The sequence below is a fragment of the Amycolatopsis sp. NPDC058278 genome, from assembly GCF_042881395.1.
In the GTDB taxonomy this organism is placed as follows: Bacteria; Actinomycetota; Actinomycetes; order Mycobacteriales; family Pseudonocardiaceae; genus Amycolatopsis.
Window position 1 is genome coordinate 1,438 of sequence record NZ_JBHVXZ010000076.1, and the last position, 46,131, is coordinate 47,568.

General features: G+C 71.0%; 31 protein-coding genes. 18 read left to right on the plus strand and 13 right to left on the minus strand.

The window, feature by feature from the left end; genetic code table 11:
- Window positions 1-66: 66 nt before the first annotated feature.
- Window positions 67-1,065, minus strand: coding sequence for a hypothetical protein (locus ACFVYA_RS32155; RefSeq protein ID WP_387050352.1), 999 nt, complete (start codon window positions 1,063-1,065; stop codon window positions 67-69).
- A 74-nt stretch (window positions 1,066-1,139) separates the two neighbouring features.
- Window positions 1,140-3,905, minus strand: a complete 2,766-nt coding sequence (locus ACFVYA_RS32160; RefSeq protein WP_387050353.1) for a BTAD domain-containing putative transcriptional regulator — start codon at window positions 3,903-3,905, stop codon at window positions 1,140-1,142.
- 264 nt (window positions 3,906-4,169) lie between these two features.
- Here ACFVYA_RS32160 and ACFVYA_RS32165 point away from each other — a divergent pair, with 264 nt between their 5' ends.
- Window positions 4,170-5,999 carry an OmpA family protein gene (locus tag ACFVYA_RS32165; RefSeq protein ID WP_387050354.1) on the plus strand — a complete coding sequence of 610 codons (1,830 nt, stop codon included), beginning with the start codon at window positions 4,170-4,172 and terminating at the stop codon, window positions 5,997-5,999.
- Between the two features lie 18 nt (window positions 6,000-6,017).
- On the plus strand, window positions 6,018-6,200 hold the full coding sequence (locus ACFVYA_RS32170) for a hypothetical protein (RefSeq protein WP_387050355.1): 183 nt from the start codon (window positions 6,018-6,020) through the stop codon (window positions 6,198-6,200).
- 6 nt (window positions 6,201-6,206) lie between these two features.
- Here the strand turns inward: ACFVYA_RS32170 and ACFVYA_RS32175 are convergent, their stop codons facing one another.
- Window positions 6,207-7,244: an alpha/beta fold hydrolase gene (locus ACFVYA_RS32175; protein ID WP_387050357.1), complete on the minus strand. Its 1,038-nt coding sequence runs from the start codon at window positions 7,242-7,244 to the stop codon at window positions 6,207-6,209.
- Between the two features lie 133 nt (window positions 7,245-7,377).
- Between ACFVYA_RS32175 and ACFVYA_RS32180 the strand changes: the two genes are divergently transcribed.
- Window positions 7,378-8,025, plus strand: coding sequence for a methyltransferase domain-containing protein (locus ACFVYA_RS32180; RefSeq protein ID WP_387050359.1), 648 nt, complete (start codon window positions 7,378-7,380; stop codon window positions 8,023-8,025).
- Between the two features lie 89 nt (window positions 8,026-8,114).
- Here the strand turns inward: ACFVYA_RS32180 and ACFVYA_RS32185 are convergent, their stop codons facing one another.
- Entirely contained in the window at window positions 8,115-8,684 is a 570-nt protein-coding gene (locus ACFVYA_RS32185) for a TetR/AcrR family transcriptional regulator (protein WP_387050361.1), read from the minus strand.
- A 90-nt stretch (window positions 8,685-8,774) separates the two neighbouring features.
- Between ACFVYA_RS32185 and ACFVYA_RS32190 the strand changes: the two genes are divergently transcribed.
- Window positions 8,775-9,740, plus strand: a complete 966-nt coding sequence (locus ACFVYA_RS32190; protein WP_387050363.1) for a ketopantoate reductase family protein — start codon at window positions 8,775-8,777, stop codon at window positions 9,738-9,740.
- 118 nt (window positions 9,741-9,858) lie between these two features.
- Window positions 9,859-11,070, plus strand: coding sequence for an acyltransferase family protein (locus tag ACFVYA_RS32195; RefSeq protein ID WP_387050365.1), 1,212 nt, complete (start codon window positions 9,859-9,861; stop codon window positions 11,068-11,070).
- Here the strand turns inward: ACFVYA_RS32195 and ACFVYA_RS32200 are convergent.
- The 3 genes from ACFVYA_RS32200 to ACFVYA_RS32210 are packed head-to-tail and all read right to left on the minus strand — an operon-like array spanning window position 11,057 to window position 13,652.
- Window positions 11,057-11,536: a hypothetical protein gene (locus ACFVYA_RS32200; protein ID WP_387050367.1), complete on the minus strand. Its 480-nt coding sequence runs from the start codon at window positions 11,534-11,536 to the stop codon at window positions 11,057-11,059. The two genes, ACFVYA_RS32195 and ACFVYA_RS32200, sit on opposite strands and share 14 nt — an antisense overlap.
- On the minus strand, window positions 11,533-12,981 hold the full coding sequence (locus ACFVYA_RS32205; protein ID WP_387050368.1) for an ATP-binding protein: 1,449 nt from the start codon (window positions 12,979-12,981) through the stop codon (window positions 11,533-11,535). Before ACFVYA_RS32205 ends, ACFVYA_RS32200 begins: the two co-directional genes overlap by 4 nt.
- Window positions 12,978-13,652 (minus strand): response regulator, encoded by a 675-nt coding sequence (locus ACFVYA_RS32210; protein WP_387050370.1) that lies wholly within the window; start codon window positions 13,650-13,652, stop codon window positions 12,978-12,980. The genes ACFVYA_RS32205 and ACFVYA_RS32210 overlap by 4 nt, the downstream gene beginning before the upstream one ends.
- Before the next feature lie 102 nt (window positions 13,653-13,754).
- Here ACFVYA_RS32210 and ACFVYA_RS32215 point away from each other — a divergent pair, with 102 nt between their 5' ends.
- Window positions 13,755-14,507, plus strand: a complete 753-nt coding sequence (locus ACFVYA_RS32215) for an SGNH/GDSL hydrolase family protein (RefSeq protein WP_387050372.1) — start codon at window positions 13,755-13,757, stop codon at window positions 14,505-14,507.
- A 58-nt stretch (window positions 14,508-14,565) separates the two neighbouring features.
- On the opposite strand, the gene ACFVYA_RS32220 is transcribed toward ACFVYA_RS32215, so the two are convergent.
- On the minus strand, window positions 14,566-17,700 hold the full coding sequence (locus tag ACFVYA_RS32220) for a PA14 domain-containing protein (RefSeq protein WP_387050373.1): 3,135 nt from the start codon (window positions 17,698-17,700) through the stop codon (window positions 14,566-14,568).
- A gap of 75 nt (window positions 17,701-17,775) precedes the next feature.
- Window positions 17,776-18,780: a LysR family transcriptional regulator gene (locus tag ACFVYA_RS32225; protein ID WP_387050374.1), complete on the minus strand. Its 1,005-nt coding sequence runs from the start codon at window positions 18,778-18,780 to the stop codon at window positions 17,776-17,778.
- A gap of 73 nt (window positions 18,781-18,853) precedes the next feature.
- Between ACFVYA_RS32225 and ACFVYA_RS32230 the strand changes: the two genes are divergently transcribed.
- Window positions 18,854-19,786 carry an NAD(P)H-binding protein gene (locus tag ACFVYA_RS32230; protein WP_387050376.1) on the plus strand — a complete coding sequence of 311 codons (933 nt, stop codon included), beginning with the start codon at window positions 18,854-18,856 and terminating at the stop codon, window positions 19,784-19,786.
- Between the two features lie 16 nt (window positions 19,787-19,802).
- Window positions 19,803-20,168: a darcynin family protein gene (locus tag ACFVYA_RS32235; RefSeq protein ID WP_387050377.1), complete on the plus strand. Its 366-nt coding sequence runs from the start codon at window positions 19,803-19,805 to the stop codon at window positions 20,166-20,168.
- A 49-nt stretch (window positions 20,169-20,217) separates the two neighbouring features.
- Here ACFVYA_RS32235 and ACFVYA_RS32240 read toward each other — a convergent pair whose 3' ends face one another.
- Complete coding sequence (locus ACFVYA_RS32240; protein ID WP_387050379.1) at window positions 20,218-20,787, minus strand: TetR/AcrR family transcriptional regulator; 570 nt, start codon at window positions 20,785-20,787, stop codon at window positions 20,218-20,220.
- A gap of 71 nt (window positions 20,788-20,858) precedes the next feature.
- Here ACFVYA_RS32240 and ACFVYA_RS32245 point away from each other — a divergent pair, with 71 nt between their 5' ends.
- A complete protein-coding gene (locus ACFVYA_RS32245) occupies window positions 20,859-22,409 on the plus strand; it encodes an FAD-dependent monooxygenase (protein WP_387050380.1) in 1,551 nt (516 codons plus the stop codon).
- 135 nt (window positions 22,410-22,544) lie between these two features.
- Here ACFVYA_RS32245 and ACFVYA_RS32250 read toward each other — a convergent pair whose 3' ends face one another.
- The gene (locus ACFVYA_RS32250; RefSeq protein ID WP_387050381.1) at window positions 22,545-23,306 is read right to left on the minus strand and encodes a PIG-L deacetylase family protein; all 762 of its coding nucleotides are present in this window, start codon (window positions 23,304-23,306) and stop codon (window positions 22,545-22,547) included.
- A gap of 110 nt (window positions 23,307-23,416) precedes the next feature.
- On the opposite strand from ACFVYA_RS32250, the gene ACFVYA_RS32255 reads away from it, so the two are divergent.
- The 3 genes from ACFVYA_RS32255 (at window position 23,417) to ACFVYA_RS32265 (ending at window position 27,789) form a co-directional block, all read left to right on the plus strand.
- On the plus strand, window positions 23,417-26,095 hold the full coding sequence (locus ACFVYA_RS32255; protein WP_387050383.1) for an ATP-binding protein: 2,679 nt from the start codon (window positions 23,417-23,419) through the stop codon (window positions 26,093-26,095).
- Window positions 26,096-26,165: 70 nt separating this feature from the next.
- Window positions 26,166-26,336, plus strand: a complete 171-nt coding sequence (locus tag ACFVYA_RS32260) for a hypothetical protein (RefSeq protein ID WP_387050385.1) — start codon at window positions 26,166-26,168, stop codon at window positions 26,334-26,336.
- A gap of 808 nt (window positions 26,337-27,144) precedes the next feature.
- A complete protein-coding gene (locus ACFVYA_RS32265) occupies window positions 27,145-27,789 on the plus strand; it encodes a Crp/Fnr family transcriptional regulator (protein ID WP_387050386.1) in 645 nt (214 codons plus the stop codon).
- A gap of 156 nt (window positions 27,790-27,945) precedes the next feature.
- Here the strand turns inward: ACFVYA_RS32265 and ACFVYA_RS32270 are convergent, their stop codons facing one another.
- Window positions 27,946-29,151: a TIR domain-containing protein gene (locus ACFVYA_RS32270; protein ID WP_387050388.1), complete on the minus strand. Its 1,206-nt coding sequence runs from the start codon at window positions 29,149-29,151 to the stop codon at window positions 27,946-27,948.
- 86 nt (window positions 29,152-29,237) lie between these two features.
- Between ACFVYA_RS32270 and ACFVYA_RS32275 the strand changes: the two genes are divergently transcribed.
- Complete coding sequence (locus ACFVYA_RS32275) at window positions 29,238-30,824, plus strand: Hsp70 family protein (protein ID WP_387050389.1); 1,587 nt, start codon at window positions 29,238-29,240, stop codon at window positions 30,822-30,824.
- Here ACFVYA_RS32275 and ACFVYA_RS32280 read toward each other — a convergent pair.
- Window positions 30,772-36,480 (minus strand): CHAT domain-containing protein, encoded by a 5,709-nt coding sequence (locus ACFVYA_RS32280; protein WP_387050391.1) that lies wholly within the window; start codon window positions 36,478-36,480, stop codon window positions 30,772-30,774. The genes ACFVYA_RS32275 and ACFVYA_RS32280 overlap by 53 nt on opposite strands.
- On the opposite strand from ACFVYA_RS32280, the gene ACFVYA_RS32285 reads away from it, so the two are divergent.
- From ACFVYA_RS32285 to ACFVYA_RS32305, 5 genes are read left to right on the plus strand one after another with little or no spacing between them, the layout of a single operon-like run.
- Window positions 36,416-38,059 carry an Hsp70 family protein gene (locus ACFVYA_RS32285; protein ID WP_387050393.1) on the plus strand — a complete coding sequence of 548 codons (1,644 nt, stop codon included), beginning with the start codon at window positions 36,416-36,418 and terminating at the stop codon, window positions 38,057-38,059. The two genes, ACFVYA_RS32280 and ACFVYA_RS32285, sit on opposite strands and share 65 nt — an antisense overlap.
- Window positions 38,060-38,064: 5 nt before the next feature.
- Complete coding sequence (locus ACFVYA_RS32290; RefSeq protein ID WP_387050395.1) at window positions 38,065-40,743, plus strand: hypothetical protein; 2,679 nt, start codon at window positions 38,065-38,067, stop codon at window positions 40,741-40,743.
- Window positions 40,721-41,929, plus strand: a complete 1,209-nt coding sequence (locus ACFVYA_RS32295; RefSeq protein WP_387050397.1) for a hypothetical protein — start codon at window positions 40,721-40,723, stop codon at window positions 41,927-41,929. The genes ACFVYA_RS32290 and ACFVYA_RS32295 overlap by 23 nt, the downstream gene beginning before the upstream one ends.
- Window positions 41,926-44,292 carry a GTPase-associated protein 1-related protein gene (locus tag ACFVYA_RS32300; RefSeq protein WP_387050399.1) on the plus strand — a complete coding sequence of 789 codons (2,367 nt, stop codon included), beginning with the start codon at window positions 41,926-41,928 and terminating at the stop codon, window positions 44,290-44,292. The genes ACFVYA_RS32295 and ACFVYA_RS32300 overlap by 4 nt, the downstream gene beginning before the upstream one ends.
- Before the next feature lie 17 nt (window positions 44,293-44,309).
- Complete coding sequence (locus ACFVYA_RS32305) at window positions 44,310-45,830, plus strand: hypothetical protein (RefSeq protein ID WP_387050401.1); 1,521 nt, start codon at window positions 44,310-44,312, stop codon at window positions 45,828-45,830.
- Window positions 45,831-46,131: the final 301 nt, after the last annotated feature.

A 46,131-nucleotide genomic window follows, 5' to 3' on the forward strand; every position in this document is an offset into this window, starting at 1 on the left:
CGGCCGCGCCACTCAGCAGGGTGTTCAGGGTCCGGCGCAGAAATTTCATCGGAAGCTCCTCGTTCGTCAGTCGCAGGTCCAGCGCAGCGCGGCGTGGTCGCCGCTGGTGTTGCCGAAGATCACGCCGTCGTCGCCGATGACGTACACATCCGCGTCCCCGCCGTCGGGGAACGGGAGCAGCCCGAGCAGCTTGGTGTCCTGCCAGACCGCGGACGGTCCGGTCAGGTCGGTCAGGCTGCCCGCGATCAGTCCGTGCTTGTTGGTCGCTTCCGCGGTGCCGCCGTGTTCGAGGGGCCGCGGGTCGGCCGGGCCGTGCCACGCCAGGGCGCGCGAAGCGGGCCACGAGTCGATCGCCGTGCCGACCACGACGCCGTTGCGGATCTGGCGGATCAGCACGGGACGGTCTTCGCCGGTCAGCGGGGTGACCACGCCGGCCCGCCAGAGCCCGCCGAGCCGGTTGTCCGGGGCGCCGAGCAGGACGGTGCCGTCGTCGTCGAGGTCCCAGCCGTACCGGTCCGGGATGTCGATGACCCGCGGTCCGGCGGCCAGGACCGACCAGAGGACGCTCACCCGGTGGCCGTCCTCGAGATCGGTGGCGGAGGTGAGCACGTCGCCCCGGTCGTTGAGCGCGACGGCCGATTCGAGCCGGTAGCCGGGCGGGTCGGGCAGGCGAGTCAGCGTGCCGGGACCGCGGTGGCCGCCGCTGAACAGGTAGACGCCCCATGTCGTCGACGGAAGGCCCCCGTCCAGCAGCACTGTGCCGGCGGAGTTCTCGTCGGCGACGTGCGGGTAGACCAACGGCGCGAGCGCGTCCGGGATGCGGGGCTTGCCGTCGGTCCAGAGCACGACCTTGCCCATGTTGACCCCCCGGTCGATGACGTCACCGGAGTAGTTGCCGTGGCTGTCGGTCCCCCTGATGTTGACATCGGCGTCGAAGTAGCCATCAGGCGCGACGATCTTGTGCGCCGTCCAGGTGCAGGCCGCGGCCGCGGCCGCGGAAGGTGCGGTGACGGCGGTGCCCAGCGCGAGCGCCGCGAACGTCAGCGCGGCAGCACGTCGGAACATACGAATCCCCCTCGGAATCGGTCGACACCGACTCCACGCCCCACCACGTCCGCGGGTTGAGCCGCGTCACCCGCCTAACCGACGAGCGTGTCGAGTTGCCGCTGCACGTGTTCGGCGTCCCTGTCGCGTCCTTGTCGCCGGAACAGTTGCTGGGCCTCCTGCCACACCGTGCGGGCTTGGTCCGGCCGGCCGAGCGCGACGTGCGGAGGGCCGAGGTGCTCGAGGGTGCTGGCGGAGTCGTAGGCGTTGCCCAGGCTGCGACGCAAGGTGAGGGCTTGCGTGTAGTGGTCGATGGCCAGGTGATGGTTGCCCCTGGCGTGCTCGATGTAGCCGAGGCTGTCGAGGCTGTTCGCCTCGCCTGCGGGGTTGTGCTGCTCTCGGTGCAGGGTGAGGGCGGCCCGGAAGTGGCCGTGGGCGGAGTCGTGGTCGCCGAGGCGGGCGGTGTACCAGCCCACCGCGTTGTGCCCGTGGGCAATGCACAACGGCGCGTCGAGGTCGAAGAAGAGGTGCAGTGCCCGGGTGGCGTGGTGCAGTGCCTGGTCGTCGTCGTGCTGTCCCAACACCCGTCCGAGCGTCTGGTGGGCGTGGGCGAGTTCGTAGATTTTGTCGTGGTCTTCGGCGAGGCCGATGGCGTGGTGCAAGTGCTCGACCGCCTCCTCGCGCCGTCCCAGGGCAGCGCACGCGCGACCGAGATGCCGGTAGGCGATGACACGAGGTGCGGGGTGCGCCAGGTGCGTGGCGGCGTGCGCGGCGGCCCGCCACACGGCGAGGCGGTCGTGGCGGTGACCTCGTCGGTGGTGGAACGTGTCCGAGGACAAGGCCAGCCACCACACGGTGTCGTGCCTGCGCTGAAGGGCCGCGGCCTGCTGGGCGGCGAGCAGGGTGGCGCGCTCGGAGATGAACCAGGCCATCGCCGCCCGGGTATCGGGCAGCGACGGGACGTGCGTGCTGGGTGGGGGCGGGGCGATTTCGACAGGTCCGCGGTGGGCGTCCAGCAGCAGGCCGGCGTGGAAGGCGGTGTGGGCGCAGTAGTCGAGCACTCGCCCCAGGGCCGCGTCTCGCACCGCGTCGGGCAGGTGCCGGGCGGTGCCGGTGGCGTAGGCGCGGATCAGGTCGTGCATCCGGTACCGGCCACGCGAGTCGCGCTCGAGCAGTGAAGCCTGTTCCAGGCCCCGCAGGACGGCCTGGGTGCGGGCCGGTGGCAGTCCGGTCAGGTTCGCCGCCGTGAACAGGCCGGCGTCCGGGCCGGGCACGCCGGCCAGCAGCCCGAACGTCACGGCCTGCTCCTCGGTCAGTGCTTGGTACGACCAGGACAGCACGGTGGGCAGGCTTGCGGACGGATCGTCGTCGGCCAGGCCGTCCAGCCCCGACTGCCGCAGCTCGGAGACCGTGGTGGACAGCGGCGCCCCGGCGCGGCCGGCGATGACGCTCAAGGCCAGCGGCAGGCCGCCGCACAGGTCGACCAGCTCGTCGACCGCCGTGCGCTCGGCGTCGACTCGCGTGGTGCCGAGCCGGGCGGTCAGCAGGTCACGGGCTTCGCCGGCCGAGAGCACGTCCAGCGGTACCCGGCCCGCGTCGTGCGTGGTGATCAGGCCCGCGAGCCGGTTGCGGCTGGTCACGACGACAGCGCACGATTCGCCGCCGGGCAGCAGCGGGACGATCTGGTCGGTGCCGGCGGCGTTGTCCAGCACCACCAACATCCGCTTCTTCGCGGTCAAGCTGCGGAACAGCGCGGAGCGGGTGTGCGCGTCGGGCGGGATCGAACCCTCATCGATGCCCAGAGCGGTGAGGAACCCGCGAAGCGCCGCGGCCGGCGCCATCGGGAGGTCGTCCGGGCCGAAGCCGCGCAGATCGACGAACAGCTGACCGCCGGGGAACCGATCGAGATGGCGGTGTGCCCACCGCAGGGCCAGCCAGGTCTTGCCGAGGCCGCCCGTACCGGTGACCGCCGAGATCATCATCGTGCCGCTCGATCTCGCGGCGTCCAGGTCGGCGTCCAGCCGGTGCAACGCGCCGCGGCGGCCCACGAAGGACGTGGGCGCGGCGCGGAGTTCGCGGGGCACCCTCGATCCGGCGGCCGGTGGCGGAGACGCGTCGGCCGGGACGGGGTGTGAGGTCAGGATCCGGCGGTGCAGATCCTGGAGCACGACGCTGGGGTCCGTGCCCAGTTCTTCGACCAGCCGCACCCGGACCCGCTGGTAGTGCGCCAGCGCGTCGGCGGTGCGCCCGGCCTCGTGCAGTGCACGGAGGTACTGACTCGCCACCCGTTCGTCCATCGGTTGTGCGTCTGCCCGCTCGGCCAGCTCGGCCACAAGCTGCCCACCGTGTCCCAGGCGCAGCCGGGTCTCGGTCAGTTCGTGCTGCGCGTTCGACCATTCTCGCGCCAGCCGGTCACGTTCGGCTTCGATCCATTCACCGTCCACTCCGGTCAACGCCTGCCCACGCCACAACTTCAGCGCGTCGGTCAGCATCACGGCCGCGCGCTCGTCGTCGGCTTCCGCGTCGCCCGCGGCGCACAGCTGACGGAACCGGTGCAGGTCGACCACCGGCTCGGTCGTGTCGGCGACCAGGACGTAGCCGCCGGACCTGCGCATGATCGTCACGCCGTCGATGCCCGCCAGTGCCCGGCGCAGCCGGGAGATGTAGCTGTGCAGCGTCGCGCGCGCCCGGGGTGCCACGTCCGAACCCCAGACCCGTTCGGCCAACCGGTCCACCGGGACCACCCGCCCGGCGTCGACCGCCAAGGCCGCCAGCACGCACCGCTGCCGCGGGGGGCCCAGGTCCACCGGCCGTCCTCCGACCTCCGCGCCGACCTCCCCCAGCAGGCGCACGACCAGCACACCCACCACCCCCTGAACCGGTTCCCGGTCACCAGGCATACCGGCTCGGACAGCGTCGCGCAGAAACCCGCAAGAGATTCACACGATCGGCCCTCCACCATGACGGCGACCACCCACGATCGACGAAAAGGTGATTCCGTTGTGCGCGCTCTCCAGGACATCGCACGAACGGGCAACGCACACGGCCCTTCTGGACGTCCGGCCGCCGGGTCCCGGCCGGGCACCTCGGCGGTCACACTGGCCGGTCGGGAGCAGGGAGGACGGATGTTTCGCCTGGACCGCGATTCGAGCGAACGGCCTCGTCGCCCGGTCCCGGGCGAAAGCCCGGCGGTGCGGCCCGCTCACGAACTGCTCGCTCTGCAGCGGCTGGCCGGCAACCGCGCGGTGAACCTCGCGATCGAAGGGGCACCGGCCGTGCAGCGCTTCGTCGGCACCGAGCACAAGGCGCTCGGCGATTCCACCGGCCGGATGGTGGACCTGGGGAACGGTGTCGTGCTCAGCTTCGGCGACCTCGTCGCGCTGTCGGGCGACGAGTACAAAAGCCTCGAGCTGCTGATCAAGGACACCCGGACTCCCGAGGGCCGGGCCCGCCTGCTCGCCGCGATCCGTGACGACCACATCCCGGACCCCGCGAACACCCGGCTGCCCGAACCGACCAAGGACCAGGAGTCCGAGCGGTTCACCACGTTCGTCCGGCTCGCCCTCGAGAACCCGCTGCACTTCAACGACTCCGGTCAGGCGATCGCGAAATGGGCCGGCGATCACACCGACGCCATCGCGACGGCGTTGGAGGCCGGCCTGCAGAACGACCCGGCCCGGAAACAACTCGCCCTCGCCAAGGAAGCATTCGCGCAGCACTACCTGACGGACGCGTTCTCCGGCGGGCACATCCGCACCCCGCGCCCGGACATCATCGGCTGGTACCGGGCGCACTTCGGGCACGTGGTCGTCGACGAGTTCATCAGCCGGATGAGCAACCGGCTCATCGACGGTCTCGTCGCGCAGATCAGCCCGCAGACGAACTGGCCGGACTTCGTCGTGCGAAGCAAGGTCCGGCAGGCTGTCGGGGAACGCCTGGCGAGCGCGATCGCCGACGCCGGTGGTCGCGCGCAGGTCGACGACTACTTCGCGCTCGGCGTCGCCGGCGTGGTCAGCGGCGCGATGCACGACCTGGAGGGGGATCGTGGGGTGGCGGTCTCGAGCGAGGCGCACCCCGCCGCGTGGATGGCCTTCGGGGACCACCACCTCGCCGCGAGCCCGGTGAGCCGGGAGCAGGCCGAACTCGCCCATGCGGCCGCGGTCGCCCACATCGACCGGGCCTTCGAGATCGGCCGGCGCCACGGCCGGGCCGCGGATTCCTCGGCCGCCCCGAGGGAGACCTACTTCGGGTTCGACTCGGCTGCCGTGGCGGCGGAGGCCGGCACAGCCGTGTCCGCCGCGGCGGGACACCTGCACGCCCGCCCCGGGACCCAGGTCGTCCTGACCGGCCACACCGATCCCAGTGGCCCCGAGGGCTACAACGAGCAGCTGGGCCTGCGGCGGGCGCAGGCCGTCGCGCGGAGCCTGCTCGCGGCAGGCGCCGGTGAGGATCAGATCGTCACCCGCACCGAGGGCGAACGAGCGCCGGTGACGCTGGTCCCCGGGCAGTTCCGGCTGAACAGGCGCGTGACGTTCGACTACGTCCAACGGCCCGGCCCCTACCGCGATATCGGCCGGGAGGAAGCAGCCGCCGAAGTCCAGGCGGCGATTCCCGCACCGTACAACGACGTCACCCGCTTCGTGCCGAAACCACTGCCGGCCGCGACCTCGACGTCGGCGTCCGGGACGTCCTCGGTCGCCAACGCCCAGGTCGAGCTGGAGAACTGGCGCTGGGGAAGCATCCCGCCGCGGCTGCGGTCGGAGATCAACACCTGGGTCCGCGGCTACGGCCCGGCGCTCACCGCCCGCATCGCGAGTGCGCACGCCCTGGACCCGACGACGGTCGAGGGCTACGCGATCCAGCCGCGGCCACTCGTCGTCGCCGTCGTCAACGACCTCCTGCGCGACGCGGCCACCTTCCTCGAACAGGCCACGGGCCGGCAGATGAGTCCGTGAGCAAGGCGGGAGTGGAACGTGCCGCACCACGGGGTCGGCTACGTCACCCGCTTCCGGGTCGAGTCGGAGTTCCTTCGGCGTTATCCGGTCCGGCAAGCCGGAGGCCGGACCATCCTGGAGTTGTGGGTTCCGGCCGGGGAACTCGACGAGTTCAACGCGCACATGGTCGGTCCGATCGAGGTCGTGCACGAGTTCCGGTGAGCTGAGTCAGAGCAGTCCGGCGGTGGCGGCGTGCGCGGCGGCCGCCGCTCGCGACGACACGCCCAGCTTGCCGCGGATGTTCGACATGTGGCGGTGCGCGGTGTGGGCGCTGATCCCGAGCCGGCGCGCGATCTCCTGGTCGCTCAACCCGTGCGCGACCAGGCGCAGCACCTCGAGTTCGCGTTCGGAGAGCTCGTGGCGCGGCGAGCCGGCCCGGCGGGCGGGCCGGCCGGCGCCGAGGAATTCCCGCACGGCGCGGACGAGCCCTTCGACGTCTCCGCGCCAGGGCAGGTGATCGGTGCCGTCGAGCGGGACGAAGCCGGCGCCCGGGATGCGGGCGGCGACGTCCTGGCCCAGGGTGAACGGGATCGCGCGGTCGTCTCGGCGGTGCAGGACGAGCGTCGGCACCTCGATCGTGCCCACCTGGTCTCGGACGTCGAACGCGTACACCGCCGCGAGCGAGCGTGCCGCTTTCTCCGCGGTGAGGCTCGCACGCTGGAACCGGACGAACTCGTCGCGTTCCGTCGGGGTCGCGGTCGGCACGAACAGGTCGGCGAGCACCCGGGACCCCACGCCCCAGTGCCGTCCGACGACCGCCAGCAGGGAATCGCGGGCTTCCGACGCGGCGATCTCGGCGCCGCGGAGGTAGCTGCCGTAGAGGACGAGCCGCTCCACGCGGTCGGGGTGGGCCGCCGCGTACGCCATTGCGGCGCAGCCCCCGGAGGAACCGCCGAACAGGCTCACCTTCTCCCCGGCCGCGTCGACGACGGCGCTCAACGCGGCCACTTCTTCCGCGAGCGAGGTGACCAGCGGCCCGGCGGCGTCGGACATGCCGACGCCGGGCCGGTCGTAGCGGACGAGGGTGAACCCGTCGCCGAGCAGGCCGGCGAACCGGCGGAACAACGGGTTCCGCCAGTCCAGTTCGAGGTGCCCGCACCACCAGCCGCCGACGACCAGTGGCGGTCCCGCACCGATGGTGGCCCAGGCGAGAGCGCGATCGTTCGGGCCACCGGTGAACCGCACGACCTGGTCTTGTCCCGGCATTCCCCGAGCGTAGGCGGTCGCCCGGACCCGCGTGGCCCGTTCCGGCCAGCCTCCGCAATGGCACGAGCGGGTGATGCGGTGGGCGGCCGGTGGCTGATGTGCTGCTTCGCATCGGCGGTGTGGAGGAGGAACGATGGCCGGAGGGGACAGCGTGGGGGCACGGGACGGGTTATGGGAACGGTTCGGGGCGGCACTGTACGAACCGTTCCTGCGCCGGGGGGAGCGGCTCGGCTTGGCGCGGCGGCGCGGGGAACTGCTGCGGCGCGCGCACGGCCAGGTGGTCGAAATCGGGGCGGGGACCGGGCTCAACGTCGCGCACTACCCCGCGGCGGCGGAGGTCGTGCTGACCGAGCCCGTCCCGGCGATGTACCGGCGACTCGAAAAGCGCGTGGCGGGCCGCATCGGGATGCGGCCGGTGCGGGCCCCGGCGGACGCGCTGCCGATGGCGGACGCCAGCGTCGACACGGTCGTGTCGACGCTGGTCCTCTGCACGGTGCCCGACGTCGATCGGGTGCTGGCCGAACTCGCGCGGGTGCTGCGACCCGGCGGGCGGCTGCTGTTCTGCGAGCACATCCGCGCCGAGGACCCGAAGCCGGCACGCAGGCAGGCCCGGCTGGCGGGGCCGTGGGCGGCGTTCGCGCAGGGCTGCCGGTGTGACCGCGACACCGTCGCGCTGCTCAAGCAGCGGTTCGACATCGAGGACATGAGCACAGCGCGGTGGCGTGGGATGCCTTCGGTGGTGCACCCGCTGATCATCGGGACGGCGACCCCGGCCCGATGACGCGGTCGAAGCCTCGGGTCCTCGGCTTCGAGCGCCGCGACGCCTGAGCCGAAGCAGCTAGTGCTCGCGGCAGGTGACCTCGCACCTCGTCACAGCGGGCGGCGCAGCCCGTCCAGCACGAGGGTGATGACGTCGTCGGCCTCGGTCCGCCAACCGGGGCGGTCATGGGCGGCACCGATGCCGTGCAGCGCCATCATCACGGCGCCGGCGCTCACGTCGTCGCGGACGGCGCCGTCCCGCACGGCGGCGGCCACCAGGTCGGTGACGGCCTGCTCCAGCTCCCGGCTGCCCTCGGCGAGGGCGCCCGAGCGATCGGCCATCAGGGTGGCCAGCGTCCGGGCCAGACCCTCGTGGGCGGCTATGTGGTCGACCATGTCGCGCAGGAAGGTCGCCAACGCCTCCGCCGCGGGCAGGGTGGCCTGGAGCCGGCGGGCGCGGTCGCACAGCGTGGCGACTTCCCCGCGGTAGACCGCCTCGGCCAGTGCCTCCCGGGTGGGGAAGTGGCGGTACAGCGTGCCGGTGCCCACTCCGGCGAGCCGGGCGAAGTCGTCGAAGCGCAGGTCGAAGAAGTCGCCGGCCTCGAAGACCTCCCGGGCCTTGGCGAGCAGGGCCTCGCGCTTGCGCCGGGCGTCGGCCCGCAGTGGCTTGTCGGCACTCACCCGCTACCTCCTGTTGACAAGTGGAGATCATCTCCATATCTTGAAAAATGGAGATGATCTCCAGATAGACCTTACCCCACGAGGTGCGGCGTGAAGATCCTGATGTTCGGCCGCGGCGTGATCGCCACGGTTTACGGCTGGGCCCTGCAAAAGGCGGGACACGACGTCGAGTTCTACGTGCGGCCGGGCCGCACGGCGACCTACGGGGACACCGTGGACCTCGACCTGCTCGATACGCGGCGCCGGCCGTGGGGGCAGCGCGTCGTCGAGAAGTGGCCGGTGCGCTACCGCGAGACGCTGGCGCCGGACCACGACTTCGACCTGATCGTGCTCAGCGTGCCGCACCACCGCCTCCCGGAGGCGACGGCCTTCCTGACGCCGCGGGCCGGCCAGGCCACGGTGCTGGTCTTCGGCAACGTCTGGACCGAGCCGCAGGCCGCGATCGGCGACCTCCCCCTCGACCGGATCGCCTGGGGCTTTCCCTTGGCGGGTGGCGGTTTCGGCGCGGACGGCGTGCTCCGTGGGGCACTGCTGCCTTCGGTGGTCTTCGGCACCCTCGGCCGGCCTCCGACCGACCGGGAACGGGCCGTGCGCCAGGCGTTTCGCCAGGCCGGGCTCCGGCTCAAGGAGCGGCCTGACTTCCGCGGCTGGCTGTGGGTCCATTTCGTGTCGGATGCCGGCCTGCTCGCACAGGGCCTGCGGCTGGGTTCCCTGTCCAAGCTGGCCGGAGCCCGGAGCGACCTGCGCGAAGGGCTGCTGGCCGTCCGGGAGCTGCTGCCGCTCCTCGAGGCGCGCGGCCTCGACCTGCGACGGCACCGGGGCGGTGTGCTGCCGTTCCGGGCGCCCACCTGGCTGACGGCCACCGCGCTCGCCTGGCTGACTGCTCATGTCGCGCTCGCGCGCCTGAGTCTCGAGGCGCACTCCGACCCCGACGCCGAAGAGCCGCGTGAGGTCTGCCGGGACACCCTGGCCGAAGCACGACGGCTGGGCATCTCGGTGCCGCGGCTGGAAGCGGCGGAACCGCACTTCGCCAGGGAGGGAACGGGGCGAACCTGAACGGCCCTTGTCCGGCGGGTCGAGAGTGGGTTGACCAGTCTGTCGACGACCGCGGCTGCGACCGGACTGCGACGTCGTGGGGACCGTGTGCCGACACGGACACGAAACAGTCGGCGGCATGAGCGAAGTTCGGCCGGCTGCGGCCATCCGGTTCGCCGGCGGGCGCAAGCCGCACCTGCCCGCGTTGGACGGGTTGCGCGGGGTGGCGATCCTCGGCGTGCTGCTGTTCCACACCGGTCACCTGCCCGGGGGCTTCCTCGGGGTGGACCTGTTTTTCACCCTGTCCGGTTACCTCATCACCGACTTGCTGCTCCGGGAGATCGAGGCCACCGGCGCGGTGTCGCTGGTCGCCTTCTGGGGCCGCCGGGTCCGCAGGCTGCTGCCCGCACTGGTGACGATGCTCGCCGGGGTGGCCGTCGTCGTGTGGGTGGCGGGGCCGCCGGACCTGGTGCGGACGACCCTCGACGACGGCCCGTGGGTGCAGCTGAACCTGGTGAACTGGCACCTGCTCGCGGAGTCGGCGGGCTACTGGGACCGCTTCGGATCGCAGCGGGTCTTCGAACACCTGTGGAGCATCGCGGTCGAAGAGCAGTTCTACCTGCTGTGGCCGCCGGTCCTGCTGGTCATCGCCCGGTACGCGAAACGGCCGGAAACCTGGGTCGCGGTGGTCGCGGCCACGGCCTCGATCGGATCGCTGGCGCTGATGGTCGCACTCCTCGGCGCGGGCGATCCGAGCCGGGTCTACACCGGTACCGACACCCGGGCGTTTTCCCTGCTGCTGGGCGCGGTCGTCGCCACCGGGCCGGTGCGGGCGGCGCTGGTTCGCGCGGCCGGCCGGTGGGTGGGCATCGTGGTGGCGTTGCTCGCGGCCGGCATCGGCATCTTGTGGTCGCTGGCGGACGGGACGGCCTCGCGGTGGTTGTTCACCGGCGGGCTGTTCGCGCACTCGCTGGCCGCCGCGCTGCTGATCGGGCTGTGCGTGCGGGCGCCGCGAACGTGGGTGGCGAAAGCCCTGGCCTGGCGGCCACTGCGGTGGTTCGGACTGATCTCCTACAGCCTGTACCTGTGGCACTGGCCCGTGTTCGTGCTGCTTTCCCCGGAGCGGACCGGGCTCGGCGGCCCGGCCCGCACGGGGACGGTGCTCGCGGTGTCCATCGGCTTGGCCACGCTGTCGAAGTACCTGGTCGAGGACCCGGTCCGGTTCCGGGCCCGGTGGGCCGGTGGCCGCAGCGGGGTGCTGGCGTTCACCGCGGTCATGGCCGGGCTGGCCGTGCTGTGGGTGGTGCTGCCCGCCCCGGCCCCGGCCGTCGTCGACATCACCGGACTGTGATCAGCGGGCAGGTCCGCGCCGGGTCCGACTCCGGGGTGGGCTGGACGAAGCGGACCTGCACCTTCGTGCTCCGGTCCCCGCCGGCCTGGACGTGGGCCCCCAGCGCGGTGCAGACGATCTGGTCGATGCCCAGCGGGGTCACGTCGTGGACCGTCAGCGGCACCGACAGCTGGAGCACGCCGGTCGTGGGCGTCACGACGACCCTCGTCACCGGCGTCGGCACGATCTCCGTGTGCAGGTCCGAGCCGCTGGGCACGCTCAGCAGCAGCGCCAGCGCCTCGGAGATCGAGCCGAGGTGACCGGTCGGCCGCAGCTCCGGCCGGAGCTGCTCGTGCGCGTCGACGAGGTACAGCGTCATCCCCGGCGCCACGCCCGTCGGGGCCTCGCCCCCGTCGGTGACGTCGGAGGGCCGGACCCCGCAGCCCGCGAGCAGGAACACCGCCACCACCGGCCAGATCCGCTTCACGAGCCCTCCCGGTTCCGCGGCAGGGACAGCACGAACCGCGCACCGCCGCCGACGGCGTTGCCCGCGATGAGGTCGCCGCCGTGCAGCCGGGCGTTCTCCAGCGCGATCGCCAGCCCGAGCCCGCTGCCCGGGGTGCGGGTGCGCGCGGCGTCGGCCTTGAAGAAGCGGTCGAACACGTGCGGTACCACGTGCGCGGGCAGCCCGGGCCCGCCGTCGGTGACTTCGATGCGCACGTCCTCGCGGGACTCCGAGACGGCGACTCGCACCGGCGGCTTTCCGTGCCGCAGCGCGTTGCCGACCAGGTTGGCCACGATGACGTCCAGCCGGCGCCGATCGAGCCGCAGCGAGAGCCCGTCCGGTGCCACCACCGCCACCTGCTCCTGCCAGCCGCGGGCGCGCAGGCAGTCCCGCACGGCACCGGCGACGTCGACCTCCTCCACCCGCAGCTGCGCGGTACCGGCGTCCAACCGGGCCACCTCCATCAGGTCCTCGACGAGCCGGACCAGCCGGTGCGTCTCGACGATCGCCAGCTGCGCGGACTCCCCGGCGTCGGCCTCCATCCCGTCCGCCGTGGTCGCCAGGACCTCCACGACCGCCGTCAGCGTGCTCAGCGGGGTGCGCAGTTCGTGCGAGACGTCGGCGGCGAACCGCCGGGCGTCCGCCTGCATCCGTTCCATGGCCCGCATCGACGTCTGCACCGACTCGGCCATTTCGTTGACGGTGACGGTCAGTTCGGCCAGCTCGTCGGCGCCCTGGGGCGGCGACCGGGCGTCGAGGTCGCCGCCGGCCAGCCGGCGGGCCGTGTCGCGGAGATCGCGCACCGGGCGCAGCACGCTGCCCGCGGCCAGCAGCGCCAGCACGACGGCCAGCGGCAGCGCGAGTGCGGCGGTGATGACCGCGGACCGGGTGAGACGGTCGATCTGCTGGTCGACGTCGGTGAGGTCGTGCACGGAATACACCTCGATGCCCGAGGGGGTGCGTGCCCCGTCCGGCGCGGTGATCGTGATGGGCGTGCCGACCACCAGCCAGGGCCGGCCGTCGGCGGTGATCCGCTGCGCGACGAGCCGGTTCCGGCCGCGCACGGCGGCGCGCAGCGTATCGGGGACCAGTTCGGTGCCGGTCCCGGCCGAGGACCGCAGCTCCCGGTAGGTCACCACGGTGTTCCCCCCGGCGGCCGTGCGCAGCCGGTCGAGCGCGTCCTGGTCCGGCGGATAGGTCAGCTGCGGGGTGATCGCGCCGAGCCGGCCGGCGACGCCCTCGGTGATCCGCTGCTGCGCCGAGGTGACCAGCGCGGTGCTCGCCGATCCGGCGCTCGACCAGGCCGCCGCGGCGGCACCGAGCACGGTCACCAGCACGAACGCGACGAGCAACCGGGCGCGCAGACCCCGCGGCCGGAGCCGCCAGGTCCGCGGCCGGTACCCGGACTTCGGCGAGCCGGTCCTCACACCGGTCCGAACCGGTAGCCGAACCCGCGCACGGTCTGCACGTACTCCGGCGTCGCCGGATCGGCCTCGATCTTCGCCCGCAGCCGCTGCACGCAGTTGTCGACCAGCCGCGAGTCGCCGAGGTAGTCGTGCTCCCACACCTCTTCCAGCAGCTGCTGGCGGCTGAACACCCGGCCGGGAGCCCCCGACAACGTCAGCAGCAGCCGCAGCTCGGTCGGTGTCAGCGCGACCGGCTCGCCGCGCGCCGACACCGTCAGCGACGTGGTGTCGATGCGCAGGTCGCGGTGCACCCGCACGCCGTCCGGCGAGCTCGTGCCGCGGCGCAGCACCGCGCGGATCCGCGCGTCCAGCACGGTGGGCCGCGCCGGCTTGACGACGTAGTCGTCCGCGCCCGCCGCCAGGCCGCCGACGACGTCGAAGTCGTCGCCGCGCGCGGTCAGCATGATCACCGGTACCGAGCCGGCGGCCCGGATGCGACGGCAGACCTCGAACCCGTCGATGCCCGGCAGCATCAGGTCGAGCACCACGAGATCCGGCGTGGCCGAGCCGAACCGGCGCAGCCCGTCTTCGCCGGTGTCCGCCGTGCGGACGTCGTGGCCGTGCCTGCCCAGCGCGAGCTCGAGCCCGCGCCGGACCAGGGGGTCGTCTTCGATCAGCAGAATCGCCGCCACCCGTCCAGTATGGACAATCCGGGCCGGCCCAGCGGTTTCTTGCGACACGACCGCGACAAGACCGCGGATGCGCGCGGACACCGCGGCGGCACCGTCGAATCCATGAGCAAAACGCGAATTCCCGTCCTCGGCGTGGCCGGCCTGCTCCTGCTGGCCACCGCCTGCTCCGGCGGGGCCACGGCGACCGGCGCACCCGCACCGGCTCCCGGCTCCGGACCGGGCAAGGTGCTGTTCCTGGGCGACTCCGTCGCCGCGGGCGAGGCGCTGCCCCTGGCTGCCGCGGTCAAGGCGAGCGGCACCGAGTTCCAGTCGATCGCCGCCGACGGCGGCGGAAACGTCGTCGGCCCGTTCTCCGAGGAGAACTGGCGGAAGCTGCCCGGGCAGATCGCCTCGGTCCACCCCGCCGTGGTCGTCTACCAGCTCACCACGTACGACTGGGGCAGCAGGGAAGAGCAGCAGGCCGCCTACGGCAAGCTCTTGACGACGGTCACCGACGCCGGCGCGAAACTGGTCTTCGTCACCACACCCCCGATCAAGCCCGACGACTTCTACCAGCCGCACCTGGCCGAGCTGGACCGTGCTCCCGAGGTCGCCCGCGCGGTCGCGCAGGCTGCCCCGGGCCAGGCGAGCGTGCTCGACGCGGGCACCGTGTGGGGGAGCACCTACCAGCAGGTCAAAGACGGCAAGGCGGACCGCAGCGCCGACGGGATCCACACCTGCCCCCAGGGCGCCGCCCGCTTCACCAGCTGGCTGCTCGCCGAACTGGCGAAGCTGTTCCCCGGCTTCACCCCGGCGCCGGCGCAGGCCTGGGCCAACACCGGCTGGTCCGCGGACAACCACTTCAAGGGCTGCTGACCAGGCGGCTGACGTGGGTGCCGCGCTGCGCAGCGCGGCACCCACGTCGCGGGAGGCATCAGGAGAGCTGGGCGACCTCCGTGTCCGTCAACGCCTTGCCGGCCACGCCGACCTCGTCGACCGCGCCGGGCCAGAAGTCGACGTTGCGGCCGTCGTACTTGGCCCGCCCGACCGTGAACGCGCCGGTGCCGACCACCGCCGGCCCGGCCGGTGCCGTCGCGACCTTCACGCCGTCCACGTAGAGCCGGATCTCGTTGCCGGCCCGCACCCCCGTCAGCTCGTACCAGCGGCCGATCTCCGGCACGACCTCGTACCGGGCGCGGTTGCCGCCGGGGGTGCTGAACGCGAACGCGCCCTGCCCGTACTGCAGGTAGAACGGGCTCTCCCGCTCCCGGCCGTCCTGGCTCACCGCGGTCGCGTAGTTGCCGGGCAGCTGGTCGAGCCGCACCTTCGCGGACACGGTGTAGTCGCCGGTCGTGTCGACGACCGGGCCGTAGGTGTCGGCGGAGCCGCCGGTGAACTGCAGCGCACCGTCCTTGAACGCCGCGCCGGCCGGGGTGAGCGTCAGCGGGTTCTTGCCGCCGCTCGAGTCCTTCGCGGTCGTTCCCCCGCGCTCGTCGAGGTGCCATGAGCCCTTCCCCGCGTAGGGGTAGGGCTTGCCCGCGTCGGCACCGGCCTCGATCACGCGCCGGTTGATCTCGCGGACGGGACCGGGGTCGACCTTGAGGCGCTTGCGGTCGTAGGTCCAGAGCCCGTTGAGCTCGCCTTCCAGGTCGGTGACCTGCGTGTAGACCGAAGCCGACAGCTCGGCCCTGGCCTGCCCGAGGTAGAAGGTGCGGGTGTTGTCGACGTACTTCGCCGTCAACGCCGCCTTGTCCGCCACGCCGCTGTAGATCGCGATCGGCGCACCCGGCCACTGGTGCCCCGGCGTGCGCAGCGTGAAGCCGCCGTGCTCGCCGTCCATCGCGACGCGCCTGCCGTCCGAGCGGGCCGGGTCGGTGTTGTTGTAGTCGTGGTGGTCGATGACGTCGCCGCGGCCCGAGTCGCCCTTGGAGGCGCAGCAGTTCACCCCGCTGTGGGCGTTGACGATCCGGCTCGGGTCGGCGGCCTTGACCTGGTCGGTGATCCGGCCGGTGGCGGCCTTGTCCCACTCGCCCCAGCCCTCGTTGAACACGATCCAGGCGTAGACGGACGGGGAGTTCTGCAGCTGGTGCATCTCTTCCAGGCCCTGGTCGAGCCACGCCTGCTGCGCCGCGGGGTTGTTGCCGTCCTCGACGGACACGAAGTCCTGCCACACCAGCAGTCCCAGCTGGTCCGCGTGGTAGTACCAGCGGGCGGGCTCGACCTTGATGTGCTTGCGGACGGCGTTGAAGCCGAGGTCCTTCTGCGCCTTCAGATCGAAGACGAGGGCTTCGTCGCTCGGCGCGGTGTTCAGCCCGTCCGGGTAGAAGCCCTGGTCCAGCTGCATCAGGGAGAAGAACGGCTTGCCGTTGAGCGTCAGCTTGGGGACGCCGCCGACGTTCGTGATGCCGGTGGACCGCATGCCGAAGTAGCTCTTGACCTTGTCACCGCCCAGCTTGACCTCCAGCTGGTAGAGGTACGGGTCGTCCGGCGTCCACAGGTGCGGGTTCGGCACCGGCAGCTTCAGGTTCGCGTTCGCCGGTCCGGTGACCGTGCCGACCGGCCGGCCCCGCGCGTCCTTGGCGACCGCGGTGACGGTGGCGTTGCCGGCTGACTTGACGTTCAGCGCCAGCGAGCCGGTGGTGAGGTCGGGAGTCGTCTTGATTTCGTCGATGCCCTTGTCCGCCACGGGTTCCAGCCACACCGTCTGCCAGATGCCCGACGACGGGGTGTAGAAGATGCCGCCGGGGTTGGGGGACTGCTTGCCCTTGGGCTGGTACGGGCCGGTCGTGTCGGTGACGGCGACGACGATCTCCTGCTCGTCGCCGCGCTTGAGCGCGTCCGTGATGTCGGCGCTGAACGCCGTGTACCCGCCGGTGTGCTCGGCGACGAGCTTGCCGTTCACCCAGACCTTGGCCTGGTAGTCGACCGCGCCGAAGTTGAGTTTGAGGCGCTGTCCGCCGCCGATCTTCCAGTCGCGCGGGACGGTGACCGTGCGGCGGTAGAACATGTGGTCTTCGTGCCGTTCGAGCCCGGAGAGCTGCGATTCGATCGGGTAGGGCACGATCACCTTTTCGGGCAGCCGCTTGCCGAACGCCGGCTGCTGGCCCTCCTGGGCGGCCGAGAACTCCCAGGGGCCGTTGAGGTTGACCCACTGGTCGCGCTCGAGCTGCGGCCGCGGGTACTCCGGCAGCGGGTGGCGCGTGTCGGCGTTCTCGCCCCACGGCGTCCGGAGCCGTTCCGTCGACGCGTTCGCGACCGTGCGTCCGGTCTTGCCGATCTTCGTGCCGTTCACGGCGAGCCCGCCCGCGCCGTCGTAGTACATCGTGACCCGCTGGCCCTTCAGGACTCTTTCGGCCAGCCGGATCGTGGCCCGGGTGCGGGTGGTCGTGATGAGCGAGACCGGCATCGGCGTCGCGTCGACCTCGATGCGCAGGTGGTCTTTCAGGTCGCTCGTGCCCGAGACCCGGCCGTCGAAGTCGGCCGTGAGGGTGCGGCCGTCCTCGGCCACGTCCGCCGAGCGCGGCACGGCCGTGTAGCCGGCGGGAGGCGTGAACGCCGACAGCGGCACGATCTGCTTCGCGATGCCCGCGCTCGACCAGCGCAGGAACATGTTGGCGCCGCCGACGTCCTGGAACATCTCCAGCTTGAAGTCGTACTGTTTGCCGGCGCTCAGCGTGACGGGTGTGCTGGTCTGCTCGGTGTCCCAGTCGCCGACCCAGTGGTCGATCACCGGCGCGCCGTCGATGAACAGCCGGAACCCGTTGTCACCGATGGCGTAGAACGTGTAGTCGCCGGTCCGCGGCACGGCGAGCCGGCCGGTCCACCGGGCGGTCGTGTGCTCCGTGCGCCCGGCGACCAACCCGAAGACCGAGGTCAGGTCCGCGTGGTCGACCTCCGAGTCGAGCGCGGTACCGGCCAGGTTCGCGAAGTCCCGCGCGCCCGGCACCGACATCGTGTAGTACTCGGCTTTCAGGCCGTGCACGGGCTCGGCGGCACCTGCGGGCGGCGTGCCGGACGCCACGCCCAACGTCACCAGCAGGGCGACGAGGACGGAAGCGGCTCTTCTCATCGGCGCGATCCCCTTCATTTTTACAACGTTGTAAAAAGATCTGACGGGATCCAATCAGATCAAACGGACTCCTCACTACCGCCGAATGTCGGTATCTCGGGGGGCGGCAGGTGGGCCCGGCTCGGGATTCCCGGCTCGATCGTGCGCCGAAAGCGGTGTGCGAAGCGTCCGGCGGACGGCGTCGCGGAGCCAGCGGTGAGCTCCATCGGCGGACTGGCGGGGATGCCAGGCCATGCCGATGGTCAGCGGCGGCAGCGGCAGGGGAATGTCGAGCAGGTGCAGGCCGAGCGCCACGGCGTCGGCGGTGAGGGGTGAGACGGTCGCGTCGGAGAGAGCCGCGGGGACCAGGCAGACGAGGTCGCTGCGGGCGGCAAGGGCCATCGCGGCCAGGTGGCTGGGCAGGACCACGGCGACCCGCCGTCGAAGGCCGTGCTCGGCCAGTGCGGTGTCGAGGGGACCGGTGAACCGCCCGCGGCGGCTGACCGCGACGTGGTCGGCGGCAGCGAGCCCGGCCGGCGTCACGGGTCCCTCGGTCAGGGGGTGACCGGGCCGGACGGCCGCCACCATCCGCAACGTGAGCAGCTTTTCGACCTGCGTCTCGGGATCGACGTGGTCGATGGAGCCGATCTCCAGGTCGATCCGGCCGTCGCGAAGGGCCGACCCGGCCTCGAACTCCTCGGCCCGGAACCGCAAGGAGATCCCGGGCGCCTCTTGCCGGGTCAGTCGCAGCAGCCCGGCGGCCAGCGCCGCGCCGACCAGGTCGGCGGCCTGGAGGGTGAAGGTGGTGTGCAGGCCGGCGGGGTCGACAACGGTGCCCGGTGTGAGCAGGGCGGCCAGGCTGCGAACCACGGCGGCGGCCTCGTCGCGCAGGGCATGGGCGCGCGGCGTGGGCACCATGGTCTGCCCGGCCCGGACCAGGAGCGGGTCCTGGAGGATGCGCCGCAGGCGGGCGAGGGTGCGGCTCATGGCTGCCGGGGAGGTGTGCAGGCGGGCGGCGGCGCGCGTGACGCTCTGCTCGGCCAGCAGGGCGTCGAGCGCGACGGCGAGGTTGGCGTCGATGACCGGATCAGGGCTGCTCACCAGCGTAATTCCATTCCAGGCAATGAATGCTTGCTGAAGTTCCCATTGTGGCATCGGCGGGGTCCTCAGCAGCATGGGCGGCGTACTGACCGGCACGACCTGCGAGGTTTTCATGATCGTCATCACCGCTCCCACGGGGAACATCGGCCGCCACCTGGTGCCCCTGCTGCTGGCGGACGCACCCGCCCACGGCGAGGAACTGCGGGTGATCGCCCGCGACCCCGCCCGGCTTCCGGTCGAGGTGCGCGAAAACGTCGAGGTGATCACCGGCTCACACGGCGACGCCGAGGTCGTCGATCGGGCCTTCGAGGGTGCCGACGCCGTCTTCTGGCTCGTTCCCCCGGACTCTTCCCAGCCCCCGGCGGACGCCTGGAGCGGCTTCACCCGCCCCGCCGCGAAGGCCCTCGCCGCCCACGGCGTCGGACACGTCGTCGGCGTGTCCGCGCTCGGCCGCGGCACCCCGGTCGCCGATCGCGCCGGGCTCGTCACCGCCTCCCTGGCGATGGACGACCTCATCGCGGAAACCGGCGTCGCCTACCGGGCGCTGGCCAACCCGTCCTTCTTCGAGAACCTCCTGGAGGAGGTCGGCTCGATCCGCGAGAAGGGCGTCTTCACCGACGTCGTCGACGCCGACCGCAAAGCACCGCTGGTCGCCATCGCCGACATCGCCGCCGTCGCCGGCCGCCTGTTGCTGGACCGCTCCTGGACCGGCGTCGGCGACGTCCCGGTTCTCGGACCCGAGGACCTGTCCCCGCGCGACCTGGCCCGCATCCTGACCGAGCAGCTGGGGCGCCCCGTTCGCTACGAACGCCAGTCGCTCGAGGACCTGCGCACCACTCTCCTCGGCTACGGCCTCGACGAAGCGTTCGTCCAGGGCATCGCCGACATGAAGCAGGCCAAGGACAACGGCCTCGACGCCGGCGTTGCCCGTACCGCGGACACCGCCTCTCCCACCACTTTCGCGCAGTGGTGCGCCCACACCCTCAAGCCCGCCGTCCTGGCCTGACCGGGGAAGGATCGCCATGTCCACCGAAGAAGCCGAAGCAACGGTGACCGCTTTCATGCTCATCAAGACCACCCCCGAATGGCTCGCCATGACCGTCCGGGAACGGGCGGACGCCTTCGCCACCCAGGTCGTCCCCGCGATCGAGGCCAAAACCACCGGCGTCCGGTCACGCTTCTACGACACGGAGTTCTACTCCGCCCGCGTCACCGACATCTGGGTCTGGGAAGCCGACGATCACCACGCCTACCAGCTCTTGATCGACGCGCTGCGGGAGACTCCCTTCTGGGACCGCTACTTCGAGATCGTCGACCTGCTCGTCGGCACGGAGAACGGCTACGCCCGCACCTACGGGTTCGAGCCCGTGGCCACCATCTCCACCTGATCCGCCGTCGCCGTCCGTGGTCCGGCCCGCCGGAACCGCCTCAGCGGGATCAGGCGGGCCAGCCGCGTTCGAGGATGGCGAACGCGGCTTCGACGACGCGGGCCGGATTTTCGGAGCGGATGGCGAGGGCCGAGGTTTCCAGCGCGAAGTGGGCGAGTGCCGCGCATCCGGGATCGGTTTCGGGGGCGCCGGTTTCGGCGGCGAGGACGCGGGTGAGCGCGTCCTCGTGCCGTATCCACATCCGGTGCCAGTAGTCGCTGAGCGCCGGCGTGCTGCGCACGAGGGTCATGAACTCCGCCGCCCCGTCGGCGGCGGCACCGCGCTCGACACGGGCCAGCGTGTGCTCCCGCAGCGCGGCGAGCACCGAGGTGCCGGGCGGGCGGTCGCGCACGGCCGCGATCAGGGCTTCCTCGATGTCGGTGTCCCGGTCGAAGACGAGGGATTCCTTGCTGGGGAAGTGTTTCTGCAGGGTGGTGGTGGACACGTCGGCGGCGTCGGCGATCTCGCGGACGCCCACGTCGTCGTAGCCGCGTTCGAGGAACAGCCGCAGTGCCGCGTCGGCCAGGGCCTGATGGGTGGCCGCCTTCTTGCGCTCCCGCCTGCCCGTCCCGGTAACCATGGGTTGACCATACCAGTAGTTGTACGGTGTACTCGGTTGTACCGTGTCACTTTTCCTTCGAGGGGGTTCTCATGACCGCACGTGTTCCGGTCTTGATCAGCGGTGGCGGCATCGCCGGACTGACCACCGCTCTGCTGCTGCGACGCGAAGGGGTGTATCCGGTGCTGGTCGAGAAGCACGCCGGGGTGTCGCCGCAGCCGAAGGCACGCCGGTTCAACCCGCGTAGCACCGAGGTCTTCCGCCTGCTCGGCCTCGCGGCCGAGGTCGCCGAGGCGAGTGCGCCGCTGGCGTCGTTCTCCGCGGTCCTGGCCGGCCCCACGCTGGTCGCGGCCCAGGCCCGGGACATGAGCGGGATGCGGGAACGGCGGCTGCAGCAGGCGAGGATTCCCGAGCTGAGCCCGGGACCGAACGTCCTGTGCCCGCAGGTCGTGCTGGAGCCGATCCTGCGCCGGGCGGCCGAAGAACGGGGCGTGTCCGTGCGGCTGGGCACCGAGCTGGTGTCCTTCACCCAAGACGGCGACGGGGTGACCGCGCTGCTGAAGCCCGCGGACGGCGAGCCGTACGAGCTGACCGCGGACTACCTCGTCGCCGCCGACGGCGCACGCAGTCCGGTCCGCACCGCACTGGGCATCCCGCGCGGCGGCCACGGCCACCTCGCCGACAACCTCGACCTCTACTTCCGCGCCGATCTCACCGGCCTGGCGCGGGAAAAGCCGTTCAACCTGTGCGAGATCGACAACCCGGTGGCCTCGGGCGCCTTCCTCTCGGTCAACGGCACGGACCGGTGGCTGTTCTCGACGGCCGACTTCCCCGAGGCGCGCACGCTCGGCGACGGCGACTGGCACGACCTCCTGCGGATCGTGATCGGCATCCCGGATCTCGACGTCGAACTGCTCAGCCGCTCGCCATGGGAGTCGGCGATGCGGGTTGCCGACCGGTTCCGCGAGGGCCGCGTGTTCCTGACAGGCGACGCCGCGCACATGATGCCCCCGATGGCCGCGGCGGGCGCCAACACCGCCATCGCCGACGCGGCCAACCTCGCCTGGAAGCTCGCCGCGGTACTGGCCGGGCAGGCGGCGCCCGCCCTGCTCGACACCTACGACGCCGAACGCCGCCCGGCCGGCTACGCGATCGCCGAAGCCTCCAGCACGGTCCGCGGGCACGTCGGCGACATGCTCGCCGCCTACACCAGCCCGGATCGCCAGCACGACGACCTGCTGGCCACGATGTTCGGCACCCAGTACACCGAAGGCGCGTTCGTCCCGGACGGCCGCGATCCCGCGCCCGTCGACCACTACGCCCCGGCAGGCCGTCCGGGCACGCGCGTGCCGCACGCCTGGATCGACGCACGGACATCCACAGTGGACTACGCAGGCCCGGGCCTGACCCTGCTCACCGGCCCGGACAACGGACACTGGATCACCGAGGCGGATCGCCTCGGGCTGCGGCTGGTCGCGGTGCCGCACCAGGGTTGGCTCGCCGAGGCCTGCCTGCCCGCCGACGGCGCCCTGCTCGTGCGCCCCGACGTCATCGTCGCCTGGCACTCGGCGTCCGCAACACCGATCGCCGAGGCAGTGCAGTGGGTGCTCGGCACCGCGGTCGCCTCCGCGCAACCGCAGTAGCCAGTCCTCGACCGTCCGGGCGACCAGGCAGAACAGCCGCCGGGCCAGCCGGCAGCCGAGTGCCGCGGCGGATGATCCAGCACCGGCTCGACCTGCAGCGGCTGATGCACCTCGGGGTGGACGTGCTCACCACGATCATGCGGTGACGTCGTCCGCGACCTCCGGTGGTGCCTGCAGGTCGTGGGCGCGGAAGAGGACGGCGTGCTCGACGCCCATGGCCTTGCCGCCCATCGCGGCGAACCGCGGGATGAAATCGGCGGGCGCCGGGTGGTCGGGGAGTGCGGCCAGGTAGGCGGCGTGTGCCTCGAGCGAGGCCACGCCGCGGCGCAGTGGTTCGCCGGTGACGTCGACGCCGTGGGTCGGGTCCGTCATGCCCGGGGTCAGGTACCAGCGGGCGGAGTGCGGCTCGAGGCCTTCGCCGTCGATCTGCTCCGGGAAGACCCATCGGTTGCCCGCGTCGCGGATCGCGTCGAGCGTCGCGAGGCCGGCCGCGCGGTGGTCGGCCTGGTCGAAGCCCCAGGGCGTCTCGATCTCGAAGCCGGTGCCGTAGACGACGTCGGGCTTGAACCGGCGGATCTCGCGGCAGATGTCGCGGCGCAGGTCGAGGCCGTAGACGAGCACGCCGTCGGGGTGTTCGAGGATGGTCAGGTGTTCGACGCCGACGGTGGCGCAGGCGGCCCGCTGCTCGGCGGCACGCAGGCGGGCGGTTTCTTCGGGCGGGTTGGGCATGCCGGCTTCGCCGCGGGTGAGCAGGAGGTAGCCGACCTCGATGCCGCGCGCGGTCCAGCGGGCGACGGCCGCGGACGTGCCGTACTCCATGTCGTCGGGGTGGGCGACGACGCAGAGCACGCGCCGGAAGGACTCCTCGGGCAGAGCGGGCAACGTCATGCCGGACATCCTGCCGCATTCCGGTCCGGCGGGCCGCCGCCCGGTTCGGTGGTCGCGCCGAGGCCCGCGCGCGGCTGATGCGGTTGGATCGGACGGACGATGTCCGGGTTGCGGGAGGCGTGAGGCTGGTGGGCGGCGATGCCGGAGGGCCGGATCCGGCCCGGATCACTGACCTCGCGGGCTTCGTTCGCGAGGTCGATCTGCTGCGCCGGCAGGCGGCCCGCGGCACCGGCAAGGCGCGCGTCAGCTTGACCGAGCTCGCCGGCCTGGTGGAGGTGCCGCGCTCGACCGTGCACGCCTACCTGTCCGGCAAGATCCACCCACCGTCCGACGTGTTCGACCGGATCGTCATCGCTCTGGGTGTTCCGCGCCCGGCGTGGGCGAGCTGGAACGAAGCCTGGTTCCGCGTGGCCGCCCACCTCCACACGCAGAAGCAGGCCGCCCGCCCGCCGGCGGTGCCCCGGCAGCTGCCCCTCGACGCCGGCGGGTTCGTGGGACGCGAACAGGAGCTGGCCGCACTCGACAAGCTGTCGAGCGGCTCGGCGGGCACCCGGGTCGCGCTCGTCACCGGGATGCCCGGGGTGGGCAAGTCGGCGCTGGCGATCCGGTGGGCACACCGGGCCGCCGTCCGCTTTCCCGATGGCCAGTTGTTCGTGAACCTGCGCGGGTTCGCCGAAGCTCCCCCGGCCGATCCGGTCGACGTGCTGTCCGGGTTCATGCGCGCCCTGGGGACGGCTGAGCGGGACATACCGCGGGAAACCGACCGGCTCGCCGCCTCCTTCCGGTCCGCGGTCGCCGGTCGTCGCATGCTGGTGGTGCTCGACGACGCGAGCAGTGCCGAGCAGGTGCGCCCGTTGCTGCCCGGCTCGCCGAGCTGCGCTGTCCTGATCACCAGCCGCACCAGACTGGTCGGCCTGGTCGCCAGGGAAGGAGCGGTCCCGGTGGAGCTGGGACCGCTCGGGACGGACGACGCCGTCGCCCTGGTCCGGTACGCCGCCGGTCCGGATCGGGTCGACGCCGACCCGGTGGCGACCGCGGAGCTGGCCGAAGCCTGCGGACGTCTCCCGCTCGCGCTGCGGATCGCGGCGGCGAACGCCCGTGTCCGGCCGGGCCTGCCCCTCTCCGCGATGGTCGGAGAGCTCCGGTCGGCTGATCCGCTCGCGGTGCTCGACGCCGCGGTCGACCGGGAGACCGCGGTGCAGAACGCGGTCGCGCTGTCCTACCGTGCGCTGAACCCTGCGGCGCAACGGGTGTTCCGGCTCCTCGGGCTGTTCCCGGTCGACGGGATCGCCTTGCCGGCACTGGCGGCCGCGACCGGCCTGGCGCCGGAGTCGCTGGTTCCGGTCGTCGGCACCCTGCTCGACACGCACCTCCTCTTCGAGCGGACGCCGGCGCGGTACAGCCAGCACGCCTTGCTGCATTCGTGGGCCAAGCGCCGCTGCCTGGCGGAAGACGCCGGCGACGTGCGTGATTCGGCGTTGCAGCGGCTGATTTCCCACTACGCGGGGCTCGCGACCGAGGCGGCGCAGCTGAGGCACCCGCGCCCGTACCGGGAGAAGTACGCGCGCGTCCGATCCGGCGGTGCGTCGTTCGCGACCGCTGACGACGCGCTGACCTGGTTCGACGTCGAATTCGCCACGTTGTCCACGCTGACCCGGCAGGCCGCCGCGGCGGGCCTCCACGCGCTGGCGACCCAGCTGTGCGTCGCCCTGCACTTCGAGTTCGAACGGCACCGTTCCGCGGAGTGGCTGCCGGTCAGCGAAGCGGCGCTCGCCGCGGCGCGCGCCGCCGGGGACCCGGCCGGGCAGGTGCTCTGCCTGCGGGTGCTCAGCAGCGCGCACTGGAGCAGATCGGACCACGCCGAAGCGCTCCGCCACCTCGACGAAGCCGTGAAACTGGCCGACGAGCTCGATACGCCGGACCTCCGCAGGCTCGTCCTGAGCGATCTGGGCCGCACGTCGATCTCGATCGGCCGGCTCCACGACGCCGCCGGGCACTACCGGCGCGCTCTGGACCTGGAGCCGGCTCCGGACGGGGCGGCATCCATCCCGAACCTCGTCGTGCTCGGTGACGTCCTGTGGGAGCTGGGGGAACTCGCCGGTGCCCACGAGCTCCAGGCCAAGGCGATCGAGACGGCGACCCGGCAGGGTTACGCCGCCGGGCTGCAGCTCGCCGAAAGCCACGCGGGCCGGCCCGTCCAGGCGCTCGGTGACCTGGAACGCGCCGTCGAGCACTACCGGACCGGTCTCGAGCTGTGCCGGTCGGCCGGCGAGCACGCGGACGAAGCCAGCGTGCTCGCCAACCTCGCGGGAGCACTGCGCGACCTCGGCGAGTACGAGGAGGCGCTGGCGACCGCCCGCGACGCCCTGGCCAAAGCGACCCGGCTCGGCATGCGACGGACGCAGGCGGGCGCGCACCACGTGCTCGGCACGGTCATGGTGGAACTCGGCCGCTTCGACGTGGCCCGCACGGCGCTCGAGTCGGCGCTGGACCTTTCCGTCGAGGCGGCCCACCCGCGCGGCCGTGGGGACGCACTGGTCGCCCTGTCCGCAGTGCACCTGCGACAGGGCAGATTCGACGAGGCCCACGACCGGGCCGGCCGAGCCCTGGCCATCAGCGAGCAGACCGGCCACCGGCTGATCCGGGCGGACAGCCTGCTCGCGATGGCCGCCGTGGAGCGCGAACGCGGCGAATCCGGGGCGGCGCGGGCCCACGCCGAGCAGGCTCGGGCCCTGCACGAGCAGGCGGGCTGCCGACCGGGAGTCGAGCGCGCTGACGCGGTTCTCGGACGCCTCTGAGGGGCCGGTATCCGGGAGCGTCCAGGTATGTCCAGGATCCGGCCGTCCCCCTCCCGGGTCGTGGTGAACTGTGGCGGTCGTCGCCCAGCCGGGGACGACGCCGGTGGTCGGGGCACTGGCCGGCGGTTCGGCGGTTCGCAGCCATGGGGAGGTGGCGACGCCGAACCGCCGTGGCCCGCGCCGCCGGTTCGCCGCCCACCTGCAGGACTGGCGCGTCACCGCCAAGCCCGAACTCGGGTGACGTCGAATGGTTTTGGCCCAGCCGGCCTTCGAGTTGGGCGAATTGGCGAGACATTCGTTTGGCGGCTTGGACGACCAGCCTGGCCGTGATCGACCAACGCAGCGGCTCGACCGCAACTACGCCGGTATCTCGGGTTCCGGGAATTCGATCCAGTTCGACGATTGCCACCGGTCCGGTTGAGGTGCAGTTCCGGGCCACAGAGAGAGCGGGGCTTCGCTCCCTCGCCGCGAGTGGCCAACGGCCGGCCGGTTGCTGGTACTTCGGCGACATCGACACGCAGCGGGGAGCGCGGGCGTCGAAGTAGGCGATGGCGCATGGTTGACGTGTCGTCGTAGAACGCGAAACGCAATCCGCGGGCGTGGTCGGATGGGGGCGACGACCTCGGTCTCGAAGGGGGGCGAGTTGGGATCACGTACTTGGGACGTGGGCTCGAAGACGGTACGCCTCACGGCTGAGCCGTCTCGCGTGGCACCCTCGACCACTCGTGGCCGGAGCGGTCGCCCGGTCGGATGACACGGCGGCTGACTCTTGAAAACCTCGTCGCCGTCGCCTCGCTGCTCACCCAACGGTCGTCCCTGGCGGTGCACATTCCCCATTCGGCCGCAACGTCTTCGGCATCAGCTTCACCTCGGCGTTCACCCCCCGCTGGTCCTGGCCACCGGGTACTTCCGGATCGATCATGTTCCGGTGCGAAGTGATGGTCAGATCTAGGACATTCGCGTGATGGGTGCCGTTGCCTGCGGTCACTGACTGTAAAGATAGGGCGACCGAGTCGAGGTTGGTTGTGGACGACGGATCGGAGTCGAGCATGGTTTGGCTGGATGATCTGCGCGGGCAGGGAGTGCGGCGCAGCTGGCCGGCCGGTGCGACGGTTCTCCACGAAGGCGACAATTCGGATCACGTCGTCATCATCGAAGTCGGTAGTGTGAAAGTTTCCCTTTCTTCCCCTGCTGGGCGGCAGGTCGTTTTGGCGATCAGAGGGCCGGGTGAGCTGCTTGGCGAAATCGCCGCCATTGATGGCAGGTCGCGGTCCGCGACTATCACCGCGCTGTCCTCGGTCACTGCCACCGTGTTGCCGGGTGCCGCCTTCCGGAGCCTCTTGATGAAGGACGGCGCTCGGGCGTTCGCGATGCTGCGAATGGTGACCGAGCGGCTGCGCGAAGCCGACGCGCACCGGCTGGAACTGGGCGCCTATGCCGTGCTGCACCGGACTTCCCGGCTGCTGGCGGACTTCGCCGGGCGTCATGGCTTCGTCGGTCGTGACGGTGCCGCCATCCAGGTGCCGCTGTCGCAGGCGGAACTGGCTCAGGCGACCGGAGCTTCGAGAGAAGCAGTGGTCAAGGCTCTCCGTCACCTGCGTGAACTCGGTGCGGTGCGGACGTCCCGTCGGCGGATCGAGATCCTGAGCCTGGATACGCTCAGCATGATCACCGACGATCTCCTGCCGGGGTAGCTCGCCGGCTTGACCAGAGAAACAGCCCGATCGCCGTGAGCAGCGGACCGGCCCCCACTGCGGACAACGGCGTGGAGCGGACCAGTTCCTCTCATCCTCCCCCAAGGGACAGCGCCGGCCCGAGCCGGCTTCCGCGTGCAAATACGCAGACCGTCCTCATCCCGGGAACAGTGGCCGTGCCGGCGTCCTCGGCCGACGTCCGAGGATCGACGCCTGGATCTCGGCGTGAAGCTTCCGGCGTGCGTGAGCTTGGGGAAGACCGGCCAAGTCGATGTACTTGATGCCGCGAAGGAGGCCGTCGGGTTCGCACGGCTCGATCCGTACCGGGATCAGTTTGCGCCGCATGCCGTCGCGGTCGGCTGACCACGCTGCTTGCCACTCCGTGCCCACCTCGTCCGACCGCAGGTAGTCCCGTGACAAGAGGGCGAGGGTGCGTGTCGACCACCGGACCGCATCGTGCAGCCGCTGTGCGTCGTGCGTCCCGGCCACCGCGTCCCACGCCTCGATGTGCACCCGGTGCCCGGCGGCGGTCAACTCCCAGGCGATCCATTCCGCCCATCGCTCCTGCTCGGGTGCGTAGGACACCAGGAAGTCCCAGGCGACCACCGACTCTCCCGGCGGACACGGCCCGGTGGCCGGCGTGGATGGTCCGGGGCCGGGCGGACCCGCTTCGGCTGCCGGCGGGCCCGGTTCCGCCGGAGCGGCAGCGCGCCCCGGCACGTGGACGTAGGCCGAACCGGTGAACTTGGGCACCAGGACGTCGACGTGCCGGAACGTCTCGGGGACGAGTCCCCGGAACCTCTCGGCCACCGTGGACCCGTAGATCTCCTCGGACACGATCAGTGCGAGGTCCGCGTCGTCGTCGGCCTCGAACACACGGCGGATGGGCGGCGAGTCGATCAAGCGCGAGGCGACCACGACCGAATCGCCGGCGAAGCCGATCTTGTCGAACACGACATCGCCGTGGTGGACGGAGACGCGCAGCCGGATCCGCCCCGCGGCGTTGCGGGTCCGGTTGTGTTCGGCGAGCAGGCCGGTCATCTCCCGGACGAAGTCGGCGACCACGCGCGGTTTCGGCACCGCGCCCGACACCAGCACCAGGAAGCCGTCACCGCGGTCCTCGGCCCGGTACTGATCGGCGGATATCCCCGCGGCCCGCATCGCTGCGGCCAGGGCCTCACGGATGCCGTCCCGCCACCTCAGCTGCACCAAGGTGCCGTGCCGGCTGAACCCGACTGCATCGAGCACGACGACGGTCACCGCAACCGGCTGTCCGTCGCCAGCCGTCAGCACATCCATTTTTCCTCCCGTCAGAACCGGCGTCCGCAACAAAGCTACTATTGCCGGAACCGTATCGACCACGACATTCGAAAAGCATCACATGATTGATTTCGAGGCGGCCAGCGAGTCGCCTCGAACGGCACCATACTCGTCGACTTGGGGAACAGATGACCATCTACGGAATCGACCTCGGAACGACTTACTCGTGCATTGCCCGCGTCGACAGCTCCGGCCGGCCGGAGATCATCCGGAACCGGCTCGGTCGTGAAGTGACACCGTCCGTCGTCTACTTCGAGTCACCGTTCCACGTCGTGGTCGGCGACGACGCCAAAAAGGCTGCGCTCACCCACCCTGACCTGGTCGTGTCCCGGATCAAACGGGAAATAGGCCGTCCAGAAGCCGAACTCGACTTCCACGACCGGTCTTTCACGCCCGAAGGGATCTCTGCGTTCGTCCTCGACGACCTGGTGAGCTCGGTGCGGGAGGCCACGGGCGAAGAGGTCAAGGACGTGGTCATCACCGTGCCCGCCTACTTCGGTGTCGCGGAGCGGGAATCGACCAAGGCAGCGGGTGCCATCGCCGGGCTCAACGTGGTGAACGTGGTGGCGGAGCCCGTTGCCGCAGCCTTCTTCTACGGCGTGCACGACACCGGCGCGACTCGGACCGTGCTCGTCTTCGACCTCGGCGGCGGGACCTTCGACACGACCGTCATCCGCCTCGGTCCCGGGGAGGTCACGGTGGTGTGCACCGACGGGGACCACCAGCTCGGCGGCGCGGACTGGGACGACCGGCTTGCCGCGCACCTGTGCGAACTGTTCACCGAGCAGTTCCCGGACTCCGGCGCCGAGGACGACGAAAAGTTCCTCCAGGACATCGCCCTGCACGCCGAAGAGCTCAAGCAATCGCTGACCAGCAGGCAGGCGTGCCGGCACCGGATGACCTTTGGGGACCACACCGCCGTGGTGGAGGTGCGGCGCGACAACTTCGAAGCGATCACCGCCGAGTTCGTCGAACGGACGATGGCGATCACCGAACGCACGCTCGGTCTCGCCCACGAGCGCGGTGTCGACCACTACGACGAGGTACTGCTCGTCGGTGGGTCCACGCGGATGCCCGCGATCGCCACCGCACTGCGCGAGCGTTTCGGTTTCGTGCCGAAGCTGCACGAGCCCGACCTCGCCGTCGCCAAGGGCGCGGCGTGGTTCGCGCTGCACGAGTCAGTGCGGCTGCGCAGGCCGGTCGGCGACGATTCGCCTGCTGCCGAGATCGCCCGCGCGATGGATCTGCCCGAAGGTGTCGTCCGCGCCACGGCGGAGCGGGCCGTGACCAACGTCGTGCCCCGGGCGTTCGGCGTCGCGGTCGTCGACCCGGCCGACCCGGACGGCGACTCGTTCCTCGTCAACCACCTGATCAGCGCCAACACCGCGTTGCCGGTGCAGAAACGTAAGCAGTTTGTCACCGCCCACGACGATCAGACCTCGATCCAGGTGCTCATCTACGAGCAAGCCGGGTCGGTCGAGTCGGAGGAGGCCGAGCACAACAAGCGCATCGGCGAAACAGTGGTCAGCCGCTTGCCGCCGCTGCGCAAAGGATCTCCGGTCGACATCACGTTCAAGCTCGACGCCGACGGCGTCCTGAACGTCGACGTGCTGGAGATCAAGACCCGCGGCACGGCCACCGTCGACATCAGGATCGGGGACCTCACCGAGCGGCAGGTGGCCCGGGCCCGAGATGACGTCGCAAGACTGACGTGACGGACGGGGAAACCACGGAAGGCACCCCGGAAACGCCGGAGAACTGCGGCACGAGACCGGTGACGATCTCGTCCATCGGGGCGCCCGCGTAGGCGGCCATCCGGTCGTCGAACACCGCGCCGGTGTCCACCGCGCGGACCCGCCGCAACGACAGCAGCTCGGCGAAGTCGTCGCCGGCGGCGGCCACCCGGTCGAGGACGTCGCTCGTGCCTCCGTCCTGCGCCAGCGCTTCGGCACAGTCGAGCGCTTCGCGCTCACCGAGCCTCGCGGCGTATTCGGCCGACCGGAAGTGGAGCCGCCGCGCCCGTTCGCGGTCCCCCTGCACGGCGACGACCAGGCCCAGTTCGCGCAGTAGGTGGACGATCAGCATCTGGTCGTCCTCGCGTTCGGCGATTTCCAGCGCGTGCTCCACCGACGACCTGGCTTCGGCGATCCGGCCGTCCTCCCGGGCGAGCCGGCCTTGGTGCCACAGGCAGTCGACCAGGAGCTGCGGTTCGCCGGTCTCACGGGCAGAGTGCAACGCCTTCCGGAAGAAAACACCTGCGGCGGTACGGTTCCCGGTCTCCGCCGCGTGTTCGCCCGCGAGCAGCAGCCGGGCCACCTCGAGCTGGGGTGGCAACCCGGCCGGGTCGATGCCGGCAGCCCGCCGTTTCACGTTGGCGGCCTGCTGTGGGCGACCGGCCCGGGGGAGGACCCAGGCGAGGCACACCAGGCAGGACAGCACCCAAACCGGCTCCGCGAGCTCGGTGAACGCTTCCGCCGCGCGGGCCAGGGCATCGGCCGCCCTGCGTGGTTCACCCCGGTACAGCCGGCATCGCCCGAGCTGGCGCAGCACATCGGCTCTGAGGTGCGGCGCACTGACTGTTCCGAGTAAGGCGAGGCATCGGTCGTAGAGCTTTTCCGCTCCGTTGTTGTCGCCTTCGTCCAGTTCGATGTCCGCGAGCCGGGCCAGGCACTCGGCCTCGACTCGCGGGTTGTGTTCGGCCGAGGCGGTGTCGAGGGCGGCTTCGTACCACCGCACCGCTTGAGCAACCGCACCCCGCTCGCGGGCGATGAGCCCGAGAGCGAGCAGGCAGGTCGCCCCGGTGCGGGTGCTGCTGAGTGCGTGAGCACGGCCGACGCCGTCTTCGAACAGCTCCTGCGCGCCGGTGAGGTCACCGCGGCGCAGCCGCATCAGTGCGAGCTGGAGCACGCACGCCAAGGCGAGCCCCTGATCCCCGATGCGCTCGGCTGTCGCGTGCGCGAGCTCGAACTGTCCGGTCGCGTGGTCGAGTTCGCCGGCACCGACGAGGATGCCGCCGAGAGCGAGCCTGGTGGTGGCGACGAGCTGGTCGCTGCCCAAGCGTTCCGAGAGTGTGATCGCCAAGACCAGTGCTTCCCGGGCGCCCGCGGGATCGCCCAGCGCGGCGTGGATCCGGCCCAGCTGTTGGTGGGCGACGATCCGGCCGCGCCGGTCGTCGAGGGCGTCGGCGCACTCGGCGAACATCTCGTAGGTGGACCTCGCGTTCTCGTACTCGAGCCGGTTCACCTGGACCTCGCCGAGCAGCTGCAAGCAAGATGCTTGCAGCGGAATGTCGTGCGCCTCCACCGCGAGGCTTTCCGCCAGCTCGAGGTGTTCTTCTGCCTCGTCGAGCAACCGCCTGGTCAGTGACACCGCCCCGAGCTGCAGCGACGCCGCCGCGACCAGCCGGCACATGTCGAGGTCTGCCGCGGCCATCTCCAGGGCCAGTAGGCCGTGGCGCTGGGCCTCCTCGACCTCGCCGATGGCCGCGGCCACCGCGGCGAGCTCGAGGTTGGCCGACGTGTCCGCCGCCTCCTGTTCGATCTCGCCGGCCAGTTCGAGAGCACCCAGGCTGAACCGCTCGGCGCTGTCGTCGTCGCCACGGCCGAGCGCCAGGCCGCCGAGCCGCTGGTAACAGCCGGCGAGAAGCACGCGGGCGTCGATCCGGTCGGCGACCGATGCCTCGCGGACGATCGCCATCGCCCGGTGGTAAGCCTCCTCGGCCCCGCTGTTGTCGCTTCGCAGCTGGGCGATCGTGCCGAGCTGCTGGAAGCCGACCGCCGTGGCGATACTGTCGCCCGTAGTTTCCGGCATCGCCTTGCGCTGGCACGATTCGGCGGCCGGGAGCGCGTGTCGCCGCAGGGCGATGACGGACATTCGGTGGTGGAAGACACGCACGTCCGGTGAGTCCGGGCCGATGCGCTCGATGACCTCCTCGCACAGAGACCATTCCCAGTCCTGCCTGCCGAGCCGGTCCAGGACCGAGCACATCTCCGCGGTCACAGCCACCGCTTGCGCTGCCAGCCCCGCTGCCCAGCTGTGGTGGCGGGCTTCCTCCAGGAGCTCGATCTGCATCGTCGGTTCCCGTACCCACAGCTGGGCTCGCGACCGGTGGTACGCGGCGGCCCGTGTGTGCGCCGCGGCCAGGGCCGCGGGATCCACGTGGCGCGTCAGTTCCCGTGCTGTCCAGCGGTGGACCAGGTACTGCTCCGGCGGCGGACCGCCGTCGTCCGCCGGTTGCCGGATCGGCGCGAGCAACGTCAGCTCCAGCAGCCGGTCGCGGGCGGCGGCCAGGCCGGGACGCTCGGGCGGCTGGGCCATGAGGGCGAGGTCGCGGATGAGCTGCTCACACTGGGCCCGCGGCAATCCGCGTCCCTCGCGCAGTGCCCGGTGCGCCTCGGTGAGCCGGTCGCGCATCGCGGGGTCGTCGTCCAGGGGCCGGACGGGCGTGACGACCCACAGCAACGCGGCCGCGTCGACCGGGACCCGGTACACCGACGCCGCCACGAACAGCTCGGCGGCCAAGGGAAACGATGCGGTCAGTTCGTCGTGCAGCCGGTGCAGCAGCACGTCGGACGCGGTGATCGCCACCGTTTCCGCAAGGGCGGTGTCGAGGGTGCGTTCCCGCCACCACGACCCGCTGTCGAGTCCTTCGGCCTGCAGCGCCAGGTCGATCCGTTTCATTACGCCGTCGAACTGCGCGCCGGACCCTTTCCTGGCTTCCAGCGGCCGGCCACCACGGAGCACGGCATCCAGGTACTCGAGGGCCCGCGGATGACCGCCGAGGTCGTGGTGGACGCGCCGCCGGTCCGCCGGCTGCAGCCGGTCCAGAGCGGGAAGCCGGAAGATCAGCTTCCTGGTCTCGGCCGCGGACAGCGGCCCGAGATGGTGAACGCGCAGGCGGTGCCCTGCACTGACGGTCAGCGGTTCTCGGTGCCGCGCGGTCACGATCAGCCGGGCGAGCTTCCCCAGCCCGAGCCACGCGTCGAGGAAGTCCCCGAGACCTGCTTCGGGTTCGCCGTACTCGCTGCCGTCCGGGGTCCCGGCCTCCAGAGGATCACCGATGGGGTCGTCCAGCACCAGCAGGATTCCGGAACGCAGCGACGGAAGGACGTACTCCGCGAAGTCGTCAAGCCGCTCACACCACGGCACCTCGTCGTCCTCGAGGTCGGCGAGGACCTCCCGATCGCTGCCGCGCTGGTGGCGCAGGCGCTTGGCGACGGTGCGCAGCACCCGGTCGACGGTGCACCGGCCGTGCAGCGTGACCAGGACGGTCCGCTCGTCGCACACCATGTGCACCAGCTGGGCGGCGAGACTGCTCTTGCCGACCCCGCCCATGCCGTGAATGAACACACCACCGCTCTCTCGCAGCGTCCGGACCAGTTCGCGCAGCTCCGCCCGCCGTCCCACGAAATCGCCCAGCCGGAGATCCACGACGCCCCGCAGCCCGGGCCGGTGAGCCGGGCGGCCGGGTTCCTCGTGCTTCCCGGGGCCGATCAGGTCGCCGCCGCGCACGCGCTGGAAATAGGCCGGGGTGGCCCATTCCGCGAGCAGCCGGCGCCGGTCGTCCTTCCGGCGCCGCTCGAGTTCCCGGCGCGCGATCGTCACAGCCGCGAGGGGGTCGGACCCGTCGCGCTGCGTGGCCAGCTCCCGGTAGGTGCGCGCGAGCATTTCCGTGGCGTAGTCGTCGCTCACCGAGGCCGTCATCGCCAGCACCGAAGGCACCCCGCGGTTCAGCAATGCGTGAGCGACGCTGGGCAGGCCGTCCGCCCGGCCGGCCTGGGCGGTGGAGCACCCGGCCAGTACCACCAGGGGCACGGGCTTCCCGGTGACGGCCAGTTCGTCCGCGAACCGCTCGGCACGGACCCGGTCCACCCCGCCGTCCTCGGTTTCCAGCAGCAGCTCACCCGGCCGGGCGTGGCAGGAGACGTGCAAGACGTGGAAGCGCTCTTCGGTGAGCGCCTCGCGGATCGCCGCCAGAGAGCCCCAGTTGAGGATCCGGACGTACGCGCCGGCGTCCTGGCGGGCGGCTTCGACTTCGTCAAGGATCCGCGAGAGCTCGTACTCGTAGTCCAGCAGCTCCCCGCCGCCGGTGTCCGGGCTCGCCACGACAGCCAGTACACGCAGCGGTCCGGGCACGTCGGGCCGCACGGTGGGCCCGAGGCCCGCGACGTACCGGTACAGGCGCACCGAAGCCTGCAGGCACAGGGGAGCCGGGTCGCCGGGGAGCACGACGCTCTCCCACGGCAGGTCGCTCAGTCCGTCGTCGAGGTGCAGGGCGAAGTGGACGATCCGCCCCGACCGCGCGACCTCGTCCAGGTGCTCGCGGACTGCGGTGAGCACCGGGCCCGTGAGGAAGTCCTCAGCCAGCCGACGGCCGACGGCACGGCAGGCGGCATCGAGATCGGGCGCCGTGGCACCGCCCCCGCCCGGCTCGTGGGCGCGAAAGGTCCGGTCGGCGCTGCGCCGCACCCGGTCCATCGTCCACAACGCGTTGCGCAACGCCTGGGTCGGTCCTTCGTGGGCCGCGGAGACCGCATCCCTGCCCTCCACGACCAGAACCGCTTCCCGGGGGCCGACGCGCAGGGTCGTCCACACCGGCGAATCCACGACGCGGGCTGTGTCGGGAGGCACCAGGAAGCCAGTCTCGACGGCGCCGCGAGCGCGGCGGTCGCGCAAGGCGTCGGCCAGGATCCCCACACGCGCACGAAAAGCCTCGTTGTCCGCCACGTCGGCGAAGCTGAGCGGTACCTGGTCGCTCAGGTGGGGCGGAAGGTGCACCTCCAGGCCGTCCGCCCGGAGAACCGGGACCAGCCTGCGCAACCGTCTGGCGTTGAACAGATGGGCGAGGGTCCGGTATTCCTCGGTCACCCCGTGCGAAGCGTGCCCGACGACGATGACGGCACTGTCCGCCCCGGCGATGCCCTCGTCGGTGCGCCCGATTTCGGATTCGCCCGGCGTGATGTCCCACGCTCGCAGGAACACGCCGAGACCGAGTGCTTCCAGTTCGTGGCCGAGGTTTTCGGCGAACCGCCGGTCCGCCTTGCAGTAGGAAACGAAGACATCCCAACGGGTCAGATCGGCGTCCTTTCGGTGAGGGTGACCATGGTGACACCGCGGGGAGCGGATCGGCAAGTCTGCGCCGGAAAAACGATTCCTCACTTCCCGCGTTCGGCCGAATCGGTGACCAATCCCCCCTATCCGCCGCCGATCGGGGTATCGTCGCCGGCGCAATAAAGTTGACCAGGACGCAAATACGTCTTGTGATTGATTTGGCTGGCATCGACCCTTTTCGAGGAGATCCGCTCCGGTGAACGCCCCTGCACACGAACACATCGACCCGGCCGCGAAAAAGCCGTCGAGGACCTTCGGCATCGACCTGGGCACCACCTACTCGTGCATCTCCTACGTCGACGACAGCGGACGCCCGACGATCGTCAAGAACGCCATCGGGGAGGACACCACACCGTCGGTGGTGTTCTTCGAGACCGAGGACAACGTGATCGTCGGCCGCATCGCGAAGAACTCGCAGAAGACCAATCCCGAACTCGTTGCCTCGCTGGTCAAGCGCGACATGGGGGAGAAGACGACGCTGTCGTTCCACGGCACGGAGCACAGCCCGGAATCGATCTCCGCGCTCATCCTCCGCGAAATTGCCGCCGCTGCCACTGCCGAACTCGGTGAGCCGGTTCGCGACGTCGTCATCACCGTGCCTGCCTACTTCGGCGTCAGCCAGCGGGAGGCGACCCGGCACGCCGGCGAGATCGCCGGGCTCAACGTGGTCGACGTCGTGCCGGAACCGGTCGCCGCCGCCCTGCACTACGACGCCGCCGGTGGTGGCGACCGTACGATCCTGGTCTACGACCTCGGGGGCGGAACGTTCGACACCACCGTCATCCGGTTGGTGGGCAACGACATCAGCGTCGTTTGCACCGACGGCGACCACCACCTCGGCGGTGCGGACTGGGATGACCGGATCAGTTCGTGGCTGCTGGAGCGCTTTCTCGCCGAAAACCCCGGCTCGGCCGCCGGCGAGCACGAGGATTTCCTGCAGAGCCTCGCGACCTCGGCCGAAGAGATGAAGAAGGCGCTGTCGCGGAGGACCGGCCAGAAGCAGCCGATGCGTTTCGCGAGCGAGGTGGCGACCGCCGAGCTCACCCGCGAACGGTTCGAGCAGCTGACCGCGGACCTGCTGGAACGCACCTTCGGCATCACAGCGCGGACGATCGAGACCGCCAAGGTGAAAGGCGTCGACCACTTCGACGACGTTCTGCTCGTCGGCGGCTCGGCCCGGCTGCCGGCGGTCGCCGCCGGGCTGCGGTCGCGGTTCGGGTTCGAACCCCGGCTGCACGATCCCGACCTGGCCGTGGCCAAGGGGGCCGCGCTGTTCGCGCTGATCCAGACGGTCAAGACCGCTTTCCCGGAGGGGGACGACGCAGCGCCGGCAACCGTCGCGAAGATCGCCGACCAGCTGGGTATCGACCCCGAAGAGGTGCGCCGGCTTTCGGAAAAGAAAGTGGTGACCGTCGCGCCCCGGGCCTTCGGCATCAAGGCGCTGCGGCAGGGTAGCCTCACCGATTCCTACGTCGACCACCTGATCAAGGCCAACGACATTCTGCCGGCCACGCCGCCCGTCCAGCGGTACGTGACGGCCCACCCGGACCAGACGAGCATCCTGATCGAGGTCTGGGAGCAGGCTGGCGCGGTGGCCTCGGCGGATCTGGAGCACAACAACCTGATCGGCGAAGGCCGCATCGCGAACCTTCCGCCGTTGTCCAAGGGCTCACCGATCGACGTGACCTTCAGCATGGCCCAAAACGGCACCTTGCGCGTGCACGCCGTGGAGACGACCACCGGCGAGGACCTCGACATCGAACTGCTCATCGGCGGGCTCAACCGTGACGAAGTCGCGCAGGCGCGGGACGCGGTCGCTCGGTACTCGGTCGGTGGGTAACTTCGATGCCGTCCGAGTTCGACACCTACCGGGACACCGTGCTGGACGCGGCCCGGCGGGCGGGCAACGTCCCCCCGGCGGACCTGTTCCTCCGGTACGACATCGACCCGAACCGGGTCCGCGACCCCGAGGATTTCAAGCGCCGGGTCGCGGCCGTGGTGAAGTTCTGGCGGTCCCTGAAACACCAGCGCAAGTACCTCCCGCTCGCCACCGCGCTGCTCACCGCCGACACCGACCTGAGCCGGCGTGGCCAGCTCACTCTCGATGCCTTCACCAAGCAGCACGCGGAAGGCCGCAGCCGAGCGCGTGCCAGGATGGACGACCGGATCGCCGCCGTCGCCGAGTCGGCATCGTGCCTGACCGTGTCGGGTCTGCGCCGACTGCTGGCCATGCTGGACGGGGCCTTCACCGAGCCCGAGGTGCGGGCGGCACTGGCGGAGAAGAACATCACGGTGATCGAGCCGCCGTGGGAGCTCCCGGCCGGTCCTCCCACTCCTTCGGCGCGCTCGCTGACCGGGCCGCTGAGGGCGCTCGGGAGCCGGCTCTCACCTGACGTGGTGTTCGGCGCCGAGGCGGTGCGCGCGGGGTTCCGGCTCAAGGACGGCTTCCGGCTCGCGGCCGACGGGAAGACCGTGACGCACGCGGAACTGAACTCCCTGCGGGAAAATAATTCGCGGAGCAAACACGACGAGCACAAGACCGCCGTGGAGACGGTGCTTTCGATCCTCATCGGGCTCGCCGAGCAGACCGACGCCCTGCACAAGCTGTTCCTGTGGGAGGTGACCGAACAGCTGCGCCCTGACGTCGAAGCGGGATTGCCGGTGCGGGTGGTGACCCAGAGTGCCACCGATCTCGGGCTGGACGCGGCGGAGGCGGCGGAGCTGGTCGTCACGCTGACGGCAGGCACCGGCCGCCCGGTCCGGGACGACACCGTGGCCCGGCGGATCGCCGAGGCGATCCGATGCGGTGAGCTGAAGGAGGCGCGCAGCCTGCTCGACGAAGTGCCGGCCACCGAATGCGCCCAGGAGCGGGCCGAACTCGATGCGATCGTGCGTCGGGTCGCCGACCTCACGCGCCAAGCCGAAAGAGCGCTGGCCGACGACGATTCCGAGGACGCTGCCGCGCTGCTGGCCGAGGCGGCGGCGTCGGCCGCGGACGACGAAAGCCTTCGGGCGCGGCTGGCGGCCATCCTGCCGCCACCGCCGGGAGAGGTGACGGCCGGGATCGACGGCCTCCGCGGGCGGATCCACGTCCGATGGGCACCCAGCAGGTCCAGGACGCCCGGGGTGCGTTACCGCGTCGTCCGCACGGCGGAGACTCCCGCGGTGACCAGCTCGGCGGGGACGACGATCGCCGAGACCGCGGGAAACGAAGCCGAAGATGAGTTGCCACCCCCCGCGGTGCCCGTCTGCTACACCGTCTTCGCGTCGCGGGGAGGCGAAGCCTGGTCGGCGGGCGTGGCCGCTTCCCCGGTCGAGTCGGTGCCGGGGGTGACCGACCTCGAACTCCGCGCGACGGAGCAGGCGGTCGCTGGTTCCTGGCAAACGGCGTCCGGGACCTCGGGTGTGCTCGTGACGCGGAGCGCGGTGGATTCCGGCGATAGCGTGGCCGTGCCGGCCCGGGGGATGTCGATGTTCACCGACCCGGCGGTGCGGGCGGGGATGACCTACGAGTACGCGGTCACCGCGCTCTACCGGTCCCCGTCCGGCGAGGAACGGCGATCCGTTCCCGTCCGTGCCCTCGCCACACCGACCGCGCCGCCGACAGCGATCGAGGAGCTGCGATGGACGGCGGCCAAGGACGGCGGGGCTTCGGTCGTCGAGCTGAGCTGGTCCTCACCGCGCAGCGGAACCGCGGAGATCAGGGTCTCGGCCGGGAAACCCGAATGGCCGGTCGGGACGGTCGTGCCCCGGGCCGCCGCCACCGGCATCGGCAAGGTGATCGGCGGTGGGGTGACAACCGACGACCGAGGATACGACCACCTCGTGTTCCGGCCTCCGCAGGGCCGGGTGGTGCTGACCGCGATCACCGTCTCGGGGGACTGGGCCGCGATCGGGGCCGGCACGACGGTGTCGCTGCTCGATCCGGTCAGCGACCTGCGAACCTGGCGCCACGGCGACGTCATCCGGCTCTTCTGGACCTGGCCGCCGGGAGCGAGCCGGGCTCGCGTGGCGTGGTGGCCGACCGCGACCGGCTCACCGTCGGCGCCCCTCGGCGAGTTCCCCGTTTCCCTGCGCGACCACACCGCATCCGGTGGCGCCACGTTCACCGCGCGTCCTGGATCGGTTACCGTCTCGGTGCGCACCGTCACCGGCCGGCCGGGCGCCGACGAATCATCCCCGGTGCTGACCGCCGTGGTGCCCGGCGAACGGACGAAGGTCAGGTACTCGATCGAATCGACGGGACTGCCTGGCCGGCGGCGCCACCAAGTAGTTCTCACCAGCGACCAGCCGTGCCACCTGCCGACGGTGCTGGTCGTCCACCGCAAGGACGGCATCCTCCCGCTGCGTGCCGGCAGTGGCACCACCCTCGCCACGATCAGCGCGCGCGAGCTGGCGGAGGGCCAGCGTGTTTCGGTGCCGCTCGACGTCCTGGTGCGTCCCTTGTCCGGCCTCGCCTGCTTCCTCGATCCGTCTTCCTCCGTTCCCGCCGAGGTGATCCTTGTTCCCGCTACACCGCAATGATCTCACCTGCCCCTACTGCTACCAGCGCTTCCGGGTCAAGGAGATTCTGTTCCGCTGCTCCGGGCTGGCCGGCCGCCGCAAGCGGTGCTCGACGTCGGTCGACCACGTCCTGGGTGAGCAGATGGGGGAGTTCCAGCCCAAGCCCCCACCCTTCGCCGCCGACGGGCGCCGGCAGGAGGCCGTGCACCCCGAATGCGGGGCGGTGACCCACCACCGCCTCTGCCCTCGCTGTCACAGCATGCTTCCCGTCCAGTACGTCGAAATCGACAACCGGCTCATCGCCCTGGTAGGGGCCAAGGAGAGCGGCAAGACGGTGTACATGACGGTGCTGCTCCACGAGCTCGCGAACTCGGTCGGCGAGCGGTTCGGCGCTTCACTGCTCGGCGCGGACGACCCGACCAGGACGAGGTTCGAAGACGACTACGAGAAGCAGCTGTACGAGCGGCACCAGCTCTTCGGGGCGACAAAATCCGCGGTCGCCACCGCGGGTGGGCGGCGTCCTCTGGTGTTCAACCTCGCCGTCGGGCGCCCGAAATCGCGTGCCCGCGAAGTCACCCGCACTACGCTGTCCTTCTTCGACACAGCCGGCGAGGACATGCGGACAGACCACGGCGTCGACCAGAACGTGCGGTACCTGTCCAGCGCCGACGCCATCATCCTGCTGCTCGATCCGTTGCAGCTGAGCGGGGCCCGCCCGCTCGCGGACGCTGATGCCCTGCTCCCCGTTGAAGGAGGTGCCACCGACGGGCCCACCGCGGTGCTGAGCAGGATCATCGAGCTGCTGCGGGCCAGCGGCGCCGCGCCGGCCCAGCGAAAGATCGGCAAACCGCTGGCCGTCGCGTTCACGAAGATGGACGCTCTCGCCGGCGCGCTGCCCGAAGGCAACCCGCTGGCGCGCCCACCGTCCGTCCGGCCGGTTTTCGACGACGCCGACGGTCTGGCCGTGCACCGTTACATGCAAGCACTGCTGCGTGATTGGGCCGGCCACAACCTCGAGACCTCGCTTGCGAACAACTTCGAGCGCTACCGCTTCTTCGGCTTGTCCGCACTCGGTGAAAGCCCCCGGCTGGACGACGAGGGCGACGGTATGCAGCGCGTGTCCAGCCCACACGGCTGGCGGGTGGAGGACCCGCTGCTGTGGCTGCTGGCCGAGTTCGGCGTCATCGGCAAGGATGGCCGCCGATGAGCGCGGCGTTCGGGCAGCTCTACTACACCTCTTGTGAGCACGGCCTCGCCGGTTACCCGGGCTTCCAGTTCAACGCGTCGACGCCCGGTCTGCGCCCGGACGTCCTGGCCGACGTCGAGGCCCTGGCCGGCTACGAACCGCCGCGTGAGCTGGTCATCGAGGCCGGGGTGGCGCGGCTTGACCGCTATCCGGTCAACTTGTGTTACCGGCCGGGGCCGCGAACGGTGCTGGCCAACACCGTTTTCGTCGGCAACGACTATTCGCACCGGTTCGGCAACTACTTCGCACACGCCCTGGTCAGTGCGGACGTCGAAGCGTCATTGGGTGATTTGCTTCCGATCGAACTGTGGCGCGCGCCGTTCTGGACGAGTGTCGCCGTGCTCGACCCGGTACTGCCAGAACTGCCCGCTCCACCGCAGAGGGGACGGCTGGACCGAGCGAGCGTCGACGAGTTCGTGCGGTCGCACCCCTGCTGGGAACGGCTGCCCGACCTCCTCACCGCGGTCGACGCGGCGGTCCGCGACGGCGAGCGCAAAGTGGTGCTCGTCGAGCACGACGCCGACGCCGTCGCGCATTGGATCGCGGCCGTCTCCTACCTGCTCCCGGAAAACCTGATACGCCTGATGTCGTTCGCGACCTACCTGCATCAGCCGCAGTACAGCCGGCTCGACGTCGTCGGCACGGTTCCGGGATCGGACGTGGACCGCTCGGCGTTCGACAGCGACCTGCTCTTCGACATGGTCGCCGAGCGCAGCAGCACGATCACCCCGCACCGCTTGGCCGGACTGCTGACCGAAATCGGCCTGCTTCACACACCGGTGGTGTGGGACCGAGCCGGACCTCTGGCGGACGGAACCGAGCAAGGCCTGGACGACTGGCACCCGGTCGTGGCGGCCGCCGTCATGCAGCCGGGCTTCGGCGAGGCGGCCGATGCGGCCGCGGTCGCACCGTGGCTGGCCGGGCGCGCCGGCCGGCTCGGCGCGCACGTCGTCGCCGACATCGGCCTCCGGGTGCTGCCGGCCGCCGCTTCCGGCGCCGACGCGGCCGCGTCGTTGCTGAGTCTTTCCGAAGCCGCACGAACCGTGGGGGCGCAGGTCCTGCTGAGGAAGATCGAACTGGAGTGGGCCGACTCGGTCCTCCGGTCCGCTCTCCGTGGCCGGCGGGAATTCGAAGGCGGCCTCGAGCTGTCCACGGACGAAGCGCGCACCCGAGCGGGCCACACGCTGGCTGCGGAACTGCCTCGAACCAGCCCGGAGCACGTTGTCGAAGCGCTGATGTGGGCCGCTCGGTCGGGGGTCGAACTCGGCGAGCACACCCTCCGCGCCACTGGGTACCACGTCTTCGGTCCGCTGGTGCTCGAAAACCGGACAGACGAGCGGACCCGGTCACTCCTCGGTGCGCGGCCCCCGCTGTGCTGGGGCGCGGTCGACCACCTCGTCACCGTCGCCCGCACGGACATCGGCGCGGTGGTCGCCGCACTCAGCTCGGGGATCGGCGACCTGCTCGAGGCCGGCAAGGAACACAAACTCCTCGCGGCCGTCGTGGTCGCGGACGTCCGCCGCGGCAGGCTCACCCCGGCCGAGGCACTGCGGGAGATCACTCCTGTCGACGTCGACGTCGCGGTGCTCCGGCTGTTGTGGCCGTCGGGTGGCTGGACGCACGGCGAGGCGCTGGATGTGCTGAGTGCCCTGCGTCCGGAGGACTGCCGCGCTCCGATCGTGCTCGAGTGGCTCACGAGGTCGGTCACCGGCCCACCCGTGGCGGGCGAGGAGCACCTTTTCGACCGGTTGTGCGGCCAGCTGGACGCGGCCGGTCTCCACCCCGATCTGCCGGCGGCGGCCCGCGAACGGATCGACACCCACGTCACCGTCAGGCGGCTGATCGACGAGATGACCGGCGCCGGTGAGGAAAGGTTCGGTTCGTTGCTCCACGCCGTTTGCCGCAGCTACCGGTCCTCCGGTCCCCAACGCCGCGAAATGATCGTGCGGTGCCTGCTCGGCAGGATCGATGACGTCCCGCCTCACCTGCGGGCCCAGGTGCTCGTTCGGCTGCCCGACGTGCGGGAGGCCTATCTCCGTGCCCACGGCTCGGCCCGCCGGCCCTCGCTGCTCGACCTCAAGAATCACGTCCTCGTCGCGTGGAAGATCGCCCGGATGAGCGGCGATCGCACCTCCGGTCCGGCCTTCGACGAGATCTCGCGGGTGGCGTTGGCCTTGCGCGACCGGTTGCCGCGCAGGGACGTCCGGAAGGTCGTCGCCCTGATCGAGCGCACGGATCCTGCGGCCGCGGTCTGGTTCGCCGAGCAGCCGCGGCGGACCGGAACGGGATTTTGGCCCTTCCGTTCGCGGACGAGACGCCCGTAGAGCAGGAGGAGCAGCCGATGCTGATCATCGCGGCGACGGTCGTCGTCTGCCTGGTTCTGGCGTGGCCCGCCGCCCACGGCGTCCGGTACGTCACCGTCATCCTCGGCGCGGCCGGGCGCGCCTTCGCCCGGGCGATGGGCCTCGGCAAGGAGCCCCACACCGCGGAGATCCCGAAACCGGCGAAAGGCGTGGCGAACCGCGAGTACGCCCACGAGCGTTATCTGCGCCGGCAGTCTTGGCGCGACTTCCGGCACGCGAACGTCCGAGTCTGGTCCGAGGTCGGCAAAACGATCAAATCGTGCTGGGAGAAGCTTCGTGTCCTGCACCCGGCGCAGGCCAACCCGCCGCAACCGGAGTACACCACGTTCCGGCGCGTCGCCGGTGCCGGTCTGCTGATCGGCACCGCGGTCGCCGCGGTGGTGATCGCTGGGCTCGCGCTGGCCGACGCCGTCGTGCTCGGCATGCTGTTCGTCGCCGAGTACGCCTTCCTTTGGGTGCTGGTGGGCGCGAACGCGCTCGGGCAGCACATGCGAGGGGTGACGATGACGTGCCGGAACTGCGGACACCGGTTCACGCGGGCTGAATACACCTGCCCTGGGTGCAAAGTCCGGCACCACAACCTCCGGCCCGGCCGCTATGGGGTGCTGCACCGCACGTGCGGCTGCGGGTACCGGCTGGCGTCGACGGCGTTGTCGAAGAATTACCGGCTCGAAAGCTGGTGTCCGCACTGCGACAAGCAGCTGGCCAGGGAAACCGGCATGGTGGGCGAGATCGTCATCCCGCTGTTCGGTGCGCCGGGCGCGGGGAAGTCACAGCTGATCACCGTGCTGACCGTGGCGATCGAGACGCTCGCCGGCCGCACCGGCGGCACGTTCGACTACGCCGACGACCAGACGCGTAGCAACGCCACCAAGGCGTGGCGCGGCCTGGTGACGACCAACCGGTCGGAGAAGACGACGCTGGTCGGCGGCGCGACGATCGTTCCGGCGTACTCGATGTACGTCAAGCCGCGGCGCGGTCAGAAGAAGCTGCTGCACGTGTTCGACGCTCAGGGCGAGGTCTTCCACCGTTCGGAGAAGATTCAGCAGCTGGAGTACCTCAGGGTGGCCAAGACGTTCGTCTTCGTCGTCGACCCGCTGTCGATCGACCGGCTCTGGGTTTCGATCGCCGAGTCGCACCGGCCTGAGATGGAAAAAATTCGCGCGCAGCAGGAACCATCCAAGACGTTCGACGAAACGGTGATGACCGTGATCGCCATGGGAATCGACCTCGGCAACGTGCACCTGATCGTGGCGCTGAGCAAAGCCGACCTGATCAGCGAACCACTGCGTGCAGTCGACAGGACTGACGACGCTTCCATCCGCGCCTGGCTCGTGGACAAGTTATCCCAGGGCAACCTGGTGCGGACGATGGACAACCACTTCAAGTCGGTTTCGTTTTTCCTGACTTCGGCGTTGGCGACGGAGAACGGCACCGCGGACAGCAGTGTCGAGTCCTTGGCCGAACGGACGCTCGCGACCCAGGGATTCAAGCTGTGACCGCAGACGACCCTTTCCGCCGGTGGCGTGTGTCGGTGTTTGTGATCGTCACGGCGACGGCACTGGCCGGCGCGCTGACCATGACCTGCTTGTTCGTCATCGCTGTCGTGCGCGTGGTCCTGGCGGTCTTGTCCCACGTCATCTGACGAGGTGGGCGTTCTGCGTATTTGTACGCAGAACGCTGAAGGCCGGGCCAGTAGACAATCGGCTACTTGATACTGGGCAGCAGGACCGGGTCCGGCCAGACTCTGGTCCAGGTGCTCGGTGAGTCGCTCCCACAATCGGCTGCCCGCCGGTGTCA

Excerpts from the sequence above, each read along its gene's own strand:
- ACFVYA_RS32155 (WP_387050352.1), bottom strand. The coding sequence starts at position 1,065 with ATGTTCCGACGTGCTGCCGCGCTGACGTTCGCGGCGCTCGCGCTGGGC.
- ACFVYA_RS32165 (WP_387050354.1), top strand. The coding sequence starts at position 4,170 with ATGTTTCGCCTGGACCGCGATTCGAGCGAACGGCCTCGTCGCCCGGTC.
- ACFVYA_RS32175 (WP_387050357.1), bottom strand. The coding sequence starts at position 7,244 with ATGCCGGGACAAGACCAGGTCGTGCGGTTCACCGGTGGCCCGAACGAT.
- ACFVYA_RS32180 (WP_387050359.1), top strand. The coding sequence starts at position 7,378 with ATGGCCGGAGGGGACAGCGTGGGGGCACGGGACGGGTTATGGGAACGG.
- ACFVYA_RS32195 (WP_387050365.1), top strand. The coding sequence starts at position 9,859 with ATGAGCGAAGTTCGGCCGGCTGCGGCCATCCGGTTCGCCGGCGGGCGC.
- ACFVYA_RS32215 (WP_387050372.1), top strand. The coding sequence starts at position 13,755 with ATGAGCAAAACGCGAATTCCCGTCCTCGGCGTGGCCGGCCTGCTCCTG.
- ACFVYA_RS32220 (WP_387050373.1), bottom strand. The coding sequence starts at position 17,700 with ATGAGAAGAGCCGCTTCCGTCCTCGTCGCCCTGCTGGTGACGTTGGGC.
- ACFVYA_RS32230 (WP_387050376.1), top strand. The coding sequence starts at position 18,854 with ATGGGCGGCGTACTGACCGGCACGACCTGCGAGGTTTTCATGATCGTC.
- ACFVYA_RS32235 (WP_387050377.1), top strand. The coding sequence starts at position 19,803 with ATGTCCACCGAAGAAGCCGAAGCAACGGTGACCGCTTTCATGCTCATC.
- ACFVYA_RS32240 (WP_387050379.1), bottom strand. The coding sequence starts at position 20,787 with ATGGTTACCGGGACGGGCAGGCGGGAGCGCAAGAAGGCGGCCACCCAT.
- ACFVYA_RS32245 (WP_387050380.1), top strand. The coding sequence starts at position 20,859 with ATGACCGCACGTGTTCCGGTCTTGATCAGCGGTGGCGGCATCGCCGGA.
- ACFVYA_RS32250 (WP_387050381.1), bottom strand. The coding sequence starts at position 23,306 with ATGTCCGGCATGACGTTGCCCGCTCTGCCCGAGGAGTCCTTCCGGCGC.
- ACFVYA_RS32265 (WP_387050386.1), top strand. The coding sequence starts at position 27,145 with ATGGTTTGGCTGGATGATCTGCGCGGGCAGGGAGTGCGGCGCAGCTGG.
- ACFVYA_RS32275 (WP_387050389.1), top strand. The coding sequence starts at position 29,238 with ATGACCATCTACGGAATCGACCTCGGAACGACTTACTCGTGCATTGCC.
- ACFVYA_RS32280 (WP_387050391.1), bottom strand. The coding sequence starts at position 36,480 with ATGCCGAAGGTCCTCGACGGCTTTTTCGCGGCCGGGTCGATGTGTTCG.
- ACFVYA_RS32290 (WP_387050395.1), top strand. The coding sequence starts at position 38,065 with ATGCCGTCCGAGTTCGACACCTACCGGGACACCGTGCTGGACGCGGCC.
- ACFVYA_RS32300 (WP_387050399.1), top strand. The coding sequence starts at position 41,926 with ATGAGCGCGGCGTTCGGGCAGCTCTACTACACCTCTTGTGAGCACGGC.
- ACFVYA_RS32305 (WP_387050401.1), top strand. The coding sequence starts at position 44,310 with ATGCTGATCATCGCGGCGACGGTCGTCGTCTGCCTGGTTCTGGCGTGG.